This window comes from Streptomyces dysideae, assembly GCF_001514305.1.
GTDB lineage: Bacteria > Actinomycetota > Actinomycetes > Streptomycetales > Streptomycetaceae > Streptomyces > Streptomyces dysideae.
Window position 1 is genome coordinate 343,743 of record NZ_KQ949077.1, and the last position, 55,890, is coordinate 399,632.

The 55,890-nt window shown below is 71.9% G+C and carries 51 protein-coding genes, 2 pseudogenes and 1 riboswitch (2 of these 54 running past the window's edge); of the genes and pseudogenes, 27 read left to right on the forward strand and 26 right to left on the reverse strand.

Annotated elements, in window-relative coordinates:
- From sdhA to AQJ91_RS07960, 3 genes are all read left to right on the forward strand, one after another.
- Positions 1–246, forward strand: partial view of a succinate dehydrogenase flavoprotein subunit gene (gene sdhA, locus AQJ91_RS07950; RefSeq protein WP_067017832.1) — the end only. It extends 1,509 nt beyond the left edge of the window; 246 of the gene's 1,755 nt are visible here — the last part of the coding sequence; its start codon lies off the left edge, out of view; its stop codon occupies positions 244–246.
- Positions 246–1,025, forward strand: coding sequence for a succinate dehydrogenase iron-sulfur subunit (locus AQJ91_RS07955; RefSeq protein WP_067017834.1), 780 nt, complete (start codon positions 246–248; stop codon positions 1,023–1,025). Before sdhA ends, AQJ91_RS07955 begins: the two co-directional genes overlap by 1 nt.
- Before the next feature lie 186 nt (positions 1,026–1,211).
- On the forward strand, positions 1,212–1,997 hold the full coding sequence (locus AQJ91_RS07960; protein ID WP_067017836.1) for a hypothetical protein: 786 nt from the start codon (positions 1,212–1,214) through the stop codon (positions 1,995–1,997).
- Between the two features lie 18 nt (positions 1,998–2,015).
- Here the strand turns inward: AQJ91_RS07960 and AQJ91_RS07965 are convergent.
- Both AQJ91_RS07965 and AQJ91_RS07970 read right to left on the reverse strand, forming a co-directional pair.
- Positions 2,016–2,141 (reverse strand): annotated as a pseudogene (locus AQJ91_RS07965) (DUF7737 domain-containing protein); the annotation flags it as partial.
- Between the two features lie 59 nt (positions 2,142–2,200).
- Complete coding sequence (locus AQJ91_RS07970; RefSeq protein ID WP_067017840.1) at positions 2,201–2,641, reverse strand: hypothetical protein; 441 nt, start codon at positions 2,639–2,641, stop codon at positions 2,201–2,203.
- 132 nt (positions 2,642–2,773) lie between these two features.
- On the opposite strand from AQJ91_RS07970, the gene AQJ91_RS07975 reads away from it, so the two are divergent.
- Together AQJ91_RS07975 and AQJ91_RS07980 are read left to right on the forward strand one after the other, a co-directional pair.
- Complete coding sequence (locus AQJ91_RS07975) at positions 2,774–3,181, forward strand: VOC family protein (RefSeq protein WP_067017842.1); 408 nt, start codon at positions 2,774–2,776, stop codon at positions 3,179–3,181.
- 68 nt (positions 3,182–3,249) lie between these two features.
- On the forward strand, positions 3,250–3,981 hold the full coding sequence (locus tag AQJ91_RS07980; RefSeq protein WP_067017844.1) for a TetR/AcrR family transcriptional regulator: 732 nt from the start codon (positions 3,250–3,252) through the stop codon (positions 3,979–3,981).
- 34 nt (positions 3,982–4,015) lie between these two features.
- Here AQJ91_RS07980 and AQJ91_RS07985 read toward each other — a convergent pair whose 3' ends face one another.
- Positions 4,016–6,469: an MMPL family transporter gene (locus AQJ91_RS07985; RefSeq protein ID WP_067017846.1), complete on the reverse strand. Its 2,454-nt coding sequence runs from the start codon at positions 6,467–6,469 to the stop codon at positions 4,016–4,018.
- A 169-nt stretch (positions 6,470–6,638) separates the two neighbouring features.
- On the opposite strand from AQJ91_RS07985, the gene AQJ91_RS07990 reads away from it, so the two are divergent.
- A complete protein-coding gene (locus tag AQJ91_RS07990) occupies positions 6,639–7,328 on the forward strand; it encodes a response regulator transcription factor (protein ID WP_067017848.1) in 690 nt (229 codons plus the stop codon).
- Entirely contained in the window at positions 7,325–8,779 is a 1,455-nt protein-coding gene (locus AQJ91_RS07995; protein ID WP_067017850.1) for a sensor histidine kinase, read from the forward strand. Before AQJ91_RS07990 ends, AQJ91_RS07995 begins: the two co-directional genes overlap by 4 nt.
- Before the next feature lie 14 nt (positions 8,780–8,793).
- On the opposite strand, the gene AQJ91_RS08000 is transcribed toward AQJ91_RS07995, so the two are convergent.
- From AQJ91_RS08000 to AQJ91_RS08010, 4 genes are all read right to left on the reverse strand, one after another.
- The gene (locus AQJ91_RS08000; RefSeq protein WP_067017852.1) at positions 8,794–9,201 is read right to left on the reverse strand and encodes an ATP-binding protein; all 408 of its coding nucleotides are present in this window, start codon (positions 9,199–9,201) and stop codon (positions 8,794–8,796) included.
- A gap of 96 nt (positions 9,202–9,297) precedes the next feature.
- A complete protein-coding gene (locus AQJ91_RS53420) occupies positions 9,298–9,453 on the reverse strand; it encodes a hypothetical protein (protein ID WP_159054508.1) in 156 nt (51 codons plus the stop codon).
- Complete coding sequence (locus AQJ91_RS08005) at positions 9,450–10,706, reverse strand: metallophosphoesterase (protein WP_067017854.1); 1,257 nt, start codon at positions 10,704–10,706, stop codon at positions 9,450–9,452. The genes AQJ91_RS53420 and AQJ91_RS08005 overlap by 4 nt, the downstream gene beginning before the upstream one ends.
- Positions 10,707–10,752: 46 nt before the next feature.
- Entirely contained in the window at positions 10,753–10,995 is a 243-nt protein-coding gene (locus tag AQJ91_RS08010) for an SCO4848 family membrane protein (RefSeq protein ID WP_067017856.1), read from the reverse strand.
- 91 nt (positions 10,996–11,086) lie between these two features.
- Here AQJ91_RS08010 and AQJ91_RS08015 point away from each other — a divergent pair, with 91 nt between their 5' ends.
- Positions 11,087–12,376 carry a D-alanyl-D-alanine carboxypeptidase family protein gene (locus AQJ91_RS08015; RefSeq protein ID WP_067018066.1) on the forward strand — a complete coding sequence of 430 codons (1,290 nt, stop codon included), beginning with the start codon at positions 11,087–11,089 and terminating at the stop codon, positions 12,374–12,376.
- Here AQJ91_RS08015 and AQJ91_RS08020 read toward each other — a convergent pair.
- Genes AQJ91_RS08020 through AQJ91_RS08035 form a run of 4 tightly spaced genes read right to left on the reverse strand, consistent with a single transcriptional unit; the run spans position 12,330 to position 15,244 of the window.
- Positions 12,330–13,292 carry a YihY/virulence factor BrkB family protein gene (locus tag AQJ91_RS08020; protein ID WP_067017858.1) on the reverse strand — a complete coding sequence of 321 codons (963 nt, stop codon included), beginning with the start codon at positions 13,290–13,292 and terminating at the stop codon, positions 12,330–12,332. The genes AQJ91_RS08015 and AQJ91_RS08020 overlap by 47 nt on opposite strands.
- Positions 13,280–13,717: a GtrA family protein gene (locus AQJ91_RS08025; protein WP_067017860.1), complete on the reverse strand. Its 438-nt coding sequence runs from the start codon at positions 13,715–13,717 to the stop codon at positions 13,280–13,282. The genes AQJ91_RS08020 and AQJ91_RS08025 overlap by 13 nt, the downstream gene beginning before the upstream one ends.
- Positions 13,714–14,697, reverse strand: coding sequence for a decaprenyl-phosphate phosphoribosyltransferase (locus AQJ91_RS08030; protein ID WP_067017862.1), 984 nt, complete (start codon positions 14,695–14,697; stop codon positions 13,714–13,716). The genes AQJ91_RS08025 and AQJ91_RS08030 overlap by 4 nt, the downstream gene beginning before the upstream one ends.
- A complete protein-coding gene (locus AQJ91_RS08035; RefSeq protein ID WP_067017864.1) occupies positions 14,690–15,244 on the reverse strand; it encodes a phosphatase PAP2 family protein in 555 nt (184 codons plus the stop codon). Before AQJ91_RS08035 ends, AQJ91_RS08030 begins: the two co-directional genes overlap by 8 nt.
- A gap of 133 nt (positions 15,245–15,377) precedes the next feature.
- On the opposite strand from AQJ91_RS08035, the gene AQJ91_RS08040 reads away from it, so the two are divergent.
- The gene (locus AQJ91_RS08040) at positions 15,378–16,733 is read left to right on the forward strand and encodes a decaprenylphosphoryl-beta-D-ribose oxidase (RefSeq protein ID WP_067017866.1); all 1,356 of its coding nucleotides are present in this window, start codon (positions 15,378–15,380) and stop codon (positions 16,731–16,733) included.
- 36 nt (positions 16,734–16,769) lie between these two features.
- Positions 16,770–17,528 carry a decaprenylphospho-beta-D-erythro-pentofuranosid-2-ulose 2-reductase gene (locus tag AQJ91_RS08045; RefSeq protein ID WP_067017868.1) on the forward strand — a complete coding sequence of 253 codons (759 nt, stop codon included), beginning with the start codon at positions 16,770–16,772 and terminating at the stop codon, positions 17,526–17,528.
- A 256-nt stretch (positions 17,529–17,784) separates the two neighbouring features.
- Here AQJ91_RS08045 and AQJ91_RS08050 read toward each other — a convergent pair whose 3' ends face one another.
- Together AQJ91_RS08050 and trpS are read right to left on the reverse strand one after the other, a co-directional pair.
- Positions 17,785–18,363 carry a 2'-5' RNA ligase family protein gene (locus tag AQJ91_RS08050; RefSeq protein ID WP_067017870.1) on the reverse strand — a complete coding sequence of 193 codons (579 nt, stop codon included), beginning with the start codon at positions 18,361–18,363 and terminating at the stop codon, positions 17,785–17,787.
- A gap of 207 nt (positions 18,364–18,570) precedes the next feature.
- Complete coding sequence (gene trpS / locus AQJ91_RS08055; RefSeq protein WP_067018068.1) at positions 18,571–19,584, reverse strand: tryptophan--tRNA ligase; 1,014 nt, start codon at positions 19,582–19,584, stop codon at positions 18,571–18,573.
- A gap of 89 nt (positions 19,585–19,673) precedes the next feature.
- On the opposite strand from trpS, the gene AQJ91_RS08060 reads away from it, so the two are divergent.
- Both AQJ91_RS08060 and AQJ91_RS08065 read left to right on the forward strand, forming a co-directional pair.
- Positions 19,674–20,276: an RNA polymerase sigma factor gene (locus tag AQJ91_RS08060; RefSeq protein WP_199847873.1), complete on the forward strand. Its 603-nt coding sequence runs from the start codon at positions 19,674–19,676 to the stop codon at positions 20,274–20,276.
- Complete coding sequence (locus AQJ91_RS08065) at positions 20,269–21,201, forward strand: hypothetical protein (protein ID WP_067017874.1); 933 nt, start codon at positions 20,269–20,271, stop codon at positions 21,199–21,201. Before AQJ91_RS08060 ends, AQJ91_RS08065 begins: the two co-directional genes overlap by 8 nt.
- 297 nt (positions 21,202–21,498) lie before the next feature.
- On the opposite strand, the gene AQJ91_RS08070 is transcribed toward AQJ91_RS08065, so the two are convergent.
- The gene (locus AQJ91_RS08070; protein WP_067017876.1) at positions 21,499–22,947 is read right to left on the reverse strand and encodes a glycine hydroxymethyltransferase; all 1,449 of its coding nucleotides are present in this window, start codon (positions 22,945–22,947) and stop codon (positions 21,499–21,501) included.
- A gap of 31 nt (positions 22,948–22,978) precedes the next feature.
- Positions 22,979–23,075, reverse strand: a riboswitch (ZMP/ZTP riboswitch).
- Positions 23,076–23,167: 92 nt separating this feature from the next.
- Between AQJ91_RS08070 and rocD the strand changes: the two genes are divergently transcribed.
- Positions 23,168–24,373 carry an ornithine--oxo-acid transaminase gene (gene rocD / locus AQJ91_RS08075; protein ID WP_067017878.1) on the forward strand — a complete coding sequence of 402 codons (1,206 nt, stop codon included), beginning with the start codon at positions 23,168–23,170 and terminating at the stop codon, positions 24,371–24,373.
- A gap of 16 nt (positions 24,374–24,389) precedes the next feature.
- On the opposite strand, the pseudogene AQJ91_RS08080 reads toward rocD, so the two are convergent.
- The 3 genes and pseudogenes from AQJ91_RS08080 to AQJ91_RS08090 form a co-directional block, all read right to left on the reverse strand.
- Positions 24,390–25,333: pseudogene (locus AQJ91_RS08080) on the reverse strand (alpha/beta fold hydrolase).
- Positions 25,248–25,604, reverse strand: a complete 357-nt coding sequence (locus AQJ91_RS08085; RefSeq protein ID WP_067017880.1) for a hypothetical protein — start codon at positions 25,602–25,604, stop codon at positions 25,248–25,250. Before AQJ91_RS08085 ends, AQJ91_RS08080 begins: the two are co-directional and overlap by 86 nt.
- A gap of 169 nt (positions 25,605–25,773) precedes the next feature.
- Positions 25,774–26,553: a DUF3050 domain-containing protein gene (locus tag AQJ91_RS08090; protein ID WP_067017882.1), complete on the reverse strand. Its 780-nt coding sequence runs from the start codon at positions 26,551–26,553 to the stop codon at positions 25,774–25,776.
- Between the two features lie 195 nt (positions 26,554–26,748).
- Between AQJ91_RS08090 and AQJ91_RS08095 the strand changes: the two genes are divergently transcribed.
- The 6 genes from AQJ91_RS08095 (at position 26,749) to AQJ91_RS08120 (ending at position 35,059) form a co-directional block, all read left to right on the forward strand.
- Positions 26,749–27,363, forward strand: a complete 615-nt coding sequence (locus tag AQJ91_RS08095) for an antibiotic biosynthesis monooxygenase (protein ID WP_407696829.1) — start codon at positions 26,749–26,751, stop codon at positions 27,361–27,363.
- Between the two features lie 30 nt (positions 27,364–27,393).
- On the forward strand, positions 27,394–29,757 hold the full coding sequence (pabB, locus tag AQJ91_RS08100) for an aminodeoxychorismate synthase (RefSeq protein ID WP_079084758.1): 2,364 nt from the start codon (positions 27,394–27,396) through the stop codon (positions 29,755–29,757).
- Positions 29,754–31,400, forward strand: a complete 1,647-nt coding sequence (locus tag AQJ91_RS08105) for an AMP-binding protein (protein WP_079084759.1) — start codon at positions 29,754–29,756, stop codon at positions 31,398–31,400. The genes pabB and AQJ91_RS08105 overlap by 4 nt, the downstream gene beginning before the upstream one ends.
- Positions 31,401–31,423: 23 nt before the next feature.
- Positions 31,424–32,989: a class I adenylate-forming enzyme family protein gene (locus AQJ91_RS08110; RefSeq protein WP_067017886.1), complete on the forward strand. Its 1,566-nt coding sequence runs from the start codon at positions 31,424–31,426 to the stop codon at positions 32,987–32,989.
- Positions 32,986–34,233: an FAD-dependent oxidoreductase gene (locus tag AQJ91_RS08115; protein ID WP_067017888.1), complete on the forward strand. Its 1,248-nt coding sequence runs from the start codon at positions 32,986–32,988 to the stop codon at positions 34,231–34,233. Before AQJ91_RS08110 ends, AQJ91_RS08115 begins: the two co-directional genes overlap by 4 nt.
- 61 nt (positions 34,234–34,294) lie before the next feature.
- A complete protein-coding gene (locus AQJ91_RS08120) occupies positions 34,295–35,059 on the forward strand; it encodes an aminotransferase class IV (RefSeq protein WP_234381894.1) in 765 nt (254 codons plus the stop codon).
- 72 nt (positions 35,060–35,131) lie between these two features.
- Here the strand turns inward: AQJ91_RS08120 and AQJ91_RS08125 are convergent, their stop codons facing one another.
- Positions 35,132–35,623 (reverse strand): carboxymuconolactone decarboxylase family protein, encoded by a 492-nt coding sequence (locus AQJ91_RS08125; RefSeq protein ID WP_067017892.1) that lies wholly within the window; start codon positions 35,621–35,623, stop codon positions 35,132–35,134.
- 10 nt (positions 35,624–35,633) lie between these two features.
- On the reverse strand, positions 35,634–37,076 hold the full coding sequence (gene pdxR / locus AQJ91_RS08130; RefSeq protein ID WP_067017894.1) for a MocR-like pyridoxine biosynthesis transcription factor PdxR: 1,443 nt from the start codon (positions 37,074–37,076) through the stop codon (positions 35,634–35,636).
- A gap of 47 nt (positions 37,077–37,123) precedes the next feature.
- On the opposite strand from pdxR, the gene AQJ91_RS08135 reads away from it, so the two are divergent.
- Entirely contained in the window at positions 37,124–37,633 is a 510-nt protein-coding gene (locus AQJ91_RS08135; RefSeq protein ID WP_067017897.1) for a carboxymuconolactone decarboxylase family protein, read from the forward strand.
- Positions 37,634–37,644: 11 nt separating this feature from the next.
- Entirely contained in the window at positions 37,645–38,376 is a 732-nt protein-coding gene (locus AQJ91_RS08140; RefSeq protein WP_067017899.1) for an isocitrate lyase/PEP mutase family protein, read from the forward strand.
- Between the two features lie 3 nt (positions 38,377–38,379).
- Here AQJ91_RS08140 and AQJ91_RS08145 read toward each other — a convergent pair whose 3' ends face one another.
- Genes AQJ91_RS08145 through AQJ91_RS08165 form a run of 5 tightly spaced genes read right to left on the reverse strand, consistent with a single transcriptional unit; the run spans position 38,380 to position 45,484 of the window.
- Positions 38,380–39,336: an ABC transporter substrate-binding protein gene (locus AQJ91_RS08145; protein ID WP_067017901.1), complete on the reverse strand. Its 957-nt coding sequence runs from the start codon at positions 39,334–39,336 to the stop codon at positions 38,380–38,382.
- A gap of 1 nt (position 39,337) precedes the next feature.
- The gene (locus tag AQJ91_RS08150) at positions 39,338–41,278 is read right to left on the reverse strand and encodes an ABC transporter permease (RefSeq protein ID WP_067017903.1); all 1,941 of its coding nucleotides are present in this window, start codon (positions 41,276–41,278) and stop codon (positions 39,338–39,340) included.
- Positions 41,278–42,366 carry a quaternary amine ABC transporter ATP-binding protein gene (locus AQJ91_RS08155; protein ID WP_067017905.1) on the reverse strand — a complete coding sequence of 363 codons (1,089 nt, stop codon included), beginning with the start codon at positions 42,364–42,366 and terminating at the stop codon, positions 41,278–41,280. The genes AQJ91_RS08150 and AQJ91_RS08155 overlap by 1 nt, the downstream gene beginning before the upstream one ends.
- Positions 42,366–43,898 carry a GMC family oxidoreductase gene (locus AQJ91_RS08160; RefSeq protein WP_067017907.1) on the reverse strand — a complete coding sequence of 511 codons (1,533 nt, stop codon included), beginning with the start codon at positions 43,896–43,898 and terminating at the stop codon, positions 42,366–42,368. Before AQJ91_RS08160 ends, AQJ91_RS08155 begins: the two co-directional genes overlap by 1 nt.
- A 50-nt stretch (positions 43,899–43,948) precedes the next feature.
- Entirely contained in the window at positions 43,949–45,484 is a 1,536-nt protein-coding gene (locus AQJ91_RS08165; RefSeq protein ID WP_067017909.1) for an aldehyde dehydrogenase family protein, read from the reverse strand.
- A 215-nt stretch (positions 45,485–45,699) separates the two neighbouring features.
- Here AQJ91_RS08165 and AQJ91_RS55275 point away from each other — a divergent pair, with 215 nt between their 5' ends.
- The 6 genes from AQJ91_RS55275 to AQJ91_RS08190 are packed head-to-tail and all read left to right on the forward strand — an operon-like array spanning position 45,700 to position 53,247.
- The gene (locus tag AQJ91_RS55275) at positions 45,700–45,879 is read left to right on the forward strand and encodes a hypothetical protein (RefSeq protein ID WP_234381896.1); all 180 of its coding nucleotides are present in this window, start codon (positions 45,700–45,702) and stop codon (positions 45,877–45,879) included.
- Positions 45,876–46,340, forward strand: coding sequence for an N-acetyltransferase (locus AQJ91_RS57715; protein ID WP_067017911.1), 465 nt, complete (start codon positions 45,876–45,878; stop codon positions 46,338–46,340). The genes AQJ91_RS55275 and AQJ91_RS57715 overlap by 4 nt, the downstream gene beginning before the upstream one ends.
- Positions 46,341–46,380: 40 nt before the next feature.
- A complete protein-coding gene (locus AQJ91_RS08175; protein WP_067017914.1) occupies positions 46,381–46,746 on the forward strand; it encodes a CU044_2847 family protein in 366 nt (121 codons plus the stop codon).
- A gap of 2 nt (positions 46,747–46,748) precedes the next feature.
- Entirely contained in the window at positions 46,749–48,896 is a 2,148-nt protein-coding gene (locus AQJ91_RS08180) for a VMAP-C domain-containing protein (protein WP_067017916.1), read from the forward strand.
- Positions 48,893–49,843, forward strand: a complete 951-nt coding sequence (locus AQJ91_RS08185; protein WP_067017918.1) for an AAA family ATPase — start codon at positions 48,893–48,895, stop codon at positions 49,841–49,843. The genes AQJ91_RS08180 and AQJ91_RS08185 overlap by 4 nt, the downstream gene beginning before the upstream one ends.
- A complete protein-coding gene (locus AQJ91_RS08190; protein ID WP_067017920.1) occupies positions 49,840–53,247 on the forward strand; it encodes an SAV_2336 N-terminal domain-related protein in 3,408 nt (1,135 codons plus the stop codon). The genes AQJ91_RS08185 and AQJ91_RS08190 overlap by 4 nt, the downstream gene beginning before the upstream one ends.
- A gap of 73 nt (positions 53,248–53,320) precedes the next feature.
- Here AQJ91_RS08190 and AQJ91_RS08195 read toward each other — a convergent pair whose 3' ends face one another.
- Entirely contained in the window at positions 53,321–54,310 is a 990-nt protein-coding gene (locus AQJ91_RS08195) for a malate dehydrogenase (protein WP_067017922.1), read from the reverse strand.
- A 509-nt stretch (positions 54,311–54,819) separates the two neighbouring features.
- Positions 54,820–55,890, reverse strand: the 3' portion of a protein-coding gene (locus tag AQJ91_RS08200) for a helix-turn-helix domain-containing protein (RefSeq protein ID WP_234381898.1). 135 nt of this gene lie beyond the right edge of the window; only the last 1,071 of its 1,206 coding nucleotides appear in the window; its start codon lies off the right edge, out of view — the gene reads right to left on this strand; it ends in the stop codon at positions 54,820–54,822.

A 55,890-nucleotide genomic window follows, 5' to 3' on the forward strand; every position in this document is an offset into this window, starting at 1 on the left:
CTCCTCGAGGCCATCGAGCTGGGCAACCTGCTCGACCTGGCCGAGGTCATGGCGGTCTCCGCGCTGGCCCGCAAGGAGTCCCGCGGCGGTCACTACCGCGAGGACTACCCGAACCGCGACGACGTCAACTTCATGCGCCACACCATGGCGTACCGCGAGGTCGGCGACGACGGCACCGAGTCCATCCGTCTCGACTACAAGCCGGTCGTCCAGACCCGCTACCAGCCGATGGAGCGTAAGTACTGATGGCAACCCCGACCCTGGACAAGGCGGACGCGGCCGGCACGCCCGAGCCCGGTTTCGCCGACTCCCCGTACATCACCGCGACCTTCCGGATCCGGCGCTTCAACTCCGAGGTCTCGGCGGAAGCGACCTGGGAAGACTTCCAGCTGGAGATCGACCCGAAGGAACGCGTCCTCGACGCCCTGCACAAGATCAAGTGGGACCAGGACGGCACGCTGACGTTCCGCCGCTCCTGTGCGCACGGCATCTGCGGCTCGGACGCGATGCGGATCAACGGCAGGAACCGCCTCGCGTGCAAGACGCTGATCAAGGACATCAACCCCGAGAAGCCGATCACGGTGGAGCCCATAAAGGGCCTCACGGTCCTGAAGGACCTGGTCGTCGACATGGAGCCGTTCTTCCAGGCGTTCCGGGACGTCATGCCCTTCCTCATCACGAAGGACACGAACGAGCCCACGCGCGAGCGTCTGCAGACCGCCGAGGACCGTGAGCGCTTCGACGACACGACGAAGTGCATCCTCTGCGCCGCCTGCACCTCCTCGTGCCCGGTCTTCTGGAACGACGGCCAGTACTTCGGCCCGGCCGCCATCGTCAACGCGCACCGCTTCATCTTCGACAGCCGCGACGAGGCCGCCGAACAGCGCCTGGAGATCCTCAACGACCGCGACGGCGTCTGGCGCTGCCGCACGACCTTCAACTGCACGGACGCGTGCCCGCGCGGCATCGAGGTCACAAAGGCAATCGCCGAAGTCAAGAAGGCCCTGATCACGCGCCGCTTCTGACGCCGCTGACGGTTCCTTCGATACGGCGGTGAGGGCCCCGTTTCCCGGGTTGGTACCGGGGCGGGGCCCTCCGTCGTTCACCTGCACCGGGCATCGACTACGCGATCAGGACACCGAAGGCGTCTTCACCGGCCAACTCCTATGTGGGCACTGTGACTTGAGTGACCCCAGTTGCAAACTGACCCCATGGCACTCGCACCCCTGAGGAAAGCCGCCGCCGCGCTCTGCGCCACAGCGGCGGTACTGATCGCGATACCCCCCACTGCCTCCGCGGCCCCTTCCCCCTACGGAACGCTGGCCCGGGAGAGCTTCGACCGTCTCCCTCTCGGCCCCGTCGCCTCCGGCCACGGCTGGACCACCGACGCGTCCAACGGCACACTCACCGTCGCCCCCAGCTCCGCCGGCCACGGTCGCGAACTCCGTATCCGTACCGAGGGCAACGGCCGGGCCTTCCTCGTCTTCGACCAGCTGACGCCGCCCGGCAACAGCTACTGGGCGCGGATGCGGCTGCGCGTCGCCGAGTTCCCGACCGCCCCCGACTGGGCGCACTGGACCATCGCGGAGGCGTCGGGGTCGGACGCGGCGACCCTGGTGCGTCCGCTGGGCGGCCAGTACGCCCCCACCGACAAGGGCAACTTCTGGGGCGTCGGCTCCGACCTCGGCTCCACGGGCGACTGGACCGCCTGGAAGACCTCCGCGCCGGCCGCCGCCGGGAAGTGGCAGTGCGTCGAGTTCCATCTGGACGCCACCGACAACCGCGTCACCGTGTACCTGGACGGCGAGGAGCAGTCCGGCCTCACCGTCTCCACGAAGAACCACGGCGGCACCGCGGACGACTTCGTCTTCCCGACCTTCGACAAGCTGAAGCTGGGCTGGCAGCTGTACCAGGCCGACCCGGCCCCGTCGTCGTACGACGTACGCCTGGATGACATCGCCGTGAGTACGAGGAGGGTGGGCGGCTGCGAGGGCTGACCCCACGGCCGCCGCGGGCTACAGCCGGCTGAGGATCGTCGGGTCCGTGATCTTCGTGTCCTCGGCCAGCATCATCGCCTTGCTCAGGATCACCGCGAGCATGCGGTCACCCTCGTAGGGCAGGTACCCGGCCTGCGGGGCGGCGGGGCCCGGCAGGTCGCGAGAGACGGTTGGGAGGAAGGGTGACGGGGGGGGCGGCCGCCTCACTTCGCGGGACGCCTGCTCCACTCCCGGGCCCCGGCCCTGCGCATCAGGCCCACCGCCGACTCCGCGTCGCCGGTCATCAGCGGATGCACCAGTTCGACGTACCGGAGCTGGCCCGTCAGGGACTTCTTCATCCGCTTCACGCTGCGGGCGCTGAACGACACGCCGCCCCGTTTCCCGACGGCGCCCGCGGCGACGGCGAGCTTCTCGACGCCGATCTTGTACAGGGTGGATTCCGTCTCGCGGCAGGCGTGGATCTCCACGTAACCGTCCCACAGGCCCAGGACGACCTCGTACTTCACGCCGGTGCCGGTGTACGTCGCGACGGCGAGCGGAAGCCCCGACTCCCGTTCGCCGGGCCCTTCCAGCCCCAGACCGTCCGCGACCTCGGCAAAAGCCGCCCGCACCTCTTCGAAGAAGACCTTCGCCCCCGGAACCATCCACGCCCCCTGCGCTGCCGCAGCCCTGAAGGCGAATCAGCGTACCGGCGGAAGCGGCGCCGCCTCGGCCCAATGAGTGACCTCGCGGTCCGGCCGCCCGGCAACCGGCACCCCCGCACCTAATCTGATGGCATGTCAGATGACCAGTCGTACGAGCTGCTCGGCTTCGACAACGTGCTGTTGCCCGTCGGGAACCTCGAAGAGGCCGTCGGATTCTACGAGCGTGCCGGGTTCGCGGTGGGGTTCCGGCTCGACGAGGCCGGGATCGCGTTGCTGAAGGTCGGGGGTGAGACGCCCGGGATCCTGCTGCGGGCGGAGGAGGCGCTGGGGCACCGTCCGCCGCCGTGGCCCGCCACGCGCGTGTGGCTGGAGGTACCGGACGCGCGGGCGGCCGCGAAGACCCTGGCCGCGGCGGGGATCGCGCTGCTCGACGCGCCCTTGTCCGTCGCCACCGGCTGGACCGTCGAGGTCGCCGATCCGTGGGGCAACGTCGTCGGGTTCACGGACTACTCCAAGCGTCCGGAGCTCGCACGGCGCTGACGGCTCCGCGTCCCTCACCCGCCGGGCTGTGAGAGCGGCGCCCGAGCCACTGGTTAGGCTCTCTTCCCGTGCCTGCGAACACCGACGGCCCCGGCGAGGGCGGTACTCCGAGCAAGTCCGAGCAGACCCGTGCGCTGATCCTGGAGACGGCCATGCGACTGTTCCAGGAGCGCGGCTACGACAAGACGACGATGCGGGCCATCGCCAAGGAGGCCGGGGTCTCCGTCGGCAACGCGTACTACTACTTCGAGGGCAAGGAGCACCTGATCCAGGGCTTCTACGACCGGATCGCCGCCGAGCACCAGGTGGCGGTCCGGGAGGTGCTGGCCCGGGAGACCGATCTGGAGGCGCGGCTGGCGGGTGTGCTGCGGGTGTGGCTGGACATCGCCAGGCCGTACCACGAGTTCGCGGTGCAGTTCTTCAAGAACGCCGCCGATCCGGACAGTCCGCTCAGCCCCTTCTCGCCCGAGTCGGAGCACGCGCGCGTGGAGGCCATCAGCGTCCACCGCCAGGTGCTGGCCGGCGCGAAGACCAAGGTGCCGACGGAACTGCGGGACGTCCTGCCCGAGTTGATGTGGCTGGCCCAGATGGGGCTCGTGCTGTACTGGATCTTCGATCGGACCGAGGGGCGTGAGCGCAGTTACCGGCTGGCCGAGCGCGGTGCCCGGCTCACCGCGCGTGGCGTCTCGCTGGCCCGGTTCCGGGTGCTGCGGTCCCTCGTCCTCGAGGTGCACGAGCTGTTCACGGACTTTCTGCCGGGGATGACCAAGGCGATGCCGGATCCGGCGAAGAGGACGTGAGGGGCGCCCGCACACGGCAGGCGCCCCCGGACGCTCAGCTGACGGCGTCCACTTCCCCCTCCGCGAGCTCCACGTCGTACACCAGTGGCCCGTCCGCCACGACCACGTGGCCCGCGCGCGAGCCGTACGGCGCGGCCGTCGTCGACACCAGATACGCCCCCGGTGCCGGGACCGAGAGGATGTAGGAGCCGTCGGCCAGGGAGTTCACGCGGTCGAGCTGGCGGCCGCCCTTGGACAGCAGGGTCACCGCCGCGCCCCCCACCGGTTCGCCCTCGACGGTGCGGACGAAGCCGTGGACGACCGAGGCGGGGCCGTCCGGTGCGGGCGCCGCGGGCGTCTCCTGGGGGTCGGCCTCCTCCTTCGGCTCCACCGCCAGATGCGGCAGCCGCTTCTCCAGCCCGGCCGGCAGCCACCAGTTGGCCTTGCCGATCAGATGCATCGCGGCCGGCACCAGCGCCGTACGCAGGATGAACGCGTCCAGGGCAACCGCGGCGGCCAGGCCGACGCCCGCCATCGCCGCCCCGTAGTCACCGCTCAGCACGAACGCCAGGAAGACACAGACCATGATCAGGGCCGCCGAGTTGATGACCCTGCTGGTCTCCGCCAGCCCGACCCGCACCGCGCGCGCGTTGTCCTTCGTGTGCACCCACTCCTCGTGCATCCGGCTGACCAGGAACACCTGGTAGTCCATGGAGAGGCCGAACAGCAGGGACAGCATGATGATCGGCAGGAAGGCGGCGATCGGGCCCTCCGTGCCGAGGCCGAGCAGGTCCAGGCCCCAGCCCCACTGGAAGATCGCGACCAGGACGCCGAAGGAGGCCGCCGCCGCGATCAGGTTCATCAGGGCCGCCGTCAGCGGCACCACCAGGGAGCGGAAGGCGACCAGCAGCAGCAGGAAGCCCAGGCCGATGATGGTGGCGATGAAGAGGGGCAGCCGGTCGGCGGTGACCGACGCGAAGTCCTTCGACACCGCCGTCACCCCGCCGACGTGCGCCTCCACACCCGCGTCCACGATCACCTCGTCGCGCAGGGTGTCGATGAGGCGGTCCGTCTCCACGGCCTGCGGTGAGGTGGTCGGGACGACCTGGATGACCGTGACGCCGTTCGCGGGCGGTACCGAGACGGCCTGGGCGACGCCCTCGGTGTCCCGGATGGTGGCCACCAGGGCGTCCGTCCCGTCGCCGTTCACCACCACCTGGAGGGGGCCGTTGAAGCCGGGGCCGAAGCCCTCGGCGAGCAGGTCGTACGCCTTCCTGGTGGTTGTCGACGCCTCGTCGTTGCCCTGGTCGATGGTGCCGAGGCGCAGCGAGAGGACGGGCAGCGCGAGGACGGCCATCGCGACGAGGGCGAGCAGCGCCACGGACCGGGGGCGCCGCTCCACCGACGTCGACCAGCGGGCCGCGAGCCCGCTCGGGCGGTCCCCCCCGGCGCCTCCCCCACCCTCGGCTTCGCTCGAGCGGGAGGTACCCCCGTCGGCGAGCTTGCGGCGCTGGCGACGGCTGAGCACCCGGTGGCCGAGGATGCCGAGCATCGCCGGCAGCAGCGTGACCGCCGCGAGCACGCTCAGGACGACGGTCAGCGAGGTGCCGATGACCACGCCGTCCAGGAAACGCAGGTTCGTCACCAGCATCCCGGCGAGCGCGATGCACACGGTGCCGCCCGCGAACAGCACCGCCCGGCCGGAGGTGTTGAGAGCGGTGACCGCCGCCTCCTCCGGGTCGGCGCCACGCAGGATGCCGCGCCGGTGCCGGGTGACGATGAACAGGGCGTAGTCGATGCCGACGCCGAGGCCGATCAGCGTGGAGAGCAGCGAGGCCAGTTCGGGCACGTTCGTGACGTGGCTGAGCAGCTGCGTCGAGAACAGCCCCGTACCCACACCGAACACCGCGATCAGGATCGGCAGCAGCATCGCGAACAGCGAGCCGAACGCCAGGAACAGCACGATCGCGGCCGCCCCGATGCCGACGAGCTCGGCCGTGCCGGTCGGCGGCTCCTGGACGCGCATGATGGCCTGGCCGCCCAGCTCGACCTCCAGGCCGGCGCGTTCGGCGCCCTGCGCGGTGTCGACGACGTCCTGGACCAGGTCCTTCGGTACGGCGTTCGCCTGCTCGGCGAAGGTGACCTGCGCGTACGCGATCCGTCCGTCCTCGCTGATCTGCGCCGCGCCCCGGTCCCCGTAGGGGCTCGCGACCTCACCGACCCCCTTCATCGCGCCGATCTCGTTCAGCGCGGGCTCGATCCGGGACCGTACGGACTCGTCCCGCACCGATCCCTCGTCCACCTTCCACACCACCGTGTCGGTGTCGCCCGCGCGCTCCGGGAAGGCCTTCTGCATCAGGTCGTACGCGCTCTTGGAGTCCGTGTTCGGCAGGGAGAAGACGTCCGCGTAGCTCGTGCCCGCGGACGAACCCGCCGCGCCCAGGCCGAACAGCGCCCCCACCCACAGCAACAGGACCACCAGCCGGTGCCGATAGCACCACCGTGCCAATGCCGCCACGCTCAACAGCTCCTTAGTCGGTCGTCGGTCGGTCCCCCAGGTCCTGGGCAACAGAATTGGCCGCGGCACGCGTGCGTGGACACGTCGCGGCCATGACTCTCAAGGAACTCCAAGGCACCGAACCCGCCCGGCTGTCAGTGGTGGCGCCGATACTGGGGGCATGACGACGGCTCCAGGCACCGTGCTGGTCGTGGAGGACGAGGAGAGCATCGCCGACGTCCTCGCCATCGCCCTGCGCTACCACCGGTTCGAGGTGATGATCGCGGCGACGGTCCGCGAGGCCCTGGCGCTCACCGAGCGCACCCGGCCCGACGTGGCGCTGCTCGACGTGATGCTCCCGGACGGCGACGGGCGGGCGCTGGGGCGTGAACTGCGCGAGCGGCGGCCCGACCTGGCGCTCGTGTTCCTCACCGCGCGCGACGCCCCGGCCGAGATAGTCGGCGCCCTCGGCTTCGGCGACGACTACATCACCAAGCCGTTCAACATCGACGAGGTCGTCGCCCGGATCACCGCGGTCCTGCGCCGCACCCGCCCGGCCGACGTCCTGCCGCAGCGTCCCCCGCTGCGCTACGGCGACCTGGAGCTCGACGAGACGACGTATTCGGTGCACCGCGCGGGCCGCACCGTCGAGCTCACCCCCACCGAGTACGCCCTGCTGCGCTTCCTGGTGCGCAACGGCGGCCGGATCGTGTCCAAGGAGCAACTCCTGCGCCACGTCTGGCAGTACGAGCACGCCCCGCCCGAATCGACCGTCGTGGAGACCTACATCAGCTATCTGCGGCGCAAACTGGACGCCCTGGGACCGCCGGTGATCACCACGCGGCGGGGCGTCGGATACGGGCTGGCATGAGGTTCTCCGGGCTGCACTGCCCGCGCGGCATCCACTCGCTGCGCGGCAAGCTCACGCTGGCGAACGTGGCGCTGCTCGCGCTCGGCATCGTCGCGGCGACCGCGGTCAGCGTGATGGGCATGCGGTACTACCTGCTGGACCAGATCGACGCGGAGCTCACCAAGACCCGGGACTCGCTGGGCGGTTCGCGGCTCACCCTGCGGGAGATCGACTCGCTGAGCATGCTGGGCTTCGTACGGGACCGGCTCGTCCAGGAGCAGTCGGACGAACAGCCGCGGCCCGACTCGCTCTTCGCCGCCGTCGACGACCGGGGCGAGCCCATCGGCCTCCTCGGCTTCGAGCCGACCGCCGCGCAGCACGCCTTCGCCGACGCGGTCGACGACCCGCGCGCGCTGATCGACGACCCCGAACCGCACGACGTCCGCGTCCAGGACGCCGACTACCGCGCCTCGGCGACCCGGCTCGCCGACGGCACCTACATCCTGCTCGCCACCTCCACCGACGGCCTCCGCAAGGGCGTCGCCAAGGCCGTCAAGGCCGACCTCGCCATCGGCGCGCTGCTGCTGGCGCTGCTCGCCTGCCTGACGATGCTCAGCGTCAGCCGCCGGATGCGGCCGCTGGAGGACATGGTGGAGACGTCGTCGGCGATCGCCGAGGGCGACCTGACCCGGCGCGTCCCCTCCAGCCGCGAGGCCACCCTGGAGGTCGAGCAGCTCCGCCTCGCCCTCAACTCCATGCTCCACCAGGTCGAGTCGGCGTACCGCACCCGCGAGCACAGCGCGGCCCAGCTGCGCCGCTTCGTCGGCGACGCCTCGCACGAGCTGCGCACCCCGCTGTCCGCGATACGCGGCTACCTCCAGCTCTACGACAAGGGCATGCTCACCGACGCGGGCGAGCGCAGGCGCGCCTGGGACCGGATGAACGGCGAGGTCGACCGCATGGGCCGGCTCGTCGACGAGCTGCTCACCCTGGCCCGCCTCGACCAGCGGCCCGAACTGCGCTTCCGGAACGTCGATCTGAGCCGCCTGGTCCGCGACGCCGCCGAGGACCTGCGGGTGCAGCAGCCGCGCCGGCCGCTCACGGTCGACGCCGACGGCGCCCTGCTGGTGCGGGCCGACGAGTCCGGGCTGCGGCAGGTGCTGGGCAACCTGCTGGGCAACGTACGCACGCACACACCCGCCGATGTGCCGGTGCGGCTCGGGGTGGAGCGGGCGGACGGGGTCGTACGGCTGTGTGTCGAGGACAAGGGTCCTGGGCTGTGCGGGGAGGACGCGGCGCGCCTCTTCGACCGGTTCTTCCGGGCCGGCGGAGGTGCGGGCAGCGGTCTGGGGATGGCGATCGTGCAGGGTGTGGTGACGGCCCACGGCGGCGAGGTGGCGGTGCGGACGGCGCCGGGCGAGGGGCTGGCGGTGACGGTGACACTGCCGGCGGGAGCGTCACCACGGCCGTAACTCACCTGGATTGCTCATGGTTCGGCGTTGGCGAGGATCAGGGCCCACACCGTCTTCCCGTACCGCCCCCTGCTCCACACGCCCCACGCGGCGGCGATGTGCTCCACGAGATGCAGTCCGCGGCCGGTCTCCTCCCACTCCCCCACCACCCGTGACCGGGGTTCGTGCTGCCCCTCGTCCGACACCTCGATGAGGCAGGAGCCGTCGGCGAGGGCGGTCACCGCGACCTCGAACTCGCGCTCCAGGAGCGGGCCGTGGCGTACGACGTTGGTGGCCGGCTCGGAGACGAGCAGCACGGCGTCCCCCAGCGCCGCGTCCTTCGGCCCGTGCCCCCAGTCGGACAGATGGTCCCGGACCCGGCTCCGGGCGAGACCGACGGAGGCCGGGTGCCGGGGCAGCCGGAAGGAGTTGCGTCTCGACACGTTTGCTCCTCACCCCGCGCACACTGCCAACACATGGTGCAGCGCGGGGCGCCTACCCGGCATCACAGGGGCGAAGGTCAGGGGCGCGAGATCGCGTCAGATCCAGTTGAGACGCCAGAACCGGAAGACACCGGTGCCGTCCGACAGGTACTGGCCATCGCCGACGTCCTCGCTGGTGACGACGTACCGCTCGCGGTCACCCTGTCCACTCGCCACCGTGATCCCCCGCCCGAAGTCGAGCCGTGCCGTCACGCCTGCCGTGACGCGAGTTCGATCACCGTGATGTCCGACGGGGCTCCCACGCGCGTGGGCGGGCCCCAGGCGCCCGCGCCACGGGTGACGTACAGCTGGGTGTCGCCGTAGCGCTCCAGGCCGACCACTGTCGGGTTCGCCGCTGCCGCGAGGAGGTGGCCGGGCCAGAGCTGGCCGCCGTGAGTGTGGCCGGAGAGCTGGAGGTCGACGCCGTGGTCGACGGCGTCGTGGATCTGGACCGGCTGGTGGGCGAGCAGCACGCACGCGCGTGCCTTGTCGCGGTCGCCGAGCGCCTTGGCGAAGTCGGGGCCCTGGCCCTCGCTCTCGCCCGACACGTCGTTGACGCCGGCCAGGTCGAAGTACGGCAGTTCCCGGCGGGCGTTCTCCAGCGGGATCAGGCCGAGGCGGCGTACCTCCTCGACCCACTGCCCGGCGCCGGAGAAGTACTCGTGGTTGCCGGTGACGAAGTAGGCCGGCGCCTTCAGCTGGGCGAGCGGGGCGGCGGCCGGGCCCAGGTCCTTGACGCTGCCGTCCACCAGGTCGCCGACGACCGCGACGAGGTCGGGCTGCGTCGAGTTGATCGTGTCGACGACCTTCTGCGCGAAGCCCCGGCCCAGGACCGGGCCCAGGTGGATGTCGCTGACCACCGCGATCCGGTAACCGTGCGCCGCCCGCGGCAGCCTGGCCAGCGGCACGGTGACCCGCTTCACCTTCGGGCCGCTCAGGACGCCGTACGTGCCGTAGCCGACGGTTCCAGCGGCTGCCACGGCGGCGGCTCCGCCGACGACCCGGGAGACGAAGAGGCGGCGGGAGGGCAGCGTGAGCGGGCTCGACGGCCCCTCGGCGGCGGGCGGGGTGTCCGGGGTCGCCGGGGGCGCTCCCACGGGTACCGGTTCCGGCTCCGGCTCCCGCACGGCGGTCTCCGTACGGGCCCGCCGTTCCAGCAGCCGACGCAGCAGCGGCCGTACGACCTCACCCGCCACCAGCGCCAGCAGCAGGTATATCGACAGCGCCAACCACAGGAAGCCCGGCCAGGCCAGGGTCTGCTGGAGCCAGAAGGGCGCGCCGGTGCGCTCGGCGACGAGAGCTCCTACGGCCAGCGCCCAGCCGCCGGCGACCAGCACCCCGCCCGCACGGCGCATCCAGCCCGGACCCCGCGTGGTGTCGCGGAACAGGCGGCGCCACACGTACCAGTTGGCCGTCACGAGGACGGCCAGTACGAGAAGCGCGACGAGCACGAAGACGATCACCACGCGGGTGTCTCCCCTTTTCTTGTGACCTGTTGTTGTGGCCGGCCGGTCATGACGTCTGACGCAGTGCGCGTACTCCGCGCAACCCGATGCCCCCGACGACCGTCCCCAATACGAAGGAAACGACGGCGAGCAGCAGGTGCACCCAGAAGTACGCGGTCGGGTCACCCGCGTCGTCGAACGCGAGCCCGCTGCCGTCCTTGACGAGGTTCTTGACGAAAGTGATCCAGATGACCCAGCTCCACACCCCGAAAGCGAGCAGGAACCAGGAGACGGGGCGGCTGAGCTTCATACGTTCAGTATCACCGGCGGGTGTCCGGTTCCGTGGCCGGGGTGGGGAGGTGGACGGGACTTCGCGCCGTGTGCCCTGTACGTTCTCGATCGTGCCCGCTCCCCAGAAGACCGCCAGGCGATACCTGCTGGTCACCTCCGCCGTCCTGTCGTCCCTCGCGCTGGCATCCGCGCCCGCGGTCGCGGCCCCGAGCCCCTCGCCGAGCACCAGCCCGTCGACGAGCCCCTCGGCCACTCCCCCGGCGAACATGTCGACCGTGGGCGGCGCCCGGCTGGGACAGCCCGGCACGCAGGTCAACCTGGCCAGCGGGGTCCCGGTGCTGCCCAAGGACCTCTCCGCCCGGTCGTGGATCGTCGCCGACGCCGAGTCCGGCGAGGTCCTCGCCGCGCACAACTCGCACTGGCGACTGGCGCCCGCGAGCACCCTGAAGATGCTGTTCGCCGACACCGTGCTGCCGCGGTTCCCCGCCACGACCGAGCACAAGGTCATCCCCTCCGACCTGGCGGACGTCGGGTCCGGCTCCAGCCTGGTCGGCATAAAGGAGGGCGAGACGTACACCGTCCACGACCTGTGGCTCGGGGTGTTCCTGCGCTCCGGCAACGACGCCGTGCACGTGCTGTCGAAGATGAACGGCGGCATGGACAAGACCGTCGAGGAGATGAACGAGCACGCCGAGGAGCTGCAGGCCCTCGACACGCACGCGGTCTCCCCGGACGGCTATGACGCCGCGGGGCAGGTCTCGTCGGCGTACGACCTGACGCTGATCGCCCGTTCCGGGCTGCAGAAGAAGGATTTCCGCGAGTACTGCTCGACCGTCACCGCGAAGTTCCCGGGCGAGACGAAGAAGAACAAGAAGGGCAAGTCGGTCCGCGGGTCCTTCGAGATCCAGAACACCAACCGGCTGCTGAGCGGCGACTCCGGCATCTCCGTCTACCAGGGCATCGCGGGCGTCAAGAACGGCAACACGACGAACGCCGGCGCGACCTTCACCGGGGTCGCCGAACGCGACGGCACGGTGCTGCTCGTCACGGTCATGAACCCGGAGAAGGACGAGCACAACGAGGTCTACAAGGAGACCGCCAAGCTCTTCGACTGGGGTTTCAAGGCGGCCGGCAAGGTGCAGCCGGTGGGTGAGCTGGTGCCGCCGAAGAGCGCCCAGGCCAGCGCCCAGCCGGGTGCGAACGACTCCGGCGAGGCCGGGGGCTCCGGGGACGGCGTGGCGTCCGGGAAGCCCGCGGCGAGCGCCTCGGTCGCGAGGGGTTCGGGCGGCATGGGGATCGCGCTCGCGATCACCGGCGGGGTGCTGGTGCTGCTCGCGGCGGGCGCGTTCCTGGTCAACCGCCGGTGGCCGCTGCCCGACCTGGTGCGCCGTCGCCGCTGACGCCGGAGGTGCCTGGGGTGCCTGGGGTGCCTGGGGTGTCGGGGGCGTCGGGGGCGTCGGGGGCGTCCTCCTTGCTCTCCGTCGCCGTCCAGGCGGCGCAGAACACGACCAGCTTCATGGTGAAGTTGATCCACAGCAGCAGGGCGACGGGCACCCCGAACGCGCCGTACATGCTCTTCCCGGCCACCCCCTGCATATAGCCGCTGAGCAGCACCTTCAGCAGTTCGAAGCCGATCGCGCCGATCAGCGCGGCCACCATCAGACGGCGGCGCGGCGGTTCGACGCCGGGCAGCAGGGTGAGGACGTACAGGAGCAGCAGGAAGTCGGCCGCGACGGCGACGGCGAACGCGACGATCCGCAGCAGGACCCCGCCCCAGCCGCCCTCGTCGATGCCGATCCGCTCGGTGATCCAGCCGACCATCGCGGAGGCCACGGTGGAGGCCGCGAGCGTGACGAGGACGGCGCCGCCCAGGCCGACCAGGACGCCCGCGTCCTTGGCCTTGCGCAGGACGGGGTTCTCCTCGTCGTCGGGCAGCTCCCACACCGCGCGCAGGCACTCGCGCACGGAGCCGACCCAGCCTATGCCGGTGAACAGCAGCAGGGCGCCGGCGATGAGGCCCACGGTGCCGGCGTTCTCCACCAGGCCGCCGATGTTCAGCTGGTCGGAGATGCCGGGCACCTGCTCGGCGATCTTGTCCTCCAGCTTGTCCTGCTGCTCCTTGCTGAGCGTCGCGGCGGCGATCGCGGCGGCCACGGCGAGCATCGGGAACAGCGCGACGAAACTGGTGAACGTCATCGCGGCGGCGAGCCGCGTCCACTTCACCCGGTCCATGCGCTCGAACGACCGCCACGCGTGCGTGGTCGCCAGCCGGGTGAACAGTGGCCCCACGACGGGGAGTTCTTTCAGCCAGTCCATGATCCAACCCTGCCCTCCGTACGGAAGACCCATGTCCGAGTGCCCCAGAACCGCAGAACAGTCGCCAGCACCATGCCGATCCCGGCCCCGGAGACGGTGTCCGCGCGCTGCGAGGTGAGGCCGAGGCCGTAGTGACTCACGACGAGGCACAGGAGCTGTACGGCGGCCCCGGCGGCGTTGACCGCGAAGAACACGGCGCAGGGGCGCAGGCCCTTCGGCCGGCTGTGCCGGTAGGTGCCGAGCGCGTTGCCCGCGTACGCCACCGAACAGCCCGCGACGAAGGAGAGCACCTTGGCGGTGAGGGGGTCGAGGGCGGCCGGGCCGCGCAGGCAGGTGAAGAGGGAGAGGTCGACGGCGTAGGCGAGGAACCCGACAGACGCGAAGCCCAGCAACTCACGCCGGCCGGCCCACGCGCGCGTGCTCACCAATTGGCCACTGCCAGGCCGTACATCGCGATCCACACGACGCCGATGAAGGCGAGCGCGCGGTCGCGCAGGACGACGTCCTCGGGTTCGCCGGCGGTGCCGCGGTCGGCGAAGACGGCGTACCGCAGGACGGCGAGGATGAAGGCGACCATGGACAGCTGCCGCCAGGGCAGCACGCTGGTGTTCGGCACGCCGCCCTCCTCCAGCGCCCACAGGCAGTAGCCGAGCACGGCGACTCCGGCCGCCAGCTGCCAGACGAAGCGCAGATAGCCGGTGGTGTACTCGGTGAGCAACGCGCGTGTGGCGCCCGCTTTCCCGGCCATCTGCACGGCCTCGGAGTAGCGCTTGGCCGACACCATGAACAGCGCCCCGAACCCGGTCGTGATCAGGAACCAGCGCGACAGCGGGATGCCGAGCGCGAGCCCGCCGATCATCGCCCGCATCAGGAACCCGGTCGTGACGACGACGAGGTCGACGACGAGGACGTGCTTGAGGCTGACGCAGTACGCCAGTTGCATGCCGAGGTACGCGGTCAGCAGGGCCGCGACGAACGGCGAGGTCAGCCAGGCCGCGGCGGCGGGCGCGAGGACGGCGAGGACGCCGCCGACGCCGTAGGCGACGGGTACGGGGACCTGTCCGGTGGCGACCGGGCGGTGGTGCTTGGTGGGGTGCGCGCGGTCGGCGTCGGCGTCGCGGGCGTCGTTGATCAGATAGACGGCGGCGGCACAGGCGGTGAAGAGCACGAAGACGAGCGCGAGTTGGGTGAGCACGTGCGCCGAGAAGAGCCGGCCGGCGGCGGCCGGGGCGGCGACGACGAGGACGTTCTTGACCCACTGCTTGGGGCGCGCAGTCCTGAGCAGGCCCCTGAAGAGGCCGCCTTTGCGGGGTGGGGGCGCGGCGTGCTGCAGGGGCGTGCGCTGCTCGTCAAGCGCCGCCTCCCGGGTGCGCGCGGCGCCGGTGAGGGGCGCTGCCTCAGTCATGCGCGCCCCTTCTCATCCAGCGCGACCCGATGCGCGCCGTGAGCGCCCCCAGGGCCGCGCCCGCCGCCACGTCGGAGGGGTAGTGCACGCCGACGACCAGGCGGGACATGCACATCGCGGCGGCGAGCGGCGGGATCGCGTACGCCCCGAGCGTGCCGTAGGCGACAGCGGCGGCCGCGGCGGAGGTCGCGTGCGAGCTCGGGAAGGAGTGCCGGCCCGCAGTGGACACGCGGGGCTCGACGTGCGCCGGACGCGGACGGCGCACCACCCTTTTCACGCCCATGCTGACAAGGTGCGCGCCCGCGGTGAGCGCCGTGCCGCGCAACCAAGCGCCGCGCCGCGCGCCGTCCACGGCGGCCCCCGTGAGCCCCACCGCCAGCCACAGCGCCCCGTGCTCGCCGGCCCAGGACAGGGCACGCGCGGCGGCGGCGACGCGCGGACCGCGTCCGCGCGCGTGGAGCGCCGAGAGGATGCGCTGATCCGCTCCGCGGAGGCCGCGGTCCACGCCCCGGCGGCTTCGATGATCCATGTCGTCGAGGTGGTCCATGTGGACTCACTGTTCACGTCGACACCGCCGGAACTCCGGCAATATTGAGCGACATCCCACTAATCACCCATTTCGGGGAGTGTGAGGATGTTACGTAACTAATCGCCTATACACGGGCGATACGGTCGCCGACATGCCTGCCGACACCGTTTCCGTCACAGGATGGGGCCGCACCGCTCCCACCACCGCCCGTCTGATCCGCCCACGGACCTACGAGGAGGCCGCGGCCGCCGTCCGGGACTGCGGGGCCCGCGGCGGCATCCCCAGGGGCCTGGGGCGGGCGTACGGGGACGCGGCGCAGAACGCGGGCGGCACGGTGTTCGACATGACGGGCCTCGACCGCATCCACGCCATCGACGCCGACGGCGGCACCGTGCTGTGCGACGCGGGCGTCTCCCTGCACCGGCTGATGGAAGTGCTGCTGCCGCTGGGCTGGTTCGTGCCGGTGACGCCCGGCACCCGCTACGTCACGGTCGGCGGGGCGATCGGCGCCGACATCCACGGCAAGAACCACCACGTCTCCGGCTCCTTCTCCCGCCACGTCCTCTCGCTCGAACTGCTCACCGCCGACGGCGAGATCCGCACGGCCGGCCGCGGCACGCCCCTGTTCGACGCGACGACGGGCGGCATGGGCCTGACCGGCGTGATCCTCACGGCGACCGTCCAGCTCCAGCCGGTCGAGACCTCGCTCATGTCCGTCGACACGGAACGCGCGCGTGACCTCGACGACCTGATGGCCCGCCTGACCGCAACCGACGACCACTACCGCTACTCGGTCGCCTGGATCGACCTGCTGGCGCGCGGCGCGGCGACGGGGCGCGCCGTCCTGACCCGCGGCGACCACGCGCCGCTGGAGTCGCTGCGGGACGGCACGCGCGCGCGTAGGACCCCGCTCGCCTTCCGCCCCTCCCAGCTCCCGCCGGCGCCCGCCTTCCTCCCGGAGGGACTGCTGAGCCGCCGTACCGTGGGCTGGTTCAACGAACTCTGGTACCGCAAGGCACCACGCGCGCGTACCGGTGAACTCCAGAAGCTCTCCGCCTTCTTCCACCCCCTCGACGGCGTCCCCCACTGGAACCGCGTCTACGGCCGCGGCGGCTTCGTCCAGTACCAGTTCGTCGTCGGACACGGCCAGGAGGACGCCCTGCGCCGGATCGTGCGGCGCATCTCCGAGCACCGCTGCCCGTCCTTCCTGGCCGTCCTCAAACGCTTCGGGGACGCCGACCCGGGCTGGCTGTCCTTCCCCGTCCCCGGCTGGACGCTGGCCCTGGACATCCCGGCGAACCTCCCCGGTCTCGGCGCCTTCCTCGACGTACTGGACGAGGAGGTGGCGGCCGCCGGGGGGCGCGTGTACCTCGCCAAGGACTCCAGGCTGCGCCCCGAGCTGCTGGCGGCCATGTACCCGCGCCTGGACGACTTCCGCGCGCTGCGCGCGGAGCTGGACCCGCGCGGGGTGTTCAGGTCGGACCTGTCCCGCCGCCTCACCCTCTAGGCCTTCGAGGCCTCCAGGCAATCTCTAGGAGCTGTAGTGAAGGACGCCTTCGGTATCCCCCAGTCCCTGCTCGTCCTCGGCGGTACGTCCGAGATCGCGCTGGCCACCGCCCGCCGCCTGATCGCCCGCCGCACCCGCACGGTGTGGCTGGCGGGCCGCCCCTCCCCCACCCTGGAACGGTCCGCGGCCGACCTGCGCGCCCTGGGGGCCGACGTGCAGACCGTCGCCTTCGACGCGCTCGACCCCGAGTCCCACGAGACGGTGCTCGGCAAGGTCTTCGCGGAGGGCGACGTCGACATGGTGCTGCTCGCCTTCGGCATCCTCGGCGACCAGGCGCACGACGAACGCGATCCGGTGGCGGCCGTACGCGTCGCGCAGACCAACTACACGGGCGCCGTGTCGGCGGGTCTGATCGCCGCGCGCGCGTTGCAGACCCAGGGCCACGGCTCCCTGGTCGTCCTCTCCTCGGTCGCCGGCGAACGCGCCCGCCGCGCCAACTTCATCTACGGCTCCAGCAAGGCCGGCCTGGACACCTTCGCCCAGGGCCTCGGCGACGCCCTGCACGGCACCGGCGTCCACGTCATGGTCGTACGCCCCGGATTCGTACGCTCGAAGATGACCACCGGCCTGCCGGAGGCACCACTCGCGACGACCCCGGAAGCGGTCGCGACGGCGATCGAACTGGGCCTGCGCCGCCGCTCGGAGACGGTGTGGGTGCCCGGGGTACTCCGAGTGGTGATGTCGGCGCTGCGGCATGTGCCTCGGGGGGTGTTCCGGCGGCTGCCGGTCCAGTAGTGCTTCGTCAGGTTCTGGCCGGCGCATCACCATCACGTGACGTCGACGAAGTCGCCTACTGCCGTGGCCGGGCCGGTGGTGGCGGTGAAGAGGAAGCGGAAATAGCCATCGGTCGCAGCCTTGGTGGTGGTCGTCAGCGTGCCGTTGCTGACGCTGGCGATGGTCTTGAGGGTGGTGTAGGTGGTGCTGCCCTTCTTGCTACTCGGTCCATCGCCGCAGCCTGTTGTTCACATGATCCGCCGGACAGAACCTGGTGTTATGCGGTCGGCAGGGATCCGCGCTCCACATGCCCCGCCTGCGGCGGCACCACTGCGCCCCCGAAGGTGAACTCCCGGAGCTTGCGCCACACGCCGTCGGCGCCCTGTTCGTAGAGGGCGAAGCCGGTGCAGGGCCATTCGGCCGCGTAGTCGGCGAGGGCCTCGAAGGCGCGGTCCATCGACTCGTCGTCGATGCCGTGCGCGACGGTGACGTGCGGGTGGTAGGGGAACTGCAGTTCGCGGGCCACCGGCCCGGAGGCGTCGCGGACCTGCTTCTGCAGCCAGGTGCAGGACTCGGCGCCCTCGACGACCTGGACGAAGACGACCGGCGACAGGGGCCGGAAGGTGCCGGTGCCGGCCAGCCGCATCGGGAACGGGCGTCCGGCGGCCGCCACCTCGACGAGGTGCGCCTCGATCGCGGGCAGCAGCGCGGCCTCGACCTCCGTCGGCGGCAACAGCGTGACATGGGTGGGGATGCCGTGCGCAGCGGCGTCGCCGAAGCCCGCGCGCCGCTCCTGGAGCAGGCTGCCGTGAGGCTCCGGGACCGCGATCGACACGCCGATCGTTACGGTCCCCACGTCGTCTCCTGTCGTTCTGTTGGTTCGCTCGGTCGGTTCGGTCGGTTCGCTCTTCGGTGAGCGTTGGTGAGCAGGAGTGGCCGCTGGTGCGGCCACTCGGCTATCGACTCTACGGCCACAGTTGTGTTCCGGGCAGGCGCAACCGTAGTGATGTGCAGCGCTGTGCGGTGGTACGGCTCCGGGCCGGCTGTGTGCCGTGGTGCGTACTCAGTGCTTGGCGGGCAGGAAGCCCACCCTGTCGTACGCCTGGGAGAGCGTCTCCGCGGCGACGGCACGCGCCTTCTCCGCGCCTTTGGCCAGGATCGAGTCCAGCGTCTCCGGGTCGTCCAGATACTGCTGGGTGCGCTCCCGGAACGGCGTCACGAACTCGACCATGACCTCGGCGAGGTCCGTCTTGAGCGCACCGTAGCCCTTGCCCTCGTACTTCTGCTCCAGTTCCGCGACACCCGTACCCGTAAGGGTCGAGTAGATGGTGAGCAGGTTGCTGACACCCGGCTTGTTCTCAGCGTCGTAGCGGACGACCGTGTCGGTGTCGGTGACCGCGCTCTTGACCTTCTTGGCGGTGGCCTTGGGCTCGTCGAGGAGGTTGATGAGGCCCTTCGGCGTGGACGCCGACTTGCTCATCTTGATCGACGGGTCCTGCAGGTCGTAGATCTTCGCCGTCTCCCTGAGGATGTACGGCTTCGGGACGGTGAAGGTCTGGCCGAAGCGGCCGTTGAAGCGCTCGGCGAGGTCACGCGTCAGCTCGATGTGCTGGCGCTGGTCCTCGCCGACCGGGACCTCGTTGGCCTGGTAGAGCAGGATGTCCGCGACCTGGAGGACCGGGTACGTGAACAGGCCGACGGAGGCCCGGTCCGCGCCCTGCTTTGCGGACTTGTCCTTGAACTGGGTCATGCGGGACGCCTCGCCGAAGCCGGTGAGGCAGTTCATGACCCAGGCGAGCTGGGCGTGCTCGGGGACGTGGCTCTGGACGAAGAGCGTGCAGCGCTCCGGGTCGAGGCCGGCCGCGAGGAGCTGGGCGGCGGCCAGGCGGGTGTTGGAGCGCAGCTCCGCGGGGTCCTGCGGGACCGTGATCGCGTGCAGGTCGACGACCATGTAGAACGCGTCGTGGGTCTCCTGCAGGGCCACCCACTGACGGACGGCGCCGAGGTAGTTGCCGAGGTGGAACGAGCCTGCGGTGGGCTGGATTCCGGAGAGCACGCGGGGTCGGTCAGAGGCCATGCTCACCATTCTCTCAGGTCTCGGGGACCGGTCCGGAACTGGTCGGAAACAGATGGGAACCGATCCGTCTCCGGCGGTGTAACAAGAGTGTGAGGACGCGGGAGGGGGGCCGCATCGTCGATGAGGCCGCGGTGATCGCACGCGTACGCGCCGGAGAGCCGGAGGCGTACGCGGAGCTGGTGCGGGCCCATACGGGCATCGCCCTCAGGGCGGCCGCGGCGCTCGGGGCGGGTGCGGACGCGGAGGACGTGGTGCAGCAGGCGTTCGTCAAGGCGTACTGCGCGCTGGGCCGGTTCCAGGACGGCGCGGCGTTCAAGCCGTGGCTGATGTCGATCGTCGCCAATGAGACGAGGAACACAGTGCGTACGGCGGCACGCCAGCGCACGCTCGCCGGGCGTGAGGCGGCGTTCGCGGAGGCGGAGCCGCTGATACCGGATGCGGCGGACCCGGCGGTCGCGGCACTGAACATAGAGCGCCGGATCGCGCTGCAGTCCGCCCTGAAGAAGCTCAGCGAGGAGCATCGCCTGGTCGTCACCTACCGCTACCTCCTGGAACTGGACGAGGCGGAGACGGCCCAGGCACTGGGCTGGCCGCGGGGCACGGTGAAGTCCCGGCTGAATCGCGCGCTGCGGAAGCTGGGACGGTTGCTGCCGGATTTCCAGCCTCGGGAAGGAGGTGAGGAGTATGAGTGAGCAGCCGTACGGCGGTGACGGGAGCGCAGGGCGTCGGCGCGACGGAGCCTCCCGCCTGCCCGAGGAGCTGCGGGCGCTCGGTCGCTCGCTGGACGCGCCCGGCGCGGCGGACGGGGCCGAGACGATGGTCGAGCGGGTGCTGGGGCAGATACTCGCCGAGCAGGTAACACTCCCGGTCGCCGAGCCGCCGGGGATCCGTGAGCGGCTGCGGGTGGTACGGCGCTGGACGCGGAAGCGGTGGCGCTCACTGACCGCGGGGCTGTGCGGTCTGCTGACGGTGCTCGTGCTCACTCCTCCGGTGCGGGCGGCGGTCTTCGACTGGTTCGACTTCGGCGGGGCCGAGGTGCGCTACGACCCGTCGGCGGTTCCCTCGCCCGGCGCCGAGGTGCCCGACTGCGGCCGGTCGGTGTCGCTCGGCAAGGCCGAGCGGCGCGCCGGCTTCGAGCCGCTGGTGCCGGAGGCGCTCGGTATGCCGGGGGCGGTCGCGGTGAGCGCGGAGCCGCAGGGGCGGTTCCTGGTGAGCCTGTGCTGGCGTGAGGGCGGGCGCACGATCCGGCTGGACGAGCTCCGGGCGAGCCTGGACGTGGGCTTCGCCAAGGCGGTGCGCGAGCCGCCGGAGTGGATCTCGCTGGGCCCGGATGCCACCGGGGGCGGCGTGCCGGACCCGGCGCTCTGGTTTCCGCGTCCGCATCTGCTGAGCCTTTGGCTGGTGGCCCCGGACGGCGAGCGCTACACCCGCGAGGAGCGGACGGCGGGGCCGACGCTGCTGTGGACGCATGGTTCCGGCGGTGAGGACGTGACGCTGCGGCTGGAGGGGGTGGCGTCGAAGGAGCGGGCGGTGGAGATCGCGAAGTCGCTTGGGGTGCCGTCCGAGGTGTTCTCCGAGAAGCCGTCCGCGAAGTCGTCCTCGAGTTTCTCCGAATAGTCGCGCCGGGGCGTCGTTCGGCTTGGGGGTTCGGATGCGAAGGTGTCGGCTGAGGAAAAGAAACAGGAGCCGTGAACTGACGGCGCTGACGGGGGCGTTGGTGGCGGCGCCGAGAGCCCAAGCTGGTAGCCATCGCCGCCGAGCCAGGGCGAACGATCAGAAGCCACCCTTGTAGGCCCTCGGAGAGCTTCGGCCGAGAGCCATCGGTCGCGAGCCCTTCGCCGAGGTCCCTCGATCGAGGGACCTCGGCGAAGGGCGTCGGCGAAGGGCGTCCACGAGCCTCGTCGGTCGTGGGGTTCAGCCCAGGTCGATCTCCGGGTACAGCGGGAAGCCCGAGACCAGGTCGGTGGCGCGGCGGGAGATCTCGTCCGCGATCTTCGGGTCCAGGACGTGCTGGGCCTTGGACGGGGCACCCTTGCTGGTGGTGCCGGGCTCCGTGGTGGTGAGGACACGGTCGATGAGGGCGGCGACCTCGTCCATCTCGCCGGTGCCCAGGCCACGGGTGGTCAGGGCGGGGGTGCCGATGCGGATGCCGGAGGTGTACCAGGCGCCGTTGGGGTCGGCGGGGATGGCGTTGCGGTTGGTGACGATGCCCGAGTCGAGGAGGGCGGCCTCGGCCTGGCGGCCGGTGAGGCCGTAGGAGGAGGCGACGTCGATCAGGTTGAGGTGGTTGTCCGTGCCGCCGGTGACGAGGGTGGCGCCGCGGCGCATCAGGCCGTCGGCGAGGGCGCGGGAGTTGTCGACGATGCGCTGCGCGTAGTCCTGGAAGGAGGGCTGACGGGCCTCCGCGAGGGCGACGGCCTTGGCGGCCATGACGTGCGGGAGCGGGCCGCCGAGCACCATCGGGCAGCCGCGGTCGACCTGGTCCTTGAGGGAGTCGTCGCACAGGACCATGCCGCCGCGCGGACCGCGCAGCGACTTGTGGGTGGTGGTGGTGACGATCTGGGCGTGCGGGACCGGGTCGAAGTCGCCGGTGAGGACCTTGCCGGCGACGAGACCGGCGAAGTGCGCCATGTCGACCATGAGCGTGGCGCCGACCTCGTCGGCGATCTCGCGCATGATGCGGAAGTTCACGAGACGGGGGTAGGCGGAATAGCCGGCGACGATGATGAGCGGCTTGAACTCGCGGGCCGACACGCGCAGCGCGTCGTAGTCGATCAGGCCCGTGGCGGGGTCGGTGCCGTAGGAGCGCTGGTCGAACATCTTGCCGGAGATGTTCGGACGGAAGCCGTGGGTGAGGTGGCCGCCGGCGTCCAGGGACATGCCGAGCATGCGCTGGTTGCCGAAGGCCTGGCGGAGTTCGGCCCAGTCGGCCTCGGAGAGGTCGTTGACCTGGCGGACGCCGGCCTTCTCCAGGGCGGGGGCCTCGACGCGGGCGGCGAGGACGGACCAGAAGGCGACGAGGTTGGCGTCGATGCCGGAATGCGGCTGAACGTAGGCGTGGCGGGCGCCGAAGAGCTCCTTGGCGTGTTCGGCGGCGAGGGACTCGACGGTGTCGACGTTGCGGCAGCCGGCGTAGAAGCGGCGGCCGATGGTGCCCTCGGCGTACTTGTCGCTGAACCAGTTGCCCATCGCGAGGAGGGTGGCCGGGGAGGCGTAGTTCTCGGAGGCGATCAGCTTGAGCATCTCGCGCTGGTCGGCGACCTCCTGGCCGATGGCGTCGGCCACGCGCGGCTCGACGGCACGGATCACGTCGAGGGCGGCACGGAAGGCGGTGGACTCGGGGGAAAGGGGCTCGGCGGACATGGGGACCTCCGGACGTCGTGTGCAGCGTTCACGGTACGGCCCAGGCGCACGGCACTCGGTCTGGACAGGGTCCAGGGGCCGCTCCCCGATGGTTGGTCCATCCCAGCGCGCCAGTCACGGCCCGTCGATCAGCCTACCGGGCGAGTCGGAGCGCAGGGCTCCCGCGTCCACCATGCGAGCGACGATAGGAAGGAGGCCACCGTCACCTCTAGGAGATCTCGTGACTGCTACGGAGACACTGATCGCCGCGGCCGACGCGCACAGCGCGCACACCTATCACCCGCTGCCCGTGGTCGTCGCCAGCGCCGACGGCGCCTGGATGACGGATGTGGAAGGGCGCCGCTATCTGGATCTGCTGGCCGGGTACTCGGCGCTCAACTTCGGGCACTGCAACCGGCGGATCATCGAGGCGGCGAAGGCGCAGCTGGAGCGGGTGACGTTGACGTCGCGGGCGTTCCATCACGTCAAGTTCGGGGCGTTCTGCGAGCAGTTGGCGGAGCTGTGCGGCATGGAGACGGTGCTGCCGATGAACACCGGCTCGGAGGCGGTGGAGACGGCGGTGAAGACGGCCCGGAAGTGGGGGTACCGGGTCAAGGGCGTGCCGGCCGAGAGGGCGAAGATCGTGGTCGCGGGGAACAACTTCCACGGCCGTACGACGACGATCATCAGCTTCTCCACCGACCCGGAGGCGCGGGCGGACTTCGGGCCGTACACGCCGGGCTTCGAGATCGTGCCGTACGGGGATCTGACGGCGATGCGTTCGGCGCTGACGGAGAACACGGTCGCCGTGCTGCTGGAGCCGATCCAGGGCGAGGCGGGGGTGCTGGTGCCGCCGGCGGGTTATCTGCCGGCGGTGCGGGAGCTGGCGCGGGAGCGGAACGTGCTGTTCGTCGCGGACGAGATCCAGTCGGGGCTGGGGCGGACGGGGCGGACGTTCGCGTGCGAGCACGAAGGGGTCGTGCCGGACATGTACGTGCTCGGGAAGGCCCTCGGGGGTGGGGTGGTGCCGGTGTCGGCGGTGGTGTCGTCGGCGGAGGTGCTCGGGGTGTTCCGGCCCGGGGAGCACGGGTCGACGTTCGGCGGGAATCCGCTGGCCTGTGCGGTGGCGCTGGAGGTGATCGCGATGCTGCGGACGGGCGAGTTCCAGGCGCGGGCGGCGGAGCTGGGCGCGCATCTGCACCGGGAGCTGACCGGTCTGACCGGCACGGGCCGGGTGACGGCGGTGCGGGGACGCGGGCTGTGGGCGGGGGTGGACATCGCCCCGCGTTACGGGACGGGGCGGGAGGTGTCCGAGAAGCTGATGGACCGGGGTGTGCTGGTGAAGGACACCCATGGCGCGACGATCCGGATCGCGCCGCCGCTGGTGATCGGGAAGGAGGACCTGGACTGGGGGCTGGCGCAGTTGCGGGGTGTGCTCGGGGTCTGAGACGGCCGCCTGGGCTTCAGGGCGTGGCGGTGTGGTCGAGGATCGCGGTGGCCAGCGGCTTGTGGACCTCCGGTGGGAGAGCGTGGCCCATTCCCGGGATCTCGACCAGGCGGGCGCCCTGGATCACCTGGGCCAGGTGCTGGGGGTGCGGGAGGGGGTAGACGGGCTCGGCCGGGGCGGAGATGACGAGGCTGGGGATCGTGGTGCGGGCGAGTTGCTCGGTGCGGTCCATGGCGGAGACGTCGGCGCGGGCGTGCGCGGTGCCGGGTGTGCGCGGTGCCGGGTGTGCGCGGTGCCGGGTGTGTGGTGGCCGGTGTGCTCGATGATCCGCCGCTCTTGGGCGCGGATGTGGTCGGCGTCGAAGGGGAGCCGGTCGCCGGAGAGGAGGCGCCAGTGTTCGGTCCGCCGGTCCAGTTCGGCCTCCAGGGCCTCGGCTTCCGACTCCAGGTCCTCGTCCGTCGGCGGGCGCGACCACGGCTCGATGATGCGGGGGTCGACGCCGGGGAGTTCCTCGGGTGGGGTGCGGGTGCCGTCGGGGTGGACGTAGGGGGTGGTGCTGAGGGCGCCGGTGCCGATCAGGGTGGCGGTGAGCAGGCGGTCGGGGTGGTCGGCGATGAGGAGTTGGGTGAGCATGCCGCCCAGTGACATGCCGATGACGTGGGCGCGGGCGACACCGAGGGCGTCCAGGACCGCGACGGCGTCGTCCGCGAGGGCGGTGAGCGGGTAGGGCCGCTCGTCGAAGGCCCAGGTGGAGCGGCCGGTGTCGCGGTGGTCGTAGCGGATCACGCGGTGGTGGGCGGCGAGGAGGTCGACGAGTTCGTCCGGCCAGCCGAGGCCGGGGGCCTGGGCGCCCATGCGGGGCGGTTCCTTCGGCTCAGCCGCCGCTGCTGCCGGAGCCCGAGCAGCCGAAGCCGCCGCGGTCCACGGCCTCGCTGCGGCTGAAGGTGCCGCGGTCGGCATGGCCGCCGTCGACGTCGGCGTCGTAGTACCAGGCCGCGTCGGTACTGCCGCCGGACTTCTTGCGGCCCTTGCTGTAGGCGGAGCCCGAGGTGGTGGAGCCGGACTTGCAGTTCTTGTCGGCGACGACCTTGTAGCCCTCGTAGGTGTAACTGTCGCGGTCGACGCAGCGGCGGTCGGGTTCCGAGCCGCAGGAGGTGAGGGCCGCGGCTATGACGCCCATGCCGCCGAGTACGACCGTGCTCGAGCGCAGTCTGCGTCGCGTTTCCGCCATGCGTGTCTCCCCCGATGATTTCCGACGTTCCCGGTGTCCCCGGTGTTCCTGTGTGTCGCTGGTGTTCCTGTGTGTCGCCGGTGTTCCGGTGTGTCGCCGGTGTTCCGGTTGTTGTCCCGCGGACAGCCTGGAGATCGGGGGGAGTGCTACGGCTCGGGGGGCCTTCCCGTCAGGTCATGGCCTGTGTGATGCCGTCCCACAGCCGGGCCCTGGCTTCCAGGGCGAGGGTCGCCGTCTGCACGGCCTCCTGCCAGCGCGTGTCGTCCGTACCGCAGAGGTCGGCCACCATCTGCATGGCCATCGGGGTGTGCTCCTCGCCGTCGACCTCGATGTGGCGGGCCAGGTAGTCGCAGAAGAGCGGGAACCGGTCGGTGCCCTCCTCCTTGATCACCTGGTCGAACATGTCCGGGATGAGATCCTCCCGGGAGAAGGCGAAGGCGGCGGCCCGGCAGTGCAGGGGTCGGTCGGCGATGATGCCGAAGGTCGTGCGCACGAACTCGGCCGCGGGAGCGGGAACCTGGGCGGCGTGCAGCGCCGCCGGCACGTCGTGGCCCTCCGCGAGCAGTGCCAGGAACGTGTCGATCCGGGTCGTCTCGGCGTCCGCCTCCGTCATGCCCGCGCGGTACAGCTCGAAGTGGCTGGTGAAGCCGCCGTTCAGCTCGTCGCTCTCCTCGACCAGCACGATGTCGTTGATCAGCCGTCGGCTCACCTCGGAGCCGCGCGGCACCCAGGGGACGTCCACGCACGTCAGGTCCCGCTGCAGGGACTTGAGAAGTGACATGAAGTCCCACACCGCGAACACATGGTGCTCCATGAACGTCGCCATGTGCGCGCGGCTGCTGATCCGCTGGTAAATCGGATGAGCGGTGACCTCCTTACGCATGGGTTCGATCGCGGCACGGGCCCGGTCGATTTCCTCGTGGGACATGCTCCAGTCGTATCGGGACATGGTTCTCCTTCGCTTTTCCGGACGTACGGGGCGGCAATCTTCAGTCATTTACAGATCGGTCGGCAAGCGCTTGAAGGAATCCCGTAAGGGTTACGTAATACTTACCGTTGGTAGCCTTCGACAGGAGGCGGCAAGGCTCCCGAAAGGGCAACAAAGAGATACGTTCCGGACAGTCGAAAAATCTTCGTCGAATCTTTGAACGCGGGGACTTCCTTTCCCGTACTCGTCGGCGTGACCAGTAATCCCGTCACCGTCACCGTGGCCTTTCACGTGGTGCCGGGCCGTGAGGCCGACTTTCATTCCTGGGGGTGGGCGCTGCTGGGCGCGAGCGCTCAGCAGCCGGGGTTTCTCGGGGGTGGCGTCCTTGTCGACGGAGAGGCGGAGTGGCATGTGGTCTATCGCTTCGCCAGCGAGGGCGCGGCCCTGGCCTGGGAGAACTCGAGCACTCGGGCACAACTGGACACCCGGGCGGCACAGCTCGCCCAGGAGACGGGGCGCCGACGGGTACGGGGTTCCAAGGCATGGTTCGAGGCGCAGACCCCCACCCCGGCCACGCCGGCCCCGCCGTCGAAATGGAAGCTGTGGTTCGTGAATATGAGCGCGGTGTTCCCGCCGGTGCTCCTGTTCAATGTGACCGTGCTCCCCTATCTCGACAGCCTGAATGCGCTCATCCGCACGCTGCTGTTGTGCCTGAGCGTAACAGCCCTTGTCACCTGGATTCTCATGCCGCGCCTTCAGCGTTTCTTCCGGAAGTGGCTGTATCCACCGCTCCAGGCGCTCCGCGGACGACACAAACGACGCACCGCGTAGGCCCGAGAACGATCAAAGGAAGGTGGGCGGATGAAGACCCTGCTCATCGACAATTACGACTCGTACACGTACAACCTGTTCCAGCTGATCGCCGAGGTCAACGGCGAGGAGCCGCTGGTGATCCGCAATGACGCCCCCGTCGACGGTGTTCCGGATCTTGCGGAATTCGACAACGTGGTGGTGTCGCCGGGTCCCGGACACCCGGGTGAGTCCCGCGACTTCGGCATCAGCGCCCGGGTGCTCGCCGAGTCCTCCCTTCCCGTCCTCGGCGTCTGCCTGGGCCACCAGGGGATCGCGCTCGGGGAGGGGGGCCGGGTGGCGTCCGCCCCGCACCCCCGGCACGGGCATCTGACCTCGGTCCGGCACGACGGACAGGACCTTTTCCAGGGGCTGCCGCAGAACTTCACCGCGGTCCGCTACCACTCGCTGTCCGTGCGCGAGCCGCTGCCCGAGACCCTGGAGGCCACCGCCTGGGCGGAGGACGGCGTCCTGATGGGGCTGCGGCACCGCGCCCGGCCGCTGTGGGGCGTGCAGTTCCACCCGGAGTCCGTGCTCACCGAGTACGGCCACCGCATGCTCGTGAACTTCCGCAACCTCACGGCCGAGCGGGCCCGCAAGCCCCGTACGAAGAACACCGCGGTGCCGCCGTCGGACGCGGTCGTCCCGCGCGGCGAGGCCTCCCCGGCCGTCCCGCGGCCCGCGGCCGGCTCGTCCCACGCGGTCGTTCCCCGCCCCCGGCGCTCCGGCCGGCCGGCCACCTACCGGCTGCACACCCGCCGGATCGCCGGAACGGTCGACGCGGAGGCCGCGTTCACCCGGATGTACGCCACCTCTCCGCGCGCGTTCTGGCTGGACAGCGCCCTGGTCGAGGAGGGGCGGTCCCGCTTCTCCTTCCTGGGTGACGACAGCGGCCCGCTCGCCGAGTTCGTGCGGTACGACGTCGATACCGGCCGCTGCGAGATCGAGCGGGCCGGACGGCCCCCGCGCCAGGTCCGGGCGAGCGTCTTCGACTACCTCAAGCGGCAGCTGACCAGTCGACACGTGGATGCCACGGGGCTGCCCTTCGACTTCACCGGCGGCTACGTCGGCTACTTCGGCTACGAGATGAAGGCCGACTGCGGCTCACCCAACCGCCACCGGGCCAAGACGCCGGACGCCTGCTGGCTGTTCGCCGACCGGCTGATCGCGGTGGACCACCAGGAGGGCTTCACCTACGCCGTCTGTGTGGCGGAGGACACCCCGCAGGCCGCGCGGGAGGCCACCGACTGGCTGGAGAGCGCGCTGGCCCAGCTCACCTTCGTATGCGACGAGAGCGACCAACTGGCCCTGCCCGTACGGGCCGAGGCCGACCTTCATGCCGTCGAACCATGGCTGGCCCGTGACCGGGCGACGTATCTGGCGGACATCGAGGCCTGCCAGCAGCAGTTGCGGGCGGGCACGAGTTACGAGATCTGCCTCACCAACGCCGCCCGGTTACCCGCCCCGACCGACGCGTACGGCTTCTACCGGGTGCTGCGCCGCGTCAACCCGGCGCCGTACGCGGCCTTCCTGAGGTTCGGGGACCTCGACGTGGCCGGCTCCTCCCCCGAGCGTTTCCTGCGGGTCACCCGGGACGGCGTCGCCGAGGCCAAGCCGATCAAGGGCACCGCGCCGCGCGGGAACGGGGCGGCGGAGGACGTCCGGCTGCGGGACGCGCTGGTGGCGGACGCCAAGACGCGGGCCGAGAACCTGATGATCGTCGACCTGCTCCGCAACGACCTGGGGCGGGTCTGCCGGACCGGTTCGGTGCGCGTCACCAGGCTCATGGCCACCGAGACGTACGCGACCGTGCACCAGCTCGTCTCCACCGTCGAGGGCCGGCTGCGTGCGGGCACGGACGCGGTGGACTGCGTCCGCGCCTGCTTCCCGGGCGGGTCGATGACCGGCGCGCCGAAGCTGCGCACCATGGAGATCATCGACTCACTGGAGACCGAGGCCCGCGGCGTCTATTCCGGCGCCCTCGGCTACCTGGGGTGCAGCGGTGGCGCGGACCTCAGCATCGTCATCCGTACGGCCGTCATCGGGGACGCTCTGATGCGGATGGGCGCCGGCGGCGCGATCGTCCTCGACTCCGATCCGGAGGCGGAGTACGACGAGATGCTGCTGAAGACCGCGGCCCAGATGCGGGCCCTGCGGGAGCATGCCGCGGCGAGGACGGGGCCGGCCCCGGAGGCGGGGCCGCTTCCGACACGGGTGGGGGCGCCCATGGATGTGGCGGCTGCCCCGGCACGCCGGGAGGCCGAGGCCGTCCAAGTGAGAGCCACCGACAACCACCGGACCCCCACCCCCGCACCCACCGGCCCGCACCGCAACCCCAGCGGCAGCGCGGTCGCCGTGGAGGAGGTGGCCCGATGACGATCCCGCAGTCCGCGACGGCCCCGTGTTCTTCCGCTGCCCGGGGTCCGGTATCGGCCCCGCACACCACCGCCTCCCCACCACTCACACCGGCCCCGGCCGCCCAGCCCGACGCCACTCACCGCCCCGCTCCGCCCCCGGCCGACGCGGCCGCCACCGGCAATCTCGCGGCCCATCTCGCCGACCTCGCCGAGCGGCGCCGGTGGGCCGAGCGGCCCGCCTTCCACCAGGGCCACCGGGCGTGGACCCACGGCGAGGTGCACGACCTCGCCGCCCGGGCGGCCACCGTGCTCGCCGACCATGGTGTGGGCCCGGGCGACCGGGTGCTGCTCGCGTTGCCCGACGGGCTCGCCTGGGTGACGGCCTTCCTCGCGGCCGCCCGCCTCGGTGCCGTCGCCGTCCTGGTCAACCCCGAACTTCCCGCCGCCGACCACACGTTCATGGCCGAGGACACCGATGCCGTGCTGTGCCTCACGGGACCGGGCCTCGACGAGCGGCCGGGCCGTTTCGGCGGTCGGGCGTGCCTGGGCGCCGACCAGTTCGTCGCGCTCACCCCGACCGCCCGGCCGGCCACCGCTCACCCGGTCGACGCGCACACGCCCCTGTACATCCAGTACACCTCCGGCACCACGGGCCGTCCCAAGGGCGTCGTGCACGTCCACGGCGATCCGAAGACGTACCACGACCTCATCGGCCGGCGGCTGCTGCGGATCACCCAGGACGACGTCACTCTCTCGGTGTCCAAGCTGTACTTCGCCTACGGCTTCGGCAACGCCTTCGTCTTCCCGCTCTTCTCCGGCTCCTCCGCCGTACTGACCGACCGGCGTCCGACCCCGGCCGCGGTCGACGAGCTGGTCGCCCGGCACCGGGTGACCCTGCTCTACTCCGTGCCCTCCGCGTACGCCGCCCTGGTGACCGACCGGGGCAGCGGGCACGCGGCCTGCTTCGCCTCGGTGCGGGCCGCGGTGTCGGCCGGCGAGGGCATGCCGGACGGGCTGGGGAGGCGGGTCACCGAGCTGCTCGGGGCGCCGGTACTGGAGCAGATCGGCTCCACCGAGGCCGGCCACGCGTTCTGCGCCAACAGCTTCCGGCACAACCACCCGGGCACCGTCGGCCGTCCCGTCCCCGGCTTCGAGGTGGAGCTGCGCGACCGTGCCGGACGGCCGGTTCCGGACGGGGCGGAGGGCGAACTGTGGGTGCGCGGGCCGACGTTGACGTCCGGTTACCTGAACCGGCCCGAGGAGACGGAGCGCACGCTGGTCGGCGGCTGGCTGGCCACCCGTGACCGGGCGTGCCGTGAACCGGACGGCAGCTACCGGCACCTGGGCCGTGCCGACGACATGGAGATGGTCGGCGGCATCACCGTCTCCCCGCTGGAGGTGGAGGCCGTTCTGCGGACCCACCCGGCGGTGAAGGAGGTCGCGGTCGCGGCCGTCACCGACGGTCACGGCGCCGGCCGGCTGCGCGCCTTCGTCGTGCCCGCCACTCCGGTACCGGCCGGCCTGGAGACCGGCCTCATCCGGCTGGCCAGGGAGCACCTCGCGGCCTTCAAGGTCCCCAGGAGCGTCAGTCTCGTGTCGTCCCTGCCCCGCACCCCGACCGGCAAGCTCCGCCGCCACCTGGTCCGCCAAGGCGCCTGGTGACCGTGTCAGAGAGGAACTGTCACATGCCACAGCACCAACTGCTCGCCGACCGCGGCTTCTATCTGGGGCCCCTGTTCCGGCAGGCGGCGGACCGGCACGGAGCCGTCTTCGTCACCCTGGACCGGCCGTTGGACGTCCGCCCCGACCTCGGAACCGATCTCAGCTACCCGGTGCTGGCCGACGTGGTCGAGGAGTTGTCCGGCCGGCTGTGGGAGGCCGGGGTACGGCCCTCGGAGCAGGTGGTCGTGCACAAGACGGACAACGTCGACATCGTGCTGCTGACCTGTGCCGTCTCCCGCATCGGTGCCGTCCCCGTGCTGCTGTCGCCCGCCCTGGCCGGTCCCGTGGTCGGGCAGTTGCTCGAACGGCTCCAGCGGCCCTGGCTGATCACCGACGGGGCCAAGCTGGACGGGCCTCTGAAGGACGTCGGGATATCGGGGCTCGTACGGCAGACGCTCTCCGTGGACGACTCCCCCGCGGCCGTCCCCCTGGAGAAGTTCGCGGCCGCCGAACCGCCCGCCCCGGTACGGCTGCACCCCCGCGAGCCCTCCCTCATCACCCACAGCTCGGGCACCACCGGTGTCCCCAAGCTCGCCGTGCACTGCCCGAACTCGATGTGGAACCGGCTCGTACCGCAGCAGGCGATGGGCTGGCCCACCCGCGGCGAGACCGCGGCACTGCACATGTCCTTCGTGCACTCGCGCTTCTACCATCTGCTCGGCGTCCTGCTGCACTTCGGCAGCCCACTGGTGCTGATCACCGACCCGGACCCGGCCACGGTGGGACCGCTGCTGGTCCGGCACCGCCCCGGCATCGTCGAGACGCACCCCAACACCTTCGTGCTCTGGGAGGAACTGGCCGACGCGCCCGGCGCCCCGCTGTCCCGGGTCCGCTCCTACGGCTCCACGTTCGACGCGATCCATCCGCGCACCGTACGGCGGCTGCTGGACGCGTCGAAGCGTCGCTCGCCCTGGCTGCTCCAGCTGTACGGGCAGAGCGAGACGGGCCCGGTCGCGTTCCAGTGGTTCACCCGGCGCAGCGCCGCCCGCGCGGACGGCCGCCGGGTCGGGACCGGGATACCGGGCTTCACGCGCGTCCGGGTCACCGATCCCGAGGGCAGGCGGGTCGCGCCCGGCGCGCCCGGCCGGATCGAGGCCCGCACCAGGGGCCGTATCCTCACCTACCTGGGCATGCGGGAGCGCTACGACCATCAACTCCACGACGGTTGGTGGGAGATGGGCGACATGGGGTACCGCAGCCGCCTGGGCGCGCTGTATCTGATCGACCGGGAGATCGACCGGATCGACTCGGTGCACAGCAACCTGGAGGTCGAGGACACGCTGATGTCCCGACTGGAGGAGCTGCGCGAGGTCGTCATCGTGCCCGGCGTGGACGGTGAGCCGGTTCCGGTGGTGTGCGTGCGGGGCGAGCGGCCGCTGGACCCGGAGCGCTGGCGGGAGGCCACGGCGGATCTGCCGGCGATGGCCGAGCCCCGGCAGTGGCGGTTCGAGGAGCTGCCGATGACGGCCACGTGGAAGGTGAAGCGAGTGGAGATCACCCGCATGCTGACCGAGAGCACCCGCGCGTGAACCCGGACATCGGCCGGGAGCGCCCGGTCATCGTGGTGGGCGCCGGCCCCGTGGGACTGTCGGCGGCGCTCGGGCTGCGGGCGCGCGGGCTGGACGTCGTGCTGCTGGAAGCGGACCCTGAGGACCGCGAACGGCCGGGCAGCCGGGCCCTGTTCGTGCACCGGGAGACCCTCGGCCTGCTCGACGGGATGCTGCCGGGGCTGGCCGCCGAGATCACGTCGTACGGGCGGACCTGGCAGACGAAACGCACCCTGTACCGGGGCCGTGAGGTGTACTCCCGCACCTTCCCGCCGCCCTCCGGCCGCCCGCCCTTCACCAGCCTGCGTCAGGTGGACACCGAGCGCTTCCTGCGCGCGGCCTGCGAGCGGGCCGGGGTGGACTTCGTGTGGGACACCCGCGTCACCGGCGTGCGGACCACGGAGTCCGGGGTGTCACTGACCACCGAGGGCGGACGGGAGTGGACCGGCGCGTACGCGATCGCCGCCGACGGCGCACGCTCCACGGTCCGGCGCGAGTTGGGCATCGCCATGGAGGGCAGCCACGGCGAGGGCTTCCATGTCGTCGTCGACGTGGCCGACGTCCCGGGCGCCGAGCTGCCGTTGGAGCGGGTCTTCCACTACGAGCACCCCGGGGTCGGCGGGCGCAGTGTGATGCGGGTGCCGTTCACCGGGGGCTTCCAGGTCGACCTCCAGTGCAGGGACGACGACATGGAGGAGGAGTACGGCACGGAGGAGGCCGTACGGCGGTGGCTGCCGGCGGTCGTCGGCGACGGGTACGCGGAACGGATCCTGTGGGTGTCGACGTACCGCTTCCTGCGCAAGGTCGCGGCGTCGTTCACCGATCCGCACCGCCGTGTGCTGCTGGTCGGTGAGGCGGCGCATCTCTTCCCGCCGTTCGGGGCGCGCGGCATGAACAGCGGCATCGCCGACGCGGCAGCGGCGGCAGATGCAGTCGCGGCAGCGGCGGCAGATGCAGTCGCGACGGCGGCCGCGGCGGCCATCGCCCGGGGGACGGAGGGGGCGGTCGCGGAGTTCGCGGACGTCCGGCGCACTGCGGGCCTGTTCAACAGCACCGCGGCCGGCACCGCGCTGGACCACCTGCGGCCCCGGCGCCGGATCGTCCGCGTCAAGCAGCGCGCGGCGGCGGCGCTGGCGCCGGTGCTGCCGTGGTGCGGGGCGTGGCTGGAGCACGCGCCGTACGGGCCCCGGCACGGGGCGCCCGCGGTCGCGGGCCGCAAGTACTGAGCAGACATCGAGTACCGAGGAGGAGCGATTGTCGACACGACCGGCGGTAGCGGAGGGTCTGTTGACGTGGACGCCCGGCCGGGGCCTGATCCCGGGGCCGGCGGCCGACGGGCCGCTGCTCGTCGCGGACTCGTGGTTGCTGCGTGAGGGACACATGCGGGGGTACGGCCGCCATCGGGAGCGGTTCCTGCGCGGCTGCGGTGAGTGCGGCGGACCCGGGCCGCGTCGGCTCGTCGAGTTCTGGGACGACGTGACCGCCGCACTGCCCCGCACCGGCGAGTGGTTCCCCCGGGTGGAACTCGCCGCGGGCTCCGCGGAGCTGAGGCTCCTGCTGCGACCCGCTCCGCCGCTCGCCGCCGGCGTACGGGTCTGGGCGACGGGGCAGCCCGATCCGCGTACCGTCCCGCGGCGCAAGGGGCCGGACCTGGGCACCCTGGCCGGGGTCCGCCGGCGGGCGTCCGGCGAGGGTGCTCAGGAGGCGGTGCTGGTCGCGCCCTCCGGTGTGGTCCTGGAGGCGGCCACCGCCAGCGTGCTGTGGTGGGAGGACGACACCCTGTGCCTGCCCCCGTCACGGCTGCCCGTGCTGGCCGGGGTGACGGTCGGGCTCATCGAGGAGCACGCCCGGCGGTCCGGCATCCCGGTCGACCGTCGCGCGCGGACCGTCGCCGAGTTGGACGGTCGTGAGGTGTGGCTGGTCAACGCACTGCACGGGGTCCGGCCGGTGACGGGCTGGACGGGACAGTCGATGAACGCCGGACCGGCGGTGCGGGCCGCCGAATGGCGGAAATGGCTGGACGACGCCATGGAGCCGCTGCCGCACAGATGAATCACGAATAAATCCGGAACAGGTGATCGCGCCGGGCGGAAATCCCCCCGGCGCGATTTCCGCTGCCCGAATTCAGTTGCCCTTCGACACGGGCTGATAAGCACCCGGCACCATACGTGTCGCAATGGCGATCCGGTTGTACGCGTTGATGACGGTGGCCGCCCAGATCAGCGCCGCGACCTGGGCCTCGTCGAAGACCTCCGCGGCCTCGGCGTAGACCGCGTCCGGCACCTGCCCGTCGTGCACCAGCGTCACCGCCTCGGTCAACACCAGTGCGGCACGCTCCCGTTCGGTGAAGAAGGGGGTCTCCCGCCAGGCGTTCAGCGCGTAGATCCGCTGCTCGGTCTCGCCCTGGGCGCGCGCGTCCTTGGTGTGCATGTCGAGGCAGAACGCACAGCCGTTGAGCTGCGAGGCGCGGATCCTGACCAGTTCCAGCAGTTCCGGTTCGACCTTCGCGTCCTGCGCCGCGGAAACGGCGGCACCGTGCAGGGAGCCCATGGCGGCGGACACGCCGGGAGTCGTTTTCTTGAGGGCCACACGGGATATGGAATCGCTATTGCTCATGACAGCGACTCTATCCAGGGAGAGGATTATCGGGGTCGCCATTTTTGAAATTGTCGAAACCCAGTGCAGCGCACAACGCGTCCAGCGTCCCCGACCACGCGTGGTCCGGCGGTGTCCCGTACCCCACGACCAGGGCGTCCAGCGGCTCGGCTCGCGCGTCGGGGTGGCGGTAGCGGGGGGTGAGACCGTCGACCAGCAGACCCCGCCAGGCCGCCGCCCGGACCACCGACCGCTCGGTGCCGGGCGGGAGGCGGAGGACGGCGTGGAGTCCCGCCGCTATGCCGGTCACCCGTACCCGCGGGGCGCGGGCCGTCAGGGCCGAGACCAGCGCGTCGCGGCGACGGCGGTAGCGCGTCCGGGCCGCCCGGACGTGGCGGTCGCAGGCGCCCGACGTGATGAACTCCGCCAGCGTCAGCTGGTCCAGGACCCCGGACGTGTCCACGCCTCCCTTGGCCCGCAGCACCTCCTCCACCACGCCCGGCGGCAGCACCATCCACGCCAGGCGCAGGCCGGGGGCCAGTGACTTGCTCGCCGTGCCCAGGTACGCCACGTGGTCGGGGTCCAGTCCCTGGAGGGCGCCGACGGGCTGGCGGTCGTACCGGAACTCGCCGTCGTAGTCGTCCTCCAGGACCAGTCCGCCGGTGCGGCGCGCCCAGTCCACCACGGTGGCCCGGCGGTCGCGGTGCAGGGGCACGCCCATCGGGAACTGGTAGGCGGGGGTGAGCAGAACCGCGGCCTCGGACGTCAACGGTCGGGGGTCCGTGCCCAGTTCGTCATAGGGGAGGGGGACGGTGCGCAGGCCCGCCCGCCTCTGCAGCAGCCGCCAGTGCGCATCCAGACCGTACGACTCCACCGCCACCGTGCTCGCCCCACGCGCCCGCAGCACCTCACCCAGCAGCCTCAGGCCGTGCAGGAAACCGGCGCAAATGACGATGCGTTCGGGGTCGGCGCGCACGCCCCGGGTGCGGGAGAGGTAGCCGGCTAGGGCGGTGCGCAGTTCGACGCGGCCGCGCGGGTCGCCGTAGCCGAGGGCCTGGTACGGGGCGGCGAGGAAGGCGCGGCGCGCCGACTTGAGCCACTCCGTGCGGGGGAAGGCGGACAGGTCGGGGGTGCCGGGGACCAGGTCGTAGGTGGGGTGGGGGCGTTCGGGGCGGGGACGCGGGGCGGTGGTGGCCGTCGACGGGATCACCGTGCGGTCGGCGACGCGGGTGGCCGAGCCCTGGCGGGCGGTGAGCCAGCCCTCGGCGACCAGCTCGGCGTAGGCCTCGACGACCGTGTTTCGGGCGATGCCGAGGTCGGTGGCGAGGGAGCGGGAGGAGGGCAGGCGGGTTCCGGGGGCGAGGCGTCCGGTGCGCACCGCCTCGCGCAGGGCGTCGGTCAGGCCGCGCCGCAGGCCCGGTCCCGTCGGCTCCAGGTGGAGGTCGACGCCCAGAGTGGCCCAAGGTTTCGGCATGGAAGTGGACCATACTCCTGGGCTGCTTCGCTCCTAGGGTCGAGATCATGACGACCACTGACGAGAGCACTACGACCGTGGAGTACGCGCCCGAGCCGCCCCCGCGTCTGGACTGGGCCGCGCTCGCCCCTGACGTCTTCAAGGCCATGATCCGGCTCGACGCGGCGGCCGGACGGGGGCTCGACCCGGCACTGCGCGAGCTGGTGAAGATCCGCGCCTCGCAGCTCAACCGCTGCGCGCTCTGCGTCGACATGCACAGCAAGGACGCGCTCGCGGCGGGCGAGAGTGTGGAGCGGATCATCCAGCTCAGCGCGTGGGAGGAGTCGGCGCACTTCTACACCGGGCGGGAGCTCGCGGCGCTCGCGCTGACCGAGGCCGTGACCGTCCTGACGGACGGCTTCGTGCCCGACGCGGTCTACGAGCGCGCCGCCAAGCACTTCGAGGAGGCCGAGCTGGCGCAGCTGATCGCCTCGATCACGGTGATCAACGCGTGGAACCGGTTCGGCGTGACCTGCCGTATGGTCCCGGGGCACTACCGGCCGGGGCAGCACGGGTGACGGGGCGCGTCATGAGCAAGGTCCAGGAATTACGCGCGCTGCATCGGGGGCGTCTCCCCGGTGATCCTCTCGTCCTGCCCGGGCCCTGGGACGCCGCCAGCGCCCGGGTCTTCGTCGAGGCCGGGTTTCCGGCGCTGGCGACGCCCAGTGCTGGGGTCGCCGCCTCGCTCGGGTACGCGGACGGGGCGACCCCGGCGGACGAGATGTTCGCGGCGGTCGCGCGGATCGTGCGGGCCGTGGACGTGCCGGTGTCGGCGGACGTCGAGGGCGGGTACGGGATTCCGCCGAAGGAGCTGGTGGAGCGGCTGCTGGAGACGGGAGCGGTGGGCTGCAACCTCGAGGACTCCGACGGGGGAGGTGTCCTCAAGGACCCGCGGGCGCACGCCGACTGGCTCGCCGAGGTGCGGCACGCCGCCGCCGACCGGCTCTTCGTCAACGCCCGGATCGACACCTTCGACTCCGGGGACACCGATCCCAAGCAGGCCGCCGAGCAGGCCATCGAGCGGGCCGCGTTGTACGTCGCCGCGGGCGCCGACTGCGTGTATCCGATCGGCGCCCCGGCGAGCGTACTGCCGCTGCTGCGGTCCGGCATCCAAGGGCCGATCAATGTCCACGGCACGGTGACCGAGGGCCCCTCGCCCGCCGAACTCGGCGAACTCGGGGCCACCCGGATCACGTTCGGGCCGGGACTCCAGCGCAGGGCCGCTCAGGCACTGCGCGGCATCGCGGCGCGACTGAAGTGAGGGTCAGGACAGCCACGCCTTCCATGTGGACTCGTGGCTGTCCACCCACTTCTTCGCCGCCTCCTCGGGCGTCAGCTTCTGGTCGGCGATCATCAGGGAGACCTCGTTCTGGTCCTCGGTCGTCCACTTGAAGTTCTTCAGCAGAGCCGCCGCCTTGCCGCCGTTCTCGGCGAAGTCCGCGTTGAGGTACTTCTGCAGCGGGGTGTGCGGGTAGGCGCAGGCGACCTTCTCCGGGTCCGCGTCGCAGCCCTCCTTGTACGCCGGCAGCTTCACCTCGGTCATGGGGACCTTCTCGAACAGCCACTGGGGTGAGTACCAGTACGTCAGGAAGGGCTTCTGCTCCTTGGCGAACTGCCTGATCTGCGTGATCTGCGCGGCCTCCGAACCGGCGAACACCACCTGGTAGTCCAGGTCCAGGTTGTCGACCAGTGCCTTGTCGTTGGTGATGTAGGAGGGTGAGCCGTCCATCAGCTGGCCCTTGGCGCCGCTCTCCGCGGTGCGCATCTGGTCGGCGTACTTGTTGAGGTTCTTCCACTCGGTGACGTCCGGGTGCTGTTTCGCGAAGTACGTGGGGACGTACCAGCCGATGTGGCCGGTGACCCCGAGGTCGCCGCCGCGCACGATCGTCTTCTTGTCGCCGACGTAGCGCTGCTCCTGGTCGGGGTGGCCCCAGTCCTCCAGGATCGCGTCGACCCGGCCCTGGCTGAGCGCGTCCCAGGCGGGGACCTCGTCGACCTGGACGGTGTCGACGCGGTAGCCGAGCTCGTGCTCCAGCAGGTACTGGGCGACGGCCGTGTTGGCCTGTGCGCCCACCCAGGACTGGATGGACAGGGTCACGGTCTTCGCGCCCTGGGCGTTGGCGAACGGCGAGGCCTGCTTGGTCATGTCGGCGGCGCCGCAGCCGGTCAGCAGCAGAAGCGCCGACCCGGCGGCCACCGCGGTGGTCGTACGAAGTCGCATGTCACGCTCCCTTCTTGGTGCGGCGTTCGGTCGGCTGCGTCACCCGGTCCAGCATCAGACCGAGGCAGACGATCGCGGCACCGGCCACCAGACCGGTCGCCAGGTCGCCCTGTGCGAGGCCGAAGACGACGTCGTAGCCGAGCGCGCCACCGCCGACCAGGCCGCCGATGATGACGACGGCGAGGACGAGGACCACGCCCTGGTTGACCGCCAGCAGCAACGACCGGCGGGCGAGCGGGAGTTGGACCTGCCGCAGCTGCTGGGCGCTGGTCGCGCCGAGCGAGCGGGCCGACTCCAGGGCGGCCGGGTCCACCTGGCGCAGGCCCTGGGTGGTGATGCGGACGACGGCGGGGAGCGCGTAGACGACGGCCGCCGCGACGGCCGGGGCGCGGCCGACGCCGAAGAGGGCGACGACCGGGATCAGGTACACGAACTGCGGCATCGTCTGGAAGACGTCCAGGACGGGCCGCAGGGCGCGCTCGAAGCGGTCGCTGCGAGCCGCCGCGATGCCGGTCGCGAAGCCCAGGACGAGGGTGACGGCGACCGCCGCCAGGACCTGGGACAGCGTGTCCAGCGACGGCTGCCACACGCCGAGAACGCCGATCGCGGCCATGGCGAGGACCGCGGTGAGCGCGGTGTGCCAGGTGCCGATCAGCCAGGCGAGGGCGGCGACGATGAGCAGCACGGACCACCAGGGCAGCCACTGGAGGCCGTCGCGGACGGGGTCCAGGACCCAGGTGGTGAAGTGGCCCGCCCACTCGGCGGTGCCGCCGACGACCGGGACGCCCGAGTAGAGGTGGGCGGTCATCCAGTCGACGGCCCGGTTGACCGGGTCGGCGATGTTCAGGGACCAGGCCTCGGGCCAGTCGAGGCGGCCCGCCAGACGCCCGGCCACGGCGATGGCCACGGCGGCGGCGAGGGCGTACGCCCAGTGCACCGGGGACTTCCGCTCGGTACCGAGCCGCTCCCCCGCCGCGGCCGTCACCCGGTCCAGGACGACGGCCAGCAGCACGATCGGGATACCGGCCGCCAGCGCCGCGCCGACGTCGACCGACGCCAGCGCCTGGTAGACGCGGTCACCGAGGCCGCCCGCGCCGATGACCGACGCGATGACCGCCATGGACAGCGCCATCATGATCGTCTGGTTGAGGCCGAGGAGGAGTTCCTTGCGGGCCAGCGGGATCCGGGCGGTCAGCAGGCGCTGGCGTGCGGTGGAGCCGAGGGACTCGACCGCCTCCAGCACCTCCTTGTCGGCGCCGCGCAGGCCGAGGGCGGTGAGGCGGGCCATCGGCGGGGCGGCGTAGACGACGGTGGCCAGGACGGCGGCGGGGACGCCGATGCCGAAGACCAGGACGACGGGCAGCAGGTACGCGAACGCCGGGAGCACCTGCATGGTGTCCAGGACCGGGCGCAGGGCACGGTCCATACGGTCCGACAGACCGGCGGCGAGCCCGAGCAGCGCGCCCACGACGGCCGAGGCGAGGACCGCGACGACCATCAGGGCGAGAGTCTGCATGGTGGGGATCCACATGCCGAGCAGACCGCAGGTGAGGAATCCGGCGGCGGTGCCGAGAGCGAGCCGCACGCCCGCGACCCGCCAGGCGACGAGGGCGGCGATGGCCGTCACCCCGGCCCAGCCGGCGGCGAGCAGCACCAGGTACACGGCGCGTACGGAGAGCACGACGGCGTTGCTGATGTGGCCGAAGAAGTAGAGGAACAGGGGGTGGCTGTCCCGGTTGTCGATGATCCAGTCGCTGGTTCTGGCCAGCGGCTCGGAGAGGTCGACGGTCAGGGCGTCCGGCCAGGCGCCGCTCGCCCAGCGGGCGTTGGCGAGGGGGACGAGGATCGCGGCGACGAGGGCGAGCAGGAGGAGTTTGCGGACGGCGGGCTGTTTGAGGGCGCCGGGGATGGTCCGGGGCGCGGTCGCGGTGAGCGTTGCCATCAGACCGCCTCCTTGTGAGGCTCCGTTCCGGCCACCACCCCGAGCAGCCGCTCGTGGTCGACGACTCCGAGGCAGCGCCCGTCCTCCACCACGCAGGCGGCCGCACCGCTGCGGGCGACGACCCTGATCGCGTCGGCGACCACCTCGTCGGGGGCGAGGGCACCGGGATGCCCCGGGCCGCCGCAGTCCCCGGCGCGCATGGCCGTACGCACCGTCATGACCTGCTCGCGCGGCACGTCCCGGACGAACTCGCGGACGTAGTCGTCGGCCGGCGAGCCGACGATCTCCTCGGGGGTACCGAGCTGGACCACGGCGCCGTCGCGCATCAGGGCGATGCGGTCACCGAGCTTGAGCGCCTCGCTCAGGTCGTGGGTGATGAAGACCATCGTGCGGCCCTCTTCGCGGTGCAGGCGGATGACCTCCTCCTGCATGTCCCGCCGGATCAGCGGGTCGAGCGCGCTGAACGGCTCGTCGAACAGGAGGACCTCCGGGTCCACCGCCAACGCCCGTGCCAGACCGACGCGTTGGCGCTGGCCGCCGGACAGCTGGCTGGGCCTGCGGTGCTCCATGCCCTCCAGGCCGACCTTGGCGACGACCTCGGCGGCCCTGGCACGGCGTTCCGCCTTGCCCAGGCCCTGGATCTCGAGGCCGTACGCCACGTTGTCGAGGACCGTGCGGTGCGGGAGCAGCCCGAAGTGCTGGAAGACCATCGCCGCGCGGTGCCGGCGCAGTTCGCGCAGTCGCGTCCTGTCCATCGCGCGGACGTCCTCGCCGTCGATGGCTATGGTGCCCGCCGTCGGTTCGATCAGCCGGGTCAGACAGCGCACCAGGGTGGACTTGCCGGAGCCGGACAGGCCCATCACGACGAAGACCTCGCCCTTGCGGACGTCGAACGACACGTCCCTGACCGCGGCCGTGCAGCCGGTGCGGGTGCGCAGCTCGGCGGGGGCCAGCGCGGCCAGCTCCGGGTCCGCGGGCACTCGGTCGGCCTTGGGGCCGAAGACCTTCCACAGGCCCTCGACGGAGAAGACAGGGGTCGTACCGATAGCGCTACCAGAGGTCGTACTGCTGGTTGTCGTGCTGCTCATCACGCCTCGCCTCCCATCAGGTCCACTGCCCTCTCCCCGACCATGAGCACTCCGATCATCGGGTTCACTGCGGTCATCGTCGGGAAGACGGAGGCGTCCGCGATGCGGATGCCGTCCAGACCTCGGATCCTCAACTGCGGGTCCACTACTGCCATTTCGTCATCGGCGGCGCCCATACGGCAGGTACCGGCCGGGTGGTACACGGTGTGCGCGACCTTGCGCGCGTACTCGCTCAGCTCCTCGTCTGAGGTGACGTCCGGGCCGGGGCACACCTCGCGCTTGAGCCAGCCGGCCAGCGGCTCGGTCCTGGCGATCTCGCGGGCGATCCTGATCCCGTCGACGAGGGTGCGGCCGTCGTAGTCGTCCTCGTCGGTGAAGTAGCGGAAGTCCAGGGCCGGTTTGACGGATGGATCGGCGCTGGTCAGGTAGAGGCGGCCGCGGCTCTTCGGCTTGGGGATGTTCGGGGTCATCGAGACGCCGAACTCCGGCCGCTCATAGCCCAGTCGCTCCGGGTTGTCCGTGAACGGGACCTGGTAGAAGTGGAACATCAGGTCCGGGCCCGCGTGTTCGGCGTCTCGGCGCACGAACAGGCCCGCGTCGGAGTCCATCGCCGAGTTCTCGGGGATCGGGCCGTGCGTCTCCCAGACGATCACCGACTCGGGGTGGTCCAGCAGGTTCTCGCCGACGCCCGGCAGGTCGAGCGCGACCGGGAGGCCGAGCGCCGCCAGGTCGGCCTCGGGGCCGATGCCGGAGTGCAGGAGCAGCCGGGGCGAGTCGACGGCGCCGGCGCAGAGGACGACCTCGCGGCGGGCGCGGATCAGGAGTTCCGTGCCGTCCTTCGTGCGGACGTGCACGCCCTCCGCGCGCGTGCCGTTCAGCTCCAGCCGGTACGCCCAGGTCTCCAGCAGGATGGTGAGGTTCTCGCGCTCGTCCATCACCGGGTGCAGATACGCCACCGACGCGGACGACCGCTTGTTGTTCTCGGGGTGGTAGGCGAGGTCGAAGAAGCCGACGCCCTCGCTGAACGGCTGCTTGTTGAAGCCCTCGACGCGGGGGACGTCCAGGGCGGTCTGGGCCGCGTCGACGAAGTCACGGGCGATGGCGTTCCGGTCCTTCTCGTCGACCGGGACGATGTTGTTGCGGAGCCGGGCGTAGTACGCCTCCATCGGCACCGCGCCCCAGCCGTCGGCGCCGGCCGCCTCCCACTCGTCCCAGTCGGACGGCAGCGGCTTGAAGGCGATCAGGGTGTTGTGCGAGGAGCAGCCGCCCAGGACGCGGGCGCGGCTGTGCCGGATGTGGGAGTTGCCGCGGGGCTGCTCGGTGGTCGGGTAGTCGTAGTCCAGCTCGCCGCCGAGCAGACCCGTCCAGCGGCGCAGGGTCAGCACGTCGTCGCGGCCCACGTCGCTGGGGCCGCCCTCGATGACGGCGACGGTGACGTCGGGGTTCTCGGTGAGGCGGGAGGCGATGACGGAGCCTGCCGTGCCGCCGCCGACGACGACGTAGTCGTACTCGTGGGGGGTGTTCTCGGACATGGGGGTGGTACTCCAGAAGGGGTGATCGGGCATGACGTACGGGACGGGCGTCAGCCCGCGAACCAGCGCACCGGCTTCGGCGCGAGGTTCTGGTAGACGTGCTTGGTCTCGCGGTACTCGGCGAGTCCGGCGGGGCCGAGTTCGCGGCCCACTCCGCTCTTGCCGAATCCGCCCCACTCCGCCTGCGGAAGGTAGGGGTGGAAGTCGTTGATCCAGACGGTGCCGTGCCGCAGGCGGCCGGCGACGCGCCGTGCGCGGCCCGCGTCGGCGGTCCAGACGGCGCCCGCGAGGCCGTACTCGGTGTCGTTGGCGAGCGCCACCGCCTCGTCCTCGGTGCGGAAGGTCTCGACGGTGAGGACCGGGCCGAAGACCTCCTCGCGGACGACCTTCATCTCGCGGTGGCAGCGGTCGAGGACGGTCGGCTCGTAGAAGTAGCCGCTCTCCGGCCGCTCCGGTGCCGGCTCGGGGCGCCTGCCGCCGGAGCGCAGCACCGCCCCCTCGGCGAGCGCCGACTCGACGTACGCCTCGACCTTGGCGCGCTGTTGCTCGGAGACGAGCGGCCCGCACTCGACGCCGGTCTCGGTGCCGCGCCCGAGGCGGATCCGGCCTGCCCGGCGCGCGAGTTCGGCGACGAAGCGGTCCCGGACCGACTCCTCGATGATGAGGCGGCCGCCCGCTGAGCAGACCTGGCCACTGTGGATGAAGGCGGCGTTGAGGGCCTGGTCGACGGCGGTGTCGAAGGCCTCGTCGGTGGCGCAGGCGTCGGCGAAGACGACGTTGGGGTTCTTGCCGCCGAGTTCGAGGGCGACCTTCTTGACGCCGGGCGCGGCGGCCTGGGCCACCTTCGTGCCGCTGATCAGGCCGCCGGTGAAGGAGACGAGGTCGACGTCGGGGTGCTCGGCGAGACGGGCGCCGACGGAGTGGCCGGGGCCGGTGACGATGTTGGCGACGCCGGTCGGGAGGCCCGCCTCGACGAGCAGGTCGATCAGGGCGATGGTCGTCAGCGGGGTGATCTCGCTCGGCTTGACGACGAAGGTGTTCCCGGCGGCGAGCGCGGGGGCGATCTTCCAGCTGGCCTGGAGGAGGGGGTAGTTCCAGGGCGTGATCAGTGCGCAGACGCCGACCGGCTCGTGCACGACGACGCTGTGGATGTCGGGCGAACCGGCGTCGACGACCCGGCCCGGGGCCTCGCCGGCGACGAGGTCGGCGAAGTAGCTGAAGGCGTCGGCGACGCAGTCGATGTCGACGCGGCCCTCTTCGAGGGTCTTGCCGGCGTCGCGGCTCTCGAGGAGGCCGAGCTGCTCGCGGTCGCGCACCAGGAGGTCGGCGACGCGGCGCAGCAGGGCGGCGCGCTCGGCGACGGGGGTGCGGGGCCAGTCGCCCTGACCGCCGTCGAAGGCCTGGCGGGCGGCGGCGACCGCCAGGTCGGTGTCCTTCTCGTCACCCTCGGCGACGACGGCGAGCGGGGTGGCGTCGGCGGGGTCGAGGATCTCGCGCGTGGCGCCGGAGACGGCCTCGCGCCACTCGCCGCCCGCGTGGATCGTCTGCTGCGTCTGCCGTGCCTGCCGTGCGTACGTTCCGGCCATGTTCGGTGTTGCCTTCCGTTCCTGTTCAGTGCCCCTGAGTGACATGTGTGTCACTCCCGGAGGCCGTGTGCGCCTGCCCTTCGGCTCCCGAAGCATGCGCAATCCATGGCCGAAAGTGCGCTGCATCACTGAACATGCGGGCAAATGGGGCCAACCGTACGCTGAGGAGTGGTCCGCATGTGGCGGGCACCACGTGCGCACCGCAGAGGTGACGCATGGCCCGGAAGGCGCCGACCAGGACCGCGCTGATCTGCGCGGCGACGGGCGCGGCCCTGCTCCTCGCGCCGGGACTCGCTCCGTCGTCCGCCGCGACGGATGACGGCGACGACCTGAGGCGGGGGAACTGGCCGGGCAGGCGAAGGACCACCTCCTCGACGCCGAGTCCCTCCGGATGAAGCTGACGGACCGGAGCGCCGCCACGAGGACCAGCAGGACCCAGCCGACGTCGATGGACCTGGCCCTGGACCGGGACGGGAACTGCGTCGGCACGATGGAGATGGGCTCGGACGGCGGCAGCGTCGAGATCGTCAAGCGGGGCGAAGAGGTGTGGATGAAGCCGGACACCGCGTTCTGGAAGGCACAGGTGCCCGGCGGCGAGGGCGACGAGGTGGCCGAGCTCTTCAAGAACCGCTACATCCACGGCCACGGGCACTCAGAAGCCGGCCGGTGCGACGCCGCCGCACGGGACTTCACCGTCGTACGCCTGGAGACGCACGCCACCCTCACCGAGGCGCAGGCGATGTACCGGGCCTGCGGATACACGGAGATCCCCCGCCACGACGACAACGTCCACGCCGCCCACTGGTTCGGGAAGCGGCTGCCGGACAGCACGGCCGCCGGGCGATCAAGGCGATGAACTCCCCTACTGAGCAGGCACCTTGAGTCACAATGGTGGCGTGTCCACCACCTTGGAAGAAGAGTTCGACGACGGCACGCCCGTGAGGTTCGTCCTCGCCCCCGGGTCCGCGCGGGGCGGCGGCGACCTCCCCGAGGGCATGGGCAGAGCCGTCCCCGTCGCCACCGGCGGCCGGGCCGTGGCCAACCTCGCGACCGGCGCGCTGCGCGGGGCCCTCAAGCCGCTCGGGCCGCTCCTGCAGGAGGTGCACGACGCCGTCAAGGACGTACCGGAGCCGCCCGCCGAGCTCAGCGTGACCTTCGGCGTGCAGGTCGGGCAGGACCTCAAGCTCGGGATCGTCGGCGGGAACGGGCAGGCGCATCTCACCGTCACCGCCACCTGGAAGCCGGCACCCGGCGCGGAGTGACCATGGGCTGGTTCAGGGAGATCGGGGCGGCACCCGGCGACGCGGCCCGGCCGAGCGCCGCTTCCGTGCGCCGGACGGCCGACGGCACGACGGCGGGCGCCGCGGTCGTGCTCGGCGCCGACGCGGTGCTGACCTGCGCGCATGTCGTCAACGACGCCCTGGGCAGAGAGCTGTTCGAGCCCCGGCCGCCGGGCTGGGAAGAGCTGTTCGTCGAGGTGAAGGGGGTGCGGAGGACCGAGCGGTTCCCCGCGCGGGTGGCGCACTGGATCGCCCCGCGCGGCCGCGACGGCGGGCCCGTGCGGGACGGCGACATGGAGTGGCTCGGGGATCTCGCGGTACTGCGCATCGACGCTCCGCCGCGCGCCGTGCCCGCGCCCGCCCCCTGTACGGCCATGGTGCCCGGCCGGCAGGTGCGTGCCTGGCACGGCAGCGGGCACGGCTCGACCTTCGCCGACATGCGGGTCGCCGCCCTGGACGACGGCATCGGCTATCTCGACGGCAAGAGCACGGGCATGGCGGTCGGCCACGGCTACAGCGGCGGCCCGCTGTGGTCCGAGGAGGACGGCGCCGTGGTGGGACTCCTCGCCGGGCACTTCATGCCGGAGTGCGGTGTCCAGGCGAGCCCGCAGGACATGATCCGGCGCAGCCTGGCCATCCCCTGGCAGCGGATCGAGGACGAACTGCGGCCCCTGGGGCTGCTGGACGACGTGGACGCCGGTGCCCGGCAGGCCCACGACCCCGACGATCCCGCCTTCCTCAAACTCGTGGAGACGATCCGGTACGCCCTGCCGACGTCGTCGTACACGTTCGGCGACACCGCCCGCCAGCTGGCGCTCGCCTGCGGCGTCGAGCCGGGCAGTGCCGTGGCCCCGCCCACCGTCGAGGAGTTCGCGGCCTTCCTGGTCCGCCATCCGCGGGCCGTGGGGGCGCTCACTCAGATCCTGCGGTCCAAGGACCCGGCGGCCGCCAGCCACGTACTGGCGGCCGGACAGTGCTTCGACACCCAGCTGCTGCTCTCGCCGCGCGAACACCGCGAGCTGCACCAGCTGCTGCGCCAGGTCGACCGGCCGGTGCTCGCCCGGCTCCCCGAGGTGATGCGGGAGGCCGCCAAACGGGTCGCCGTGCCGTCCGACGCGGACACCCTGGACGCCCGGCTGGACAGCCTGGAGCGGCTCGCCGGTGACGGCCACTCCGACGACGGCGGGCCCCGGGTGCCGGCGCTGCTGCGGGTCGTCGAGTACGTCGCCGTACTGTGCCCGGCGCCCCGCAAGGGGGTGCTGCGGCTGTGGTCGGACGGGGTGGCGGTGCGGCTCGGCATCCCGGCCGCGGCGCTGCGGGAGCGGCGCTCGGACGCCGAGGACTGGTCCCGTCTGCTGCGCGGCACGACCCGGCGGGTGCGCGTCCTGGTCCAGGTGACCCGGGCCGGGACGGAACGGCACCGGCTGCGCATCTGGTGCGACGAGGGCACCGGGCCCCGGCAGGTGTCGGCCGACAGCTCCGCCGCGTACTCGGCGTCCGAGGCGGCGCGTGAACTGCTGCGCGTACTGGAGTCCCTCACGCCGGCGGCCGAGGACGGCGGGCGGCCGCTGGTGGAGGTGCTCGTGGACCGCGACCACCTGAACCTGCCGGTCGACGAATGGGCGGCCCAGGCGCCCGGCGAGATCGTGCCGGGCGTGCTCGGCGTGGAGTTCCCGCTGGTCGTGCGCTGCCCGGAACTCCAGCGCCGGCACGAGCGTTACCTCCCCGACTGGCGGGAACGGTGGCGGCAGCTCGACTCCGGGGAGACGCTGGTCGTGTCGGACCCGGCCCAGGACCCGCACCAGATCTACTACGAACTGATGGGCAGGCTCGACACGGTCCGGGTGTCCGTCGACGTGCCGCCGGGGCCGCGCGACGCGATCGTTCAGATCTGTCTCGCCGTGGGCATACCGGTGGTGGTGTGGGACCGCGGCCGGGACACGCCCTCGCACGCCGCCAAGCACATGGCGGAGCTCGCCACCCGTGAACTGCCCGACGGGGTGCGGGTCTACCGGGCCAACGCCCGGGGCACCCGCGCTCCCGAGTTCCCCGGCCGCCCGGTCCTCGCCTGGGCGGACGCCGACCGCACCGTGCCCCGACTGCATCTGACCGAACCACAGGAGAGCGCATGACCTCCGCTTCCGAGGCCGACTGGCGCCTCTTCCGCGGCGACGGCCTCCCGCGCGCCGTGGCCCTGCCCCCGGCGCCGCCGTGGCGCCGGTTCAGCCCGACGCCGGACGTCCGCCCCGAACTGCCGTATCTGATCCAGCAGGAGCACGCCGACGTCGTCAACGCCTCGCTGCATCTGCGCCGTCCGCTGCTGGTCACCGGGCCGGCCGGCACGGGCAAGTCGTCGCTGGCCCGGGCCGTCGCGCACGAGCTGCGGCTGGGCGAGCTGCTGCGCTGGTCCATCAACAGCCGCTCGACCGTGCGGGAGGCGCTGTACCAGTACGACGCGATCGGCCGCCTGCGGGAGACGACACTCAGCCGCGACCGGGGCGAACACGAGCCGTCGATCGGGACGTTCGTCCGGCTCGGCCCGCTGGGCACGGCGCTCGTGCCGTCCGCGACCCCGCGTGCGCTGCTCATCGACGAGATGGACAAGGGCGACGTCGACCTGCCCAACGACCTGCTCACCGTCTTCGAGGAGGGCTACTTCGACATCCCCGAACTGACCCGGCTCCCCGAGGACATGGCCGACATCGAGGTGCAGACCGCCGACCACCGGGGCACGGTGGCGGTCCATCAGGGGCGCGTGCAGTGCGCCGAGTTCCCGGTCGTCGTCATCACCAGCAACGGCGAACGCGAGTTCCCGCCCGCCTTCCTGCGCCGCTGTGTCCGCCTCGCCCTGCCCGTCCCGGACGAAGCCCGGCTGCGCGCCATCGTCACCGCCCACCTGGGCGAGGACGCGCTGCGCGACGCGGACGACCTGATCGAGGCCTTCCTGCGCCGCCGCGCCCCCGGCGAACTGGCCACGGACCAGCTCCTCAACGCCGTGTTCCTGCGCACCGGAGGCGTGGACCTCGACGCGGACGGGCTGCTGGACGCCGTACTGCACCAGCTCACCGGCGCGCTGTGACCGAGGCGGGCGGGGGCGGCCGGCTCGGCGAGCTGCTGCGGGTGCTGGCGGCCTCCGGGCAGGAGCTGGACGCCGACCAGGTGCTCGACGTGCTGTGGCTGGCCCGGCGGATGCCCGGCGGGGCGGACGCGCCCCTCGCACGCCACGCGCGGCCGACGCCTGCCGTGCCACCGGAACCGCCCACCGCCGAGCCGGGCGAGACGGGCCCGGAGCGCCCCGCGCCGCCGCCCGGCGCCGACGACCCGGACCTGCCCGACCTGACCGCGCACGCCCTGTACTCGGACGCCCGCCCGGACCCCGAACCCGCGCCGGTTCCCGAGATACGGCTGCGGCAGGGACCCGAAGCGGGCAAGGCGCTGCCCGTCCGGATCCCGGAGGACAAGGCGCTCGTCGGCGAGCTCGAACTGGGCCGCGCGCTACGGCCGTTGCGCCGCCGCCTGGCCAGCCCGCACCGCCTGGAGATCGACGAGGAGCGCACCGCCGCCGAACTCGCCGAGACCCGGCTGCCCGACGTGGTGCAGCGCCCCGTGCAGGAGCGCTGGCTCCACCTGGTCCTGCTCGTCGACGACGGCCTGTCGATGCTGCTGTGGCACCGCCTCGCCGCCGAACTGCGCACCCTGCTCGAACGCCTGGGCGCCTTCGCCACCACCCGCGTCCTCGGCCTCGACGCCCGTGACGCGACCGAACCCCGCCTGCGCGCCCGCCCGTTCCGGCCCGACAGCCCGCCCGTTCCGCTGAGCACCGTGGGCGATCCGTCGGGCCGCACCCTCGTCCTCGTCGTCAGCGACGGCATGGGCGCCGCCTGGCGCAGCGGCGCCCTGCACACCCTGCTGACCGCGTGGGCCGCCCGCGGCCCCGCCGCCCTGCTGCACGCCCTGCCGCCCGACCTGTGGGAGAGCTCCGGCATCCATGCGGAACGCTGGCAGGCCACCACCCGGCGGATCGGCGGCGCCAACACGTCCTGGCAGATCGCCGACCCGGTGCTGCCGCCCGGCCTCGCCTCCTTCGACGGCGTACCGGTGCCGGTCCTGGCGCCGACGGCCACCGCGCTTCGGGACTGGGCCCACCTGCTCGCCTCGCCCGGCGCCACGGTGGAGCTGCCGCTGCTGGCCCTGCCGAGCGCGTACGGCACGGCGGCCGTCGCGTCCCGGGGCCCGGACGGCGCCCAGCACTTCCGGGACGCGGCCACCCCGGAGGCGTACCGGCTCGCGGCCCATCTGGCAGCCGTGTCGCCGCTCACGGTGCCGGTGATGCGGCTCGTCCAGACGGCGGTGCCGTGGCGGGCGCGGACCTCCCATCTCGCGGAGGTCTTCCTCGGCGGTCTGATGCGGCCGCACGCCGCGCCGGTGCCGGGGCCGCTGCCCGCCAAGCACCAGGTGTTCGACTTCACCGCCGCGTCAAGGGCCGTACTCCTCGACGCCGTCCCGCAGTCCGAACTCCTCAGGACCAGCCGCACGATCGGGCGCCGCCTGGAACAACTCGCGGGCAACTCCCCCGACTTCCCGGCCTGGCTCGCCCACCCGGACGGCTCCGCCCGGCTCCCCGGTTCGCACCGGCCGTTCACCAGCGTGGAGCGCAAGCTGCTGTCCCGGTTCGGGGTCTCGTTCGACTCGGGGCTGCACGGACTCCAGCGGGGCGGCCTGGGCCAGAGCGCCGGCTCGGCGGACGGCTGGGGCCGGCTGACCGCCGACGACCCCCGGTACCTGGGCCCCTACCGGCTGCGCGTCCGACGGCGCCTGCGCTGGATGGTGGAGTACGACGGCCTCGACGCGGAGAACGGCAGCCGGGCCATGGTGCGGACCCCGCGCCGCGACGTCTCCGCCGACGGTGCCGAACTGCTCGCGGTGGAGGCCGAGGCGCTGCGCCGGCTGGGCGGACAGTACGCGCCCGCCCTGCTCGGCACCGGGTTCGGGCGCAGGCCGCCCTGGCTGGCGTCGGCCCCGATCGAGGACGACCACACGTCCCCGGCCCCGCCCCGCCTCGCGGAGCTCTTCAACCAGGCCCACACGACAGGTACGGCCCCCTTCGACAAGCTCACCGGGCTGCTCGTCGGCTGGCATCTGGCGAGCGCCCTGGCCCTGTGCCATCTGCACGGGATCGTGCCCGCCGACCTCAGCGCCGAGAACATCTTCGTACTGCGCCGCTCGGTGGTCATCGCCGACCTGTCCGACTGCGCCCTGGACGGCCGGTACGCCGGTGCGGGCCCCGTGCCGGCCCCCGAGGACAACGTGCGGGCGCTGGGCGACCTGCTCCAGCTCGTCAGCAGCAAGGCGGGCCTGGAACTGCACTGGCGGGTGCCCGGCCAGCCCGACGGCATGCACCTGTGGCAGGGCGACACCTGGGCCAGGCTGCGGCACGTCGTCCTGCGCTGCCTCGACCCCGACCCGGCCGTCCGGCCCACGGCGGGCGAGGTCGCGGACGTCCTGGCCAAGTACGTCGCCCAGTCCCGCGCAGAACGCACCCCCAGCCCGTCGTCCCCGTCCTCGGCCCCGCCGCCGTCCCCGGCCCGCACCCGTCCGTCGGTGCGCGTACCGCTCGCCCTGCCACCGGCCGCCCCGCCCGCCGACACCGCCGCCCGCCCCCTCCGCCGGCCCCGCTTCACCACCTCCCGCCGGGAGCGCGACGCACAGCTGGAACGGCTGCGGACACCACTGCGGCACGCCCGGCGCATCACCCTGGTCGGCGCCTACCACTACGGCGGGCGGGTCTACAACGGGCGGGCCACGACGACGATGATGCTCGGCTCACTGCTCGCCGCGGTCCGGGGCGAACCCGTCCTGGCCCTCGACGGAGCCGACGACGAGGGGGCGCTGGACGCGTTCCTCACCCACCGCAACCCGGCGACCGTCCGTGACCTGGCCAACCTGCCGACCGACCCCACGTACGAGGAGGTCCGCGCCCGCACGACCCGCCTGGCGACGGGCCTGGAAGTCGCCGCGCACGCCGGCGGCCATGTCCCGCCGAGCCTCATACACGCCCAGGCCTATCCACACGTACTGGCGAGGACCGCGCCCTACTACTCCTTCGTCCTCACCGACTGGGCCCCGCAGCGGCTGGGCCGGTCCGCCGACACCGTCCTCGATCTGACGGACCGGCTGATCCTGTGCTGCGGCAACGACGGCTGGTTCCTCGACGCCGCGTGGCGAGTGCTCGACGGGCTGCGCGGCGGCGGCCACCGGCGCCTCGCGGACGAGGCGGTCGTCGTGGTGACCGAGATCGAGGGCCGCACGGGCCGCCCCGTGCCGGACGACCTCCCCGCCCGCTTCGACGTCGCTGCCGGTCAAGTGATCGCCGTGCCCTTCGGCAGGTGGCTGTGGTCCGCGGACTTCCGTCAGCCGGCCCGGCTGCGGACGCCGACGCTGAACGCGTTCCTGGACCTGGCCGAGCTGGTAGTGGCTGGCTGAAGCACACTGATCCCCGGGCCGCTGCGCGCGGTCCGGGGATCAGTGAACGGAAGGTGGATGGAAGCGGACGGACTCAGATGAGGCCGAGAGAACGGACCGCCTCGCGCTCCTCCTCGAGCTCCTTCACGGAGGCGTCGATACGGGCGCGGGAGAACTCGTTGATGTCCAGGCCCTGGACGATCTCGTACTTGCCGTCCTTGGTGGTGACCGGGAAGGAGGAGATGAGCCCCTCCGGGACGCCGTACGAACCGTCCGACGGGATACCCATGGAGGCCCAGTCGCCGTCCGCCGTGCCGTTGACCCAGGTGTGGACGTGGTCGATGGCGGCATTGGCGGCGGAGGCGGCGGAGGAGGCGCCACGGGCCTCGATGATCGCCGCGCCACGCTTGGCGACGGTCGGGATGAAGTCCTCGGCGAGCCACTTCTCGTCGTTGACGACCTCGGCGGCGCTCTTGCCGGCGATGGTGGCGTGGAAGATGTCCGGGTACTGGGTGGCGGAGTGGTTGCCCCAGATGGTGAGCCGCTTGATGTCCGCGACGGTCGAGCCCGTCTTCTTCGCGAGCTGGGTCAGCGCACGGTTGTGGTCCAGTCGGGTCATCGCGGTGAACCGCTCGGCCGGTACGTCGGGCGCGGCGGCCTGCGCGATGAGCGCGTTGGTGTTGGCCGGGTTGCCGACGACGAGGACCTTGATGTCGTCCGCGGCGTGGGCGTTGATGGCCTGACCCTGCGGCTTGAAGATGCCGCCGTTGGCCTCCAGGAGGTCACCGCGCTCCATGCCCTTGGTACGCGGCCGGGCACCCACGAGCAGCGCGACGTTCGCACCGTCGAAGGCGACGTTCGGGTCGTCGCTGATGTCGATGCCCTGGAGCAGCGGGAACGCGCAGTCGTCCAGCTCCATGGCGGTACCCTCGGCGGCCTTGAGCGCGGGGGTGATCTCAAGGAGCCGCAGCTTGACCGGCACGTCCGCGCCGAGCAGCTGGCCGGAGGCGATGCGGAAGAGCAGGGCGTAACCGATCTGGCCGGCCGCGCCGGTGACGGTGACGTTCACGGGAGTGCGGGTCATGGCGTTCTCCGTATGACAGCTGGCGGTGTGGGGCGTCCCTGCCCCGGGGTACGGGCGTTTGATCGATCTCTTGGCGTCAAGAGAGATCAGCGGTCAGGCTATCGCGCATCCGGGATGACGGACGGCCGGGTCCGTGTGGCCCGGCCCACAGACCCACGAAAGGGCGGCCGCCCGTGTCCGGGAGAGGGGGGACACGGGCGGCCGCCGGGTGGGGGACCGATTGCCGGACTCCCGTGGGGGTACGGTGCGCGTGCCCTCAGGGCGACCGACTATTCCTGCGGTCCCGGAATTGTTCCTCGCCCCCGCCGCCCGCTGGGGGCTGCGCCCCTGCTCCGGCCCTGAAGGGGCCTTGTCCTCAAACGCCGGACGGGCTGGACGGCGCGGGCCAGGCCCCGGCCGAGCCGTACACCCTCTCCCGACGGTAAACAGGTGGTGGGTGGGCACAGGCCGGGGGTCCAGGGGGCGAAGCCCCCTGGGGACGCGAACCCCCACCCACCCCCAGCGCCTGACTACTTCGTGCACCCCTTCTGCCCCGCCGCCAGCGTCGCGCACGCCGTCGCCTCGGTCGCGTCCTTCACAGCCACCATCGGCGTGTACGCGATCGTGTCACCGGCCGTCGTGATCGTGCCGGTCTCTTCGGCCTTGCCGACCGTGACCACGACCTCATCCCCCTGCGCAGCCTGCGTGATACGCCCCCACGCCGCCCCACAGGTCTCGCTGTACCGAACCTCGACCACCGTCGCCCCGACGGTCGCCGACTGCGCCGTAGTGACCAGGTCGCCGCTGCAGCCCATGCTCTCCGCATCCTTACCGGCGCAGGAGTCACCGCTGCACTTCACCCCGGCCGGCAGGTCAGGATTGGTGGTCGCCGTGGGAGACGGTGACGCGGCAGTGTCGTCGGTCTTCTTCTTGCCACCGCCCTGCGTGAGCACATACACACCGGCGATCACCACGAGCACGCTCACGACACCCGCCAGGAACATCGCCAACCGACGCTTCCCCCGGGCCCCTCCGGAGGAGGACCCACCGTCACCCGGGCGAGGCCCCTGCGGAGGTTCGCCATAGGACCCAGGGCCCGGTACGGCCGACGGCGCCGAGCCAGGCGTACCGGAAGCACCCGCAGCACCCGCAGCACCCGCAGCACCCGGGCCTCGGTACCCGGCCACTCCCCACGAGTTACCCCCGGACCCAGCCCCAGACCCGGAACCGGAACCGCCCCCGGACGACGCCCCACTCTCCCGAACCTCACCAATCGCATCCCGCACCTCAGGAGCCGTCGGCTGCGGCGGCACCGTAGGTGCCACCCCCGCCGGCCCCGCCACCCCCGGCGTCGCCGTCGCGCTGCCGCTCTTGCGGGCCGTCTTGCTCCCCTTGGCGTTCCCCGGCGGCGCCCCGAACTCGCCCAGCGCGGCGCGCGCCTGGGAGATCCGGATCGCCTCCATGGTCATGTCGTGCCGCATCTCCGACCGGCTCCACGCCCGTTCGGCGAGCTCCCACATGGTGGTCAAGTGGATCGGGTTGGTACCCGTGACCTCGGCCAGGGCGACGATCGCACCCTTCGGCGCGAGCAGGCGCCCGTT

Excerpts from the sequence above, each read along its gene's own strand:
- AQJ91_RS07975 (WP_067017842.1), top strand. The coding sequence starts at position 2,774 with ATGTCAGATGACCAGTCGTACGAGCTGCTCGGCTTCGACAACGTGCTG.
- pdxR (WP_067017894.1), bottom strand. The coding sequence starts at position 37,076 with ATGCCGAAACCTTGGGCCACTCTGGGCGTCGACCTCCACCTGGAGCCG.
- AQJ91_RS55275 (WP_234381896.1), top strand. The coding sequence starts at position 45,700 with ATGGCCCGGAAGGCGCCGACCAGGACCGCGCTGATCTGCGCGGCGACG.
- AQJ91_RS08135 (WP_067017897.1), top strand. The coding sequence starts at position 37,124 with ATGACGACCACTGACGAGAGCACTACGACCGTGGAGTACGCGCCCGAG.
- AQJ91_RS57715 (WP_067017911.1), top strand. The coding sequence starts at position 45,876 with ATGAAGCTGACGGACCGGAGCGCCGCCACGAGGACCAGCAGGACCCAG.
- AQJ91_RS08195 (WP_067017922.1), bottom strand. The coding sequence starts at position 54,310 with ATGACCCGCACTCCCGTGAACGTCACCGTCACCGGCGCGGCCGGCCAG.
- AQJ91_RS08180 (WP_067017916.1), top strand. The coding sequence starts at position 46,749 with ATGGGCTGGTTCAGGGAGATCGGGGCGGCACCCGGCGACGCGGCCCGG.
- pabB (WP_079084758.1), top strand. The coding sequence starts at position 27,394 with ATGAAGACCCTGCTCATCGACAATTACGACTCGTACACGTACAACCTG.
- AQJ91_RS08110 (WP_067017886.1), top strand. The coding sequence starts at position 31,424 with ATGCCACAGCACCAACTGCTCGCCGACCGCGGCTTCTATCTGGGGCCC.
- AQJ91_RS08030 (WP_067017862.1), bottom strand. The coding sequence starts at position 14,697 with ATGACTGAGGCAGCGCCCCTCACCGGCGCCGCGCGCACCCGGGAGGCG.
- AQJ91_RS08140 (WP_067017899.1), top strand. The coding sequence starts at position 37,645 with ATGAGCAAGGTCCAGGAATTACGCGCGCTGCATCGGGGGCGTCTCCCC.
- AQJ91_RS08085 (WP_067017880.1), bottom strand. The coding sequence starts at position 25,604 with ATGGCGGAAACGCGACGCAGACTGCGCTCGAGCACGGTCGTACTCGGC.
- AQJ91_RS08125 (WP_067017892.1), bottom strand. The coding sequence starts at position 35,623 with ATGAGCAATAGCGATTCCATATCCCGTGTGGCCCTCAAGAAAACGACT.
- AQJ91_RS08150 (WP_067017903.1), bottom strand. The coding sequence starts at position 41,278 with ATGGCAACGCTCACCGCGACCGCGCCCCGGACCATCCCCGGCGCCCTC.
- AQJ91_RS08070 (WP_067017876.1), bottom strand. The coding sequence starts at position 22,947 with ATGTCCGCCGAGCCCCTTTCCCCCGAGTCCACCGCCTTCCGTGCCGCC.
- AQJ91_RS07990 (WP_067017848.1), top strand. The coding sequence starts at position 6,639 with ATGACGACGGCTCCAGGCACCGTGCTGGTCGTGGAGGACGAGGAGAGC.
- AQJ91_RS08040 (WP_067017866.1), top strand. The coding sequence starts at position 15,378 with ATGCCTGCCGACACCGTTTCCGTCACAGGATGGGGCCGCACCGCTCCC.
- AQJ91_RS08105 (WP_079084759.1), top strand. The coding sequence starts at position 29,754 with ATGACGATCCCGCAGTCCGCGACGGCCCCGTGTTCTTCCGCTGCCCGG.
- AQJ91_RS07970 (WP_067017840.1), bottom strand. The coding sequence starts at position 2,641 with ATGGTTCCGGGGGCGAAGGTCTTCTTCGAAGAGGTGCGGGCGGCTTTT.
- AQJ91_RS07960 (WP_067017836.1), top strand. The coding sequence starts at position 1,212 with ATGGCACTCGCACCCCTGAGGAAAGCCGCCGCCGCGCTCTGCGCCACA.
- AQJ91_RS08165 (WP_067017909.1), bottom strand. The coding sequence starts at position 45,484 with ATGGCCGGAACGTACGCACGGCAGGCACGGCAGACGCAGCAGACGATC.
- AQJ91_RS08145 (WP_067017901.1), bottom strand. The coding sequence starts at position 39,336 with ATGCGACTTCGTACGACCACCGCGGTGGCCGCCGGGTCGGCGCTTCTG.
- AQJ91_RS08090 (WP_067017882.1), bottom strand. The coding sequence starts at position 26,553 with ATGTCCCGATACGACTGGAGCATGTCCCACGAGGAAATCGACCGGGCC.
- AQJ91_RS08020 (WP_067017858.1), bottom strand. The coding sequence starts at position 13,292 with ATGGACTGGCTGAAAGAACTCCCCGTCGTGGGGCCACTGTTCACCCGG.
- AQJ91_RS08035 (WP_067017864.1), bottom strand. The coding sequence starts at position 15,244 with ATGGACCACCTCGACGACATGGATCATCGAAGCCGCCGGGGCGTGGAC.
- AQJ91_RS08010 (WP_067017856.1), bottom strand. The coding sequence starts at position 10,995 with ATGAAGCTCAGCCGCCCCGTCTCCTGGTTCCTGCTCGCTTTCGGGGTG.
- AQJ91_RS08155 (WP_067017905.1), bottom strand. The coding sequence starts at position 42,366 with ATGAGCAGCACGACAACCAGCAGTACGACCTCTGGTAGCGCTATCGGT.
- trpS (WP_067018068.1), bottom strand. The coding sequence starts at position 19,584 with ATGGCCTCTGACCGACCCCGCGTGCTCTCCGGAATCCAGCCCACCGCA.
- AQJ91_RS08065 (WP_067017874.1), top strand. The coding sequence starts at position 20,269 with ATGAGTGAGCAGCCGTACGGCGGTGACGGGAGCGCAGGGCGTCGGCGC.
- AQJ91_RS07955 (WP_067017834.1), top strand. The coding sequence starts at position 246 with ATGGCAACCCCGACCCTGGACAAGGCGGACGCGGCCGGCACGCCCGAG.
- AQJ91_RS08160 (WP_067017907.1), bottom strand. The coding sequence starts at position 43,898 with ATGTCCGAGAACACCCCCCACGAGTACGACTACGTCGTCGTCGGCGGC.
- AQJ91_RS07995 (WP_067017850.1), top strand. The coding sequence starts at position 7,325 with ATGAGGTTCTCCGGGCTGCACTGCCCGCGCGGCATCCACTCGCTGCGC.
- AQJ91_RS08185 (WP_067017918.1), top strand. The coding sequence starts at position 48,893 with ATGACCTCCGCTTCCGAGGCCGACTGGCGCCTCTTCCGCGGCGACGGC.